This is a genomic window from Micromonospora sp. DT81.3 (assembly GCF_049847225.1).
Classification (GTDB): domain Bacteria; phylum Actinomycetota; class Actinomycetes; order Actinomycetales; family Microbacteriaceae; genus Microbacterium.
In genome coordinates this window covers 186129-243799 of the sequence record NZ_JBNCNY010000001.1, presented here as the reverse complement: position 1 = coordinate 243799, position 57671 = coordinate 186129, and the positions used below count along the sequence as shown (strand labels likewise).

Here is a 57671-nt window from a genome sequence, read left to right as displayed (position 1 = left end):
TGCACATCAGCGAACGGGTCCTGCTCTACCTCGCAGGGGTGCACTACGTGGACGTGTCTTCGGGACTGCACCCGACGTCATCGCACGATGAGCTGGCCGGCAGCCACACGGCGGTTGCGAAGAGCATCGCGGCATGCGTGGCCGCCGCATCGGAGGCCGGTCCGCCTCTCGTGCAGGTGCTGACCCGCCATCGCGCCACCGGCAAGGCGATCGCCGCGGCGGCAGCCGCGGAGCTCGGGCTCACCCCCGGACTGCTCAGGGCGGACGACATCCCCACAGCACCCACCGAGCGGCAGGACCTCGCACGCCGCATCGAACGCGAAGCGGTGCTCGCCGGCCTCCTGCCGGTGGTGGAGGCGATCGGCGCCGATCGCGAAGGGCTGGCCGTGGCGGTGCGGCTCGTGGAGGAGGTCGCGGGGCCTGTGCTGCTGATCGCTCGCGAACCTCTCGAACTGGGACGCGACGACGTGCGGATGACGGTGCCGCCCACCACGTCGGAAGAACGCCTGGCGCTCTGGACGGCGGCGCTGGGCCCCATGGCCGCCGGACTGGACGGTGAGACGCGCCGGGCCGCGGAACTCTTCGACCTCGACCCGTCCGCGATCCGTGCGACCGCCTCCGAGTTCGCCGCGCTCGCCGACCTGGCGGGGGACGAGGACGACCCTCTGGCCCCCGCGTCCGGGTTCTGGGAGCTGGCGCGCGGACGGGCGCGGCCCCGACTCGAACACCTGGCCGAACGGGTCATGTGGTCCGCGAACTGGGACCAGCTGGTGCTCCCACAGCAGCAGAAGTCGACCCTGTACGAGATCGCGGCTCAGGCACGCTGGCGGTCGACGGTGCATCGGGAATGGGGGTTCAGCGCCGGCGGGGGACCTGCCCAAGGCATCTCCGTGCTCTTCTACGGACCCAGCGGCACCGGCAAGAGCATGGCCGCGGGCGTCATCACGACCGAGCTCGGGCTCGACCTCTACCGCATCGATCTCAGCCGCGTGGTGAGCAAGTACATCGGCGAGACGGAGAAGAACCTCGGAACGGTGTTCGATGAAGCAGAGGGTGCAGGCGCGGTCCTGCTCTTCGATGAAGCGGATGCCCTGTTCGGCCGTCGAAGCGAGGTGAAGGACAGCCACGACCGGTACGCGAATCTCGAGGTGAGCTACCTGCTGCAGCGGATGGAGGCGTACGACGGACTGGCCATCCTTACGACGAACCAGCGGAGCGCACTCGATCCCGCGTTCCTCCGTCGGCTGCGCTTCGCCGTCCAATTCCCCTTTCCCGACACGACGGGCCGTGCCGACATCTGGCGCCGCGCATTCCCCGCGCGGGCGCCGATCGGCGAACTGGATGTCGACCGCCTGGCCCAGCTTCACGTCGCAGGCGGAAACATCCGCACGATTGCCCTCAATGCGGCTTTCCACGCGGCGGCGGATGGCAGCCCGATCCGCATGGATCACCTTCTGCTCGCAGCGAAATCCGAGTTCGCGAAGCTCGAGCGGCCGTTGCCGGAGGCGCAGGTGCGCGGATGGATCTGACCTCTCCGACCATGATCGAGATCGCGATCCAGGACATCTCCATCGAGGGCTTCGGCTTCGTCGACGGCGAGATCCTGCAGCATTCCCTGCCCCGTGATCTCGCACGACTCGTCGCGGATCGCGGACTCCCCGCATCCTGGACGTCCGGCACACCCCTCGGCGATCTCACCGCCACCCTGGACTGGGACGGCCGAGGCGGCACCGAGGCGCTGTCGCAGGCTCTCGCCGCGCAGCTTTATGAAGGAATGGCGTCGTGAGCGCCCTCACGTCCGCAGCCGCACCCGAGCGCACGCGTCGGCGGCCCGTGACGGCGCGGGTGAAGACGCCGCCCGGCCACGACCGGATCGCCGCACCGCCGGGTGAGCGCATCGCGCTTCCCCATCGCGAGACTCTGGAGGAGCGCTTCGGCCGACCGCTCGACACGATCGCCGTGTACGCGGGTCCGACGGTGAGCGCTGCGCTGTCCGAACTGAGGGCAGTGTCGGCCGCACGCGACGAGCAGATCTTCCTGGCGAGCGCATCCGCTCCGCTACCGGTGGTGGCCCACGAAGTCGCGCACGCCCTCCAGACGCGGAGTGCGGGAAGCAGCCCGACCGTCGAGCCGGAAGGGTCGCCGGCGGAGCGAGAGGCGTCCGACGCCGCGGTCGCTGTCGGCAGGCCGCAGCTGCCCGGCGATCGTGTCTCGATCAGCGAGGGGATCGGGCGGGACACGCTTGCTCTTCTGCGGGTGCCCACGCACCGAGACGGTGCCGCCCCCACTCTCGGGCTGCCGTCGGCGACCCCATCCCTGCGCCCCGAAGCATCCGCGCCCGCTCCGCAATCCCCGACCGCAGAGGCGGTCGAGCCGTCTTCCGCCGTCGGCCCGGCGCCGACGGAGACGACCTCCACTCCGGGTGAGGCGCCCGCCGGCGGCCTGGAGCTGCCGCCCGCACCGGAGCTGACGGTCAACGCGGAGCAGGTAGCCGCACAGGAGGCCGCGATCGCAGAGGCGGAGAGCGCGCTGTCCGGCGCCGGTGACGCCGCAGCGCTCCTCGAGGCGTACGCCGCCGCGCCGCCGACTGTCAAGGCGCGCCGCGCTGCCACGCTCGGCTCGGACGTCGCCGCGGTATCCGCCACGGAGGGCGCGCAGTGGCAGTCGGACGTTCCCGACCTGCACGCGTCGCTCAGCGGCGCCGACCCGCCGGCGATCGCCGAACCGGTGGCGGCCCCGCCGGTGTCCTCCATCGACCTTGCGCTCACCGCACCGGCACCGGCACCCGAGCCGGAGATTCCCGACGTCGAAGTGCCGGGCACGTTCGAGGCCGAGCAGGACGTGACCCGATCGCTCGTCCCGGTGACCGAGGCCGATCCGCAGGCGCTCGCGGCGCAGATCGGCGACTCGCTGGATGCCGTGCAGACGATCGATCCCGCCGTGCCCCGGTCGGCCGGGCCGCCGCCGGGGATTCCGCTCGGCGGCGAGACCGATCCTGCCCGCGTGGCGGAGACGGAAAGCGCCGGTCGCGCCCAGGCCGCGGCCGCACGAGAGGAGGCGACGCAGGCGGTTCTCGCGGGCCCCGGACCCGAACAGGTGCAGCCCACTTCTGTCGATGAGCCGTTTGCGGTCGGCGAACTGCCCGTTCCCGACGTCGCGGCGGCCGCGACGCCAGAGGGCCCCGCAGCATACGTCGCAATGGAGTTGCCGGTCGAGGTGCAAGTCGCCTTCGATGAACAGCAGCACGCGGCGATGGAGCAGTCGATGGCCGCGACCGTCGCGCAATCCGAGCAGGCGACCGCCGACAGGGACACGGCCAAGGAGTCGGCGGTCTTGGAGGCCGAAGCGGGAGTCGCAGAGCTGAACGAGGAGGCAGACGGCTCGCAGATCTCGGCCGTCGCGGCCGCGCGCACCGATATCCAGACGGCCCGGCAGGACACCGTCGACGCGCAGCAGAGCGAGGTGGAACGGGTCGAGGCCGAGGCCGGCGAGAGGCGACTGATCGACGAGTCCGCGATCCAGACCAAGGTGGACGACGAACAGCAGATCATCGACTCGGCGTACGCCACCGCAGAGCACGACATCGGCGACCAGGTGGCGGAGGGTGAACGGCAGGCGGCGGCGACGAAGGAGGAGGCGGAACGGGCAGCGGAGGACGAGAGCTGGTGGGACCAGGCGGTCAGCTTCGTCAAGGATGCCTTCAACGCGCTCGTCGACGCGATCGGAGCGGTCTTCGACGCGGTCCGCAGCGCCGTCAACGACATCCTCGACGCCGTCAAGGCGGCGGCCCTCGCGGCGATCGACGCGGCCGCGACTTTCATCAAGGATGCGATCGCGGCATATGGCGAACTTCTCAAGTCCGTGATCACGGGCCTGCTGGGCGAGGTCTTCCCCGAGCTGGCCGCCGCACTCAACTCGGCGATCGATACGGCGGTCACCGCAGCGCAGAATGCGGTCGACTCCGTCGCGGACGCGCTGAAGGCGGGCGTCAACGCGCTCGTGGAGGGTCTCCGCGCGGGGCTCATGGCGATCATCGACGCATACCAGGCGGCGATCACACTGGCGCTCAGTGTCGCGTCCGCCGCGATCACCGGGGACTGGGGCGCGCTCGCGCTGCGCGTTCTGGAAGCCGTGCTCAGGCTGGTCGGCATCGACCCGGAGGAGTTCTACGCCTTCGTCGGTCGCGCCCAGGAGACCTTCCAGATGATCGTCGACGATCCGGCCGGATTCCTCGCCAACGTCGTGGCCGCGGTGACCGGCGGCATACAGAACTTCGCCGACAACATCGTGACGCACCTGCAGACCGGGGTCATCGGCTGGCTCACCGGGGCGCTCGGCCCCGTTGGGATCGTGCTGCCCCAATCGTTCGACCTGCTCGGGGTGCTCGACCTCGCGCGGCAGATCCTGGGTCTCACGTGGGACGCGCTCAAAGCCAAGGCGCGCAAGCTCATCGGGGAGCAGAACGTCGAGCGGCTGGAGGTCGTGTTCGGTTTCATCGAGACGCTCGTCACGGAAGGGTGGGGCGGACTCTGGACGAAGATCATGGACTCCGTCTCGTCGGTGCTCGACCTCGTCTTCGACGGCATCAAGACCTTCATCCGCGACCGCATCATCCTCGCCGCCATCACGAAACTCGCGAGCCTGTTCAGCCCGGTGGGGGCAATCGTCCAGCTCGTCCTGACGGCGTGGAACATCTACACCTTCCTGCGCGATCAGCTCGCTCGCATGATGGAGGTCGTCCAGACCGTGACGACGGCGATCGGCGACATCGCCCGCGGCGTGCTCGACAACGCCAAGGCGGGGGTCGAAGGGGTGTTGGCGCGACTCCTGCCGCTCGCGATCGACCTTCTTGCCCGTGTCATCGGGCTGGGGAACGTGGGCGAGAAGGTGCAGGAGATCGTCGAACAGGTGCGCGCCATGGTCGACAAGGGCATCGATGCTCTGCTGCAGCGGGTCGCGGCGGTGTTCACCGGGGGCGGCGCGGCGGGGGCGAAGCCCGCCGGCGCGACGGGCGGAGGGACCACCGGCGAAGAGTCGATCCCGAGCGAGCCGAGCGTGCTCCCAGAGAGCGAGACCATCTCGGAGCCCTTCTCGATCGCCGGCGAGGACCACACACTCCGCTCCGTCATCGTGGGAGACGAGGCCACCGCTGACATGGCGAGCGGGACATTCGGACCGCTCGTCGCACGAATCGCGACTCTGCGGAAGACGGTGACCAACGCCTATGTGAAGCCGGGCAGCCCGCAGTTCGTGGGCGACGTGGAAGCGACGGTGCTGACCGACAAGCTCACCGTCATCAGTACGCGCGCCGCAACCCTCGTCTCCGACCTGACGGCGGCGAAGGCCCCGCCCGGCTCTGACAAGAAGGCGCTCGCAAAGGCTGCGAGCGCCGAACGGAAGATCGTCCGCGACGGATTCACCGAGTTGCGGATACTCGTGGAGGGCCTCGGCCTCAAGACCGTCACATCTGCGGTGCTGCATCCCGGACACGGGCCGAAGGCCGGCGGCGCCGACTCGTACGGAAGACGCCTCTCGTTCAGCGTCAATCCGCTCAGCATCACCTCGCTGGATAAGGGGGGTGGCGCTCAAGATCCGGTTCCGGGAGTGCGACTGCTGCCCGGGTACGATCGCGGACACCTCGTGGCCAAGTCACTCGGCGGCCCGGGGTCGCCGGAGAATCTGGTTCCGATGTCGAAAGCCGCGAACACGAAGCGAGTGGGCATCCAGGCGGTCGAGGAGAGCCTGAGGACCGCACTGCGCTTCACCGCGGCGAATCCGGAGCAATTCCCGCCCGACAATCCCCAATACATCTTCAGCTACGACGTCTGGGTGAGGAGCTATCACTCGGACGCTGATCTCCAGCAGGACCTCGAATCGCATGCGGTCACGGCGCCGGGGTCCAACGCGGGCGCGCGCCTCTTCGCCCTCGCCGCGGGTGCGACGTCGAAGGGACCGTCGGACACGGTCCTGCTCGCCGCCGCCGCACCCGTTGCCGGCCTCGATGCAAAGACGATGGCCGCGCTGCCAGGCAACCTCCGTCGGCGGACCGCGTATTTCTTCCATCCGACGGAGGTCGTGGCGTCGGTCGAAGTGCTGCAGGAACCGAACGATTCGCGTACGAGGTTTCCGATCCACACCGGCGGACCGGTGCCGACGCACATGGATGTGGACGTGCTATGGCACGCATGATGACGCAAGAGGCAGAAGCAGCGAATGCGCGGCGCGCACCGGCGGCGCGGACCGCGATCCCGGCGGGCGGCGGAGCGCAGCAGGCATCGGGCATCAACTGGATACCGCTCGACCTGATCAGCATCGGGGTGACGAGCAGCAAGGGCGTTCCCAGGGGCACGATGGGCTCGGCATCCGCCAGAGTCATCGACCGATTCGGCGCCGCAGGGCGCATCGACTCCTTCTGCGAGACGCCGGCGCGCTATCCGCTCCGGTTCTGGTTCCACGTGGATGCCGACGGCGTGCCGCGTCCCACCCCGTTCATCCCCCCGCGGGTGTCCGTGTCCCTCGCGTTCACGCCCGAGCACGGCACCGCACCGACGGCGACCCGCACCGAGTCCGATCCGCGACCGACGTACGAGGGCCCCGGCATCCCCTTGCGCACCACTTTCGGCGAGACCCTCTGGATGGGGTCAACGAAGAGCGGGACGCTGGATGTCTCCGCCTCGCTCGCCGACCCGAGCACGGGGACCGCGATCCGGTACGACGACACCATCCCCTGCCGGCTGGAGCCGTGCGCATGAGCGAGGAGCGGCGATGACGACGAGCCCGATCTCACCCCCCGTGTTCAAGGGAGCCCTCGTGGCGGTTGACCCGCTGCGACCGACCTCGAGCGTGATCATCTTCCAGTACAACCCCGAGACCATGACCCGCACGCTGCAGGCCCGCACAACCGGGGGCGAGGCAGGTTCGGGGCCGCTGCGCCTCAGCGGCCCGCCCGAGGAGACGATCAAGCTGACGATCGAGATCGACGCGACCGACAGGCTGGAGGTCGGCGATCCGATCGCCGAGACGCTCGGTATCGCCCCGGCCCTCGCCGCCCTCGAACTGCTACTGTATCCGAGCTCTGTCGCGGTCATCGCCAACGAGGTGCTCGCGCGGGTGGGCGTCGTCGAGATCCTGCCCATGGCGGCGCCTCTCACCCTGCTGGTCTGGGGCACCCGGCGCATCATCCCCGTGCGCGTGACCGACTTCTCGATCACGGAGGAGTCGTTCGACCCTTCCCTGAATCCGATCCGGGCCAAGGTCGACCTCGGGCTCCGCACCGTCAGCTACTACGACACCGGCATGCTCAGCGCGGCCGGAGCCCTCTCTCTCGCGGCGCACATCGCCCGCGAGGTGCTGGGCACCGTCAACACGGCCGAGGGCGCCGCGGCCGCCATCCGTTCCGCGGCCGGAGTGGGAGGACCCTCGTGACCGCCTACGATCCGAACAGTCGCTACTACGGCGTCGAAGTCGCCGAACTGACGGTACTCGATTCGAATGGCGAGTCCCGCACGATCGCGTATTCGCGGCGCCGCATCATCCCCGACTACGGCGACCAGCCGGTGCTCGCCGAACACCGCACCGCCGAGGGAGAACGGCTCGACCTGATCACGGCCCGCTACGCCGGGGATCCGGAGCGCTTCTGGATGCTGTGCGACGCGAACACGGTGCTCGAACCGTCAGAACTCGAGATCGTCGGGCGCCTCGTCCGGATCTCGATGGCGAGAGGCTGACGATGGCACTCGGCGGGGAACTGGGGATCCGGCTCATCGTATGGATGGGCCAGACCATGCCGCGCCCCGCGCCGGCCGGAGTGCTCCAGGCGCTGCAGTCGGTAGAGGTGACGACCGATCGCGAGAAGGGCGACGGACTTCAAGTCGTCTTCCGGCTCGTCAAGGACCAGACCCTCGACTATCCGCTGCTTCGGGAGCCGCTCTTCACGCCCGGCAACCGCATCGTCGTCGGAGTGGCCATGGGGATCGTGCCGCAGATCCTGCTCGACGGCGTCATCACGCATCAGGAGGTCTCGGCGGGGGGCGACGGCACGTTCAGCATCACGGGACGGGATCTGTCATCGACGATGGATCTCGAGGAGAAGGACGAGCCGTTCGACAATCAGCCGGACTCGGTCATCGCGACGCGCATCATCGCCGCGTACCCGCAAGTGGGACTGGTCCCCGCGGTCACGCCGACGACCGACGTCCCGCTGCAGGTGGAGCGCACCCCGCGGCAGCACGAGACCGACCTCGCGTATCTGAACAGGATGGCGGAGCGCAACGGCTTCGTCTTCTACATCGAGCCCGTCACGATCGGGGTCAACACCGCGTACTGGGGGCCGGAGAACCGGCTCGGTCTCCCGCAGCCGGCCCTGACGCGGGACATGGGCGCGATGTCGAACGTCAAGAGCCTCACCTTTTCGTTCGACGCGCTCGGACCGGTGGCACCGGAGGGCGTGTTCGTCGACCCGATCTTCAAGCTCAGCATCCCGATTCCGGCGCTCCCGTCTCTCAAGTTCCCGCCGCTCGCGGCGAGCCCCGCGCCGGCCCTGCGGAAGGAGAAGATCCGTGACACCGCCAACCGCAACGCGGCCAGCGCCGCGATCGCAGCCCTGGCCGCCGCCAGCAACACCCCGAATCCCGTGACCGGGGACGGCGAAGTGGACACGGCGGCATACGGGCACATCCTGCGCCCTCGCGGGCTGGTCGGCGTGCGCGGCGCCGGGCTCAGCCTCGACGGCCTGTATCTCGTCGACGCGGTCACCCACAAGCTCGCCCGTGGCGAGTACACGCAGAAGTTCCGCCTCAGTCGCGAGGGTCTGGGCACCACGACACCGGTGGTGCGGACATGAGCGGGCCCTTCTACGGCAAGTACCGAGGCGTGGTCACGAGCACGAACGATCCGCTGACCATCGGCCGCATCCAGGCGAACGTCCCAGACGTCATGGGCGACCGGCCGAGCGGCTGGGCGATGCCGTGCGTGCCCTTCGCGGGCAGCGGGATGGGGTTCTTCGCACTGCCGGCCGACGGCGCCGGCGTCTGGATCGAGTTCGAGCATGGAGACCCGGACTTCCCGATCTGGAGCGGATGCTGGTGGGGCTCAGCCGCGGAGGTTCCCACCGAGGTGCTGACGCCGCCGCAGTCGGGGAAGATCCTGCTGCGCACGGACGGCGGCAGCAGCATCCTCGTGGACGACATGCCGGGCGCCGGAGGCATAACCATATCGACGTCGACCGGTCAGAAGATCGCCCTCACCGCGACCGGCATCGAGATCGACAACGGCTCCGGATCGACCATCTCCCTGCAAGGCCCGCAGGTCTCCATCAACGGCGGCGCCCTGGAGGTGACCTGATGCCGGGCTTCCTGCTCGATGCCGGCGCGACGGTGCTGTGTTCGCACGGCGGCCGGGCCGCTGCCGCGCAGCCGAGCCCTCGCGTGCGAGCCGGTGGCCAGCCCATCACAACCGCGACCGCCCCCCACACCGTCAGCGGATGCCCCTTCAACGCCGGGGGCTCGCCCATGCCGTGCGTGACCGCCCAGTGGACCACAGGAGCGACCAGGGTGCGATCACTCGGCGCTCCCGTCCTGCTGCAGGACAGCCAGGCGGTCTGCGCACCCAACGGCACCCCGGTCAGCGTCGTCACCACTCAGATGAGAGTTCAGGGGACGTGATGCCATGACTTTTCTGGATCACCCGTTCTCATTCGGGTCCGACGGGCGAACCGCCGCGACCGGCCACACGGATCACGTGCGAGACCTCGTCGAGCAGGTGCTTTTCACCGCCCCCGGCGAGCGGGTCAACCGTCCTGATTTCGGTTCCGGCCTGCTGGGCCTCGTGTTCGAGCCGAACAGCGAGGCGCTCGCCGCGGCCACCCGGTCCCGCGTCGAGGGCTCGCTCAACCAGTGGCTCGGCGAGGTCATCCAGCTGGAGGGTGTTGTGGTTCGAGCACAGGACGCCACACTCCAGGTGACGGTGCAATATGTGGTGCGTCTGACTCAGGAGCGTCGCGTCGAGACCATCGCCGGGCCGGTGAGCGCATGACGACCTGCGCGTGCTGCACGAGGAACCGGAGCGAAGCGGTCCGGGGGAGCGGACTGTCGAACGGCATCGACTATCTCGAGGTGGTCGATGGACCCGACGTTCCGGATGCCGACCGGCAGCGCATCCTCGAGGTGCACCTGATCAACCCCCCGTCGGCGGAACTGCTCGCGATCGGCCCGCGGAACGTCTCCGTCGACGGCGGTGTGCGGGTGGTCGGCATCCGGGCGATCGCCGTCGGCTGGACCGGCGCGATGCTGACGGTGCGGGTCGACCGGCCCGGCGACTTCTCGATCTATTCGCTGACGCTGGTGACGGATTCCGGCGGCGTCATTCCCGGAATGGACCCGCGCCTGTCCCAGGTCGATTTCTCCTTCAAGATCGAGTGCCCCGCGGACTTCGACTGCGTCCAGGAGCCGTTCTGCCCGCCCGCCGCGCAGGACGCTCCCGAGATCGACTATCTCGCAAGGGACTACTCCGGGTTCCGCCGTCTGATGCTCGACAGGATGTCGGTGCTCGCCCCGGAGTGGAGGGAGCGCAACCCGGCCGACCTCGGGGTGGCGCTTGTCGAGGCGCTGGCCTACTCCGCCGATCACGTGAGCTACGAACTCGATGCCACCGGAATGGAATCGACCCTGCTCACCGCGCGTCGTAGGACGTCGGCCCGCCGGCATGCGCGTCTCGTCGACTACCGCACCCACGACGGGAGCAACGCCCGCACGTGGGTGCAGATCCGGGCCGCATTCGGTCAGTCGGGGGTTCTCGTCCCGGCCGGAACGCAGCTGCTGACCAGCATCCCGGCACTGAGCACTCACGTGGCGCCCGGGTCGCCGGAACTTCGCCAGGCGATGGCGTCCGGGCCGACCGTCTTCGAGACGATGCACGATCTCGAGCTCGACTCCGGGCGGAACGACGTCTTCTTCTACACCTGGGGGGAGGACTCCTGCTCGCTGCCTGTGGGGGCGACCGCCGCAACGCTCGTCGGTCACCCTCCCATCGGGCCCGACGATGTGCTGGTCTTCGTGGAACGTCTCGGTCCGCGGTCGGGCAGTCCAGCGGATGCGGATCCCGATCACCGGCATGCCGTCCGGCTCAGGACCGTGGACCCGACGGAGGACCCGCTCGGCGGGCAGTTCACCGATCCCGTGCAGGCGGCCGCGGTGCCCGTCACCGAGATCACGTGGCACGAGGAGGATGCCCTGCCTTTCCCGCTCTGCCTGTCGGCCCGAGCCGAGGACCGGCTGATCGTCGACGTGAGTGCAGGCCTGGGCAACATCGCGCTCGCCGATCACGGCCTCACCGTGCTCGCCGCCGCTGCCGCGACCGTACCCGACCCCGACCCGCGCCTGGCGTACCCCGCCGTCACGCGCTGCTGCGAGGTGCCGGAGCCCCGCCCGCGACCGGCGCGGTTCGCTCTCGCCGTCCCCGATGCCGACCTCACGATGGCCGGCACGATCGGCCGGTCGCTGGTCGGCGAGGACCCGCGGGCCTGGGCGTCGTTCGACCCGGAGGCATCCGCGACCGCCGCCATGACGTGGCAGGCCCGGCACGTCCTTCCCGAGGTCCGCCTCGATGATGGCGACGGCCGTCGATGGCAGCCGGTGCGCGATCTGCTCGCCAGCGGGCCGTTCCAGGCCGAGTTCGTGACCGAGGTCGAGGCGGACGGGCGGGCGCGGCTGCGGTTCGGCGACGGTGAGTACGGGATGCGTCCCGGCGCGGGCACCGTATTCGACGTGACCTACCGCCGCGGCACGGGGCCCCATGGCAACGTCGGGCCGGACTCCCTGGCTCATGTGGTGTCTGCGGACCCCCGGATCGAATCGCTGACCAACCCCGTTCCGGCTCGCGGCGGCACCGCGGCGGAGAGCATCGACCGCACCCGTCAGGATGCCCCAGCCGCGTTCTTCGTCCAGGAGCGCGCGGTCACCCCGGATGACTACGCGACGATGGCGGCTCGTCACCCACAAGTGCAGCGTGCGGTTGCCACACAGCGATTCACCGGCAGCTGGCACACGATCTTCCTCACTGTCGACCGCACGGGCGGCAACGCCGTCGATGCGGCGTTCGAAGCCGACCTGCGAGCGTTCCTGGAGCGGTTCCGGATGGCCGGCCACGACCTCGAGATCGACGGCCCCCGGTCCGTCGCGCTGAACGTCGTGCTGCGCGTGTGCGCCCTGCCCGACTACTACCGGTCTGACGTCGCGCAGGCCGTGCTCGCGAGGCTGGGCCGTGGACTGCTGGAGGACGGCCGGCCGGCGTTCTTCCATCCCGACCGCTTCACCTTCGGGCAGCCGGTCACGCTCAGCTCCCTCCTCGCGGCCGCGCACGAGGTGGAGGGCGTCCATTTCGTCGAGCCGATCACGTTCCGCCGACGCGGCGACCTGCGGTCGGACGCGCTGCGCGTGGCGGAGATCGCGATCGGTCGGCTCGAGATCGCCCGCCTGGACAACGATCCCAGCCTCGTGGAGAACGGAACGATCGAACTCGAGATGGAGGGCGGACGATGAACGAGACCCACGCGGACTGCGGCGGCTGTGCCGCGTGCCAGGGTCTCGCCGACAGCACACCGACCGAGATCGCCAACCGGCCGGGACTCGCCGCGATCGCCTACCGCCCGGGAACCTACTCCCGCTTCCGGGCCAGCATGCTGGCGGGTCTCACGCGGGAGGGGCGGCCGGCGCTGGCCGCGCTCAAGACGCGAGAGGCGGATGACTTCTCTCTTGCGCTGATCGACGCGTGGTCGGTCGCGGCCGACGTCCTCACCTTCTACACGGAGCGCATCGCCAACGAGCACTACCTGGGAACCGCGACCGAGCGACGGTCCGTCGCGGAGATGGTGTCGCTCATCGGGTACCGGCTCGCGCCCGGGGTCGCCGCAGAGGCCTGGCTCGCGTTCGCGCTCGAAACGGCTCCCGGTGCCCCCTTCAGGTCGACGATTCCCACCGCATCGCGCGTCCAGACGCTTGCGGGCCCGGGTGAGATCCCGCAGACATTCGAGACGACCGAGACCATCACCGCGATCGGTTCGTGGAACAGGCCGCAGCCGCGGATCCTCGAACCGAGGATTCCCCGGACCGGCGACGAGGAAGTGCTTCTCGCCGGTGCCGCGACCGGCGTGCGCCGTGGCGACCGCCTGCTCTTCGTCGCTGACGACTGGACCGCGACGAGCAGCCGCTGGAACACCGTGCGCGTCGTCGGGATCGTCCCGGATGCCGCGAGCCAGACGACCAGCGTGCGTTTCGCACCCGCTCTGACCGGTATCGATCTCAACGGATCGGGGGTGGGCGTATACGCGCTGCGCGCCAAAGCCGCTCTCTTCGGCTACAACGCCCCGAACCCGCTGCTGTTCGAGGCGACTGTCCTGGGCCAACTGGAGGGCCCCGGCCCCGGGCAGGTCGACCCCACCTCACACGAGTGGAATTTCGCCGAGATCACCGGTCAGGAACTGCACCTGGACGGGCTCTACGAAGGTGTCGAACCCGGCAGCTGGGCCGTCCTGACAACGGGTGCCACCTCCCTGCTCGCGGAGGTCGACGGTGTCGGTGAGACCGCCGCATCCGACTATGCCGTCAGCGCACGCGTGAGCACGCTCCATCTGGATCGCACCGACACCGACCTCGCCGGGTTCGGCGGGCCGCAGACCCGAACAACGATGGTCTCGTTCCGCAGCGAGGCGCTGCCGCTCGCCGAGGTCCGCATCACGGCACCGATGGCGGGTGACCTCATCGCGCTGGCGCACGAATTGCCCGCTGTCACGGTCCCCAGGCGCATCCTTATCCGGGGTGCTCGCGCGCGCGCGGCGCAGGGTATGGGGGCCATCGTCGACGGCATCTGGCCGGGCGCCGGTTCCACACCCATCGTGGTGTCGATCGACGCATCCGCAGATCTCGGCGGATTGGTGCGATGGGTCCTTCGACCCGACGACGGCGACGATGTGACCATCCTGGGCGAGGCGGACGCCGTCGTCTACATCCCCGCGGAGCCCGGTGACGAGATCGTCGGCGAGACGGCCGTGGCACTGGCGGCCCCAGAGCCGGAGGAGTCCGATCCGATCGATGCCATCGCTCTCGAGGCACCGCTGTCGACCGTCTACGACACTCAGGGGGACGCCCCCGTCGAGATCTTCGGAAACGTGGCGGCCGCCACCCATGGCGAGACGGTGTCGGCCGAGGTGCTGGGCTCCGGAGACGGTACGAGGGCCTTTCAGCGCTTCGTCCTGCGCAAGAAGCCGGTCACGTACGTGCAGGCCGCGACCGCGACCGGCGGTGAGTCCACGCTCGAGGTGCGCGTCAACGGAGTGCTGTGGCATGAAGTGCCGACGATGTTCTCGGCGAAGCCGGCGGACCGCATTTTCGTATCGGCGCAGGACGACATCGGCACGACGACGGTCACGTTCGGGGATGGGGTGACGGGCGCCCGGCTCCCCACCGGGATCGACAACGTCGTCGCCAGTTACCGGGCGGGCTTGGGCATGGCCGGCGCGGCCCGCGCCGACCAGATCAGTCAGGCGCTGACCAGGCCGCTGGGTCTCAAGTCGGTCACGAACCCGCTTCCGGCGGGCGGTGCACAGGACGGCCAGCAGAGCGAGGATGCGCGCACCAACGCGCCGCGGTCGGTGCTCACCCTCGGGCGCGTCGTCTCACTGCAGGATTATGCCGACTTCTCCGCGGAATTCGCCGGGATCGCCAAGGCCTCCTCGACATGGACGTGGGATGGATCCAGCCGCGGAGTGTTCGTCACGGTGGCCGCGGCCGACGGACGACCGACGAGCCCGGGCTCATCGCTGCTCGACAATCTGCGCACCGGTCTGCGCACCGTGGGCGACGCCCGCGTGCGACTCGACCTGTCGGACTTCCAGCCTGCGACCTTCTCGCTCCTGGGCTTGCTCAGGGTCGCTGCCGACTACGAGCCCGACCGGGTCCGCGCCGCAGTCTCCGCTCGGCTGCTCGAGCGCTACTCGTTCGCCGCCCGCACCTTCGGCGAGGGCGTCTCGCTCAGCGAGCTGGTTCACGCGATCCACCAGGTCGCCGGCGTCGACGCGGTGAGGGTCGATCGCCTGCACCGAGACGATGAGCCGGTGGGAGTGTCCACCTTCCTTGTCGCTGCGGCCCCCCGGGCCGGAGGTCCGCCGGGTGTTCCCGGCGCGGAGATCCTCACCCTCGTGCCCGAGAACATCGCACTGGAGGTCGGCTGGTGACCGTCTCGGTGGACCACCTCTACGCACTGCTCCCCGCTCTCTATCGCGAGCGCGATGTCGCCGGCGGCGGCGCCCTGCGTGAGTTGCTCGAAGTGCTCGCCGACGAACTGGCCGTCGTCGCCGACGGCGTGGACCAGCTGTACGACGACCTGTTCGTCGAGACCGCCGCACCCTGGGCACTCCCGTACATCGCAGAGCTGATCGGGCTGCGAGGGCTTCCCGGCGCATCGATCGCCGGCCTCACTTCCCGCGCCGAGGTCGCGAACACCATCGCCTACCGGCGGCGCAAAGGCACCGCCGCCGTACTGGAACAGGTCGCACGCGACACCACCGGCTGGCCGGCACGGGCGGTCGAGTATTTCGAGCTGCTCGCCGCAAGCCAGCACATGAACCACATCCGGCCGCGCAACCAGGCGACCGTGAGCGTGCGCGGCCCGAGCAGGCTGCAGTTCGTGGGCACGCCGTTCGAGCGCGGCGCCACCGCCGACCTGGTCCACCTGGCCGAAGTCCGGAGGATCCCCTCGCGCAGGGGCCGCTACAACATCCCGAACGTCGGCATCCATCTGTGGCGACTGCGCCCGTACCCGGTGACCGAGTGCCCCGCGACGCCCGTCCTTCCCGGTGATGAGGAACGGTTCGTCATCGACCCTCTCGGCACACCGCTGCAGCTCTTCTCACTTCCGGTGACCGAGGTGGAGATCACCCACGCCGCCGAACCCATCAACGTCCCGCTGCCCCTGGCCCGCCGGCTGATGGCCGACGACTTCGCCTCCTACTGCGGACCGGGACTTTCGCTCGACATCCAAGGCGCCGAGGTGGATTCGACGAGCGTCTGCGACCTGAGCGACGTTCCGGGCGGCGGAGGCGCATGGGCGCACACCCCCGTACCCGCCGGCATGATCCGCGTCGACCCGGTGCTCGGCCGCGTCGCCTTCGGCGACGCTCAGACGGACCCGCCTCGGGTGTCGTATCACTACGGATTCAGCGCCGACCTCGGCGGCGGCGAGTACGACCGCGTGCACACGTTCGGCCGGGTGGATGGCGCTGTCGCGACCGTCGCTCAGGATGGAACAGAGGACCACGTCACCATCGCCGCCGCGCTCGCGGCGCTCGGTCCGGCAGGCGGCACCGTCGAGATCCGCGACAGCTGCCGGTATGAGGAGATGTTGGCGATCTCCGCAGTGGCCGCCGCGCTCGAAGTGCGAGCGGCGGATCGGCGACGCCCCGTCGTGGTGCTCCCGGGCGACCTCCCGGTCACGCTCGCCGACGATGCCGAGGTCTCGATCAACGGACTCCTGATCGCCGGAGGGGCAGTGCACGTCACCGGCGCCGGGCGACTGGACCTCAGGCACTGCACGCTGGTGCCGGGCCTCGCCCTCGACGCCGCCGGGCTGCCGACCGCCCCGGGAGCACCGAGTCTGGATGTGGAGTCGGCCGGAGTGTCGGTGTCCCTCCTCCGCTGCATCGTCGGAGGAATCCGCGGTCACGTGGATTCCGATATCGCGTGCGTGGATACGGTGGTCGACGCGGGGGAAGCGGGGATCGCTCTGGCATCGTCGCCAGACGCGTCCGGCCCGGGTGGAACCGTCTCATTCGATGAGTGCACGGTGCTTGGCCGTGTGCATGCGCGGGTCCTCGCGCGGGCATCCAACAGCATCTTCCTCGCCGTCGTCCCGGCCGGCGACGAGGCACGCTGGCCTGGGCCGGTGCTCGTGGACCGCCGCCAGCAGGGATGCGTGAGGTTCTCGTACCTCCCGGCGCGATCCCGCACTCCGCGACGCTACAGGTGCGTGCCGTCGATCGATGCGGATGCCGCCGAACTCCGTCCCGTCCTGACATCGAGTCGCTACGGCCTTGCCGGCTACGTCCAGCTCGATCGTCGCACGCCGGCCGCGGTGTGGCGTGGCGCCGACGACGAGTCGGAGATGGGCGCCCTGCATCATCTCCAGCAGTCGCCCCGGGAGGCGTATCTCGAGGCCCGGCTCGTGGACTACCTCCGCTTCGGCCTCGAGGCCGGCCTTTTCTTCACGACCTGACAGTTCTTCCTCGTTCACGCAGAGACAGGAGCCACCATGAAGGGCGATTTCAGCCGCCGCACCTTCGACCCGCGCAAGCACTACAGTGCGGTTCTCCAGGAGCAGGGGCGTCTCCTCACGGATGCAGACCTCGAGGAGGAGCACCGCATCCTGAGCAACGCGCACGAGCGCGCCGCCGCCGACATCATCGGGGGGTGCGGCGGGCCGATCGGCGAGGCGGGTTTCGCCGTGAGCTCTCCGGACGGGGTGCGCCTGGCGCTTTCCGCCGGCCGGTACTACGCGGCGGGCAAGCTGGTCGTTAACGAGGAGACCGTCGACTACACCGAGCAGCCGGATCGCTTCGAGGACGACATCGTCTGGCCGCCGCCGCCCGGAAGATACGCGATCGTGCTGGACGTGTGGCGGCGGTTCATCACCGCGCTGGATGACCCCTCGATCCGTGAGGTGGCTCTGGGTGGACCGACGACGTCCGGTCGCGAGCGCACCGTCTGGCAGGCGCGACATCGCGCGGTGCCCGCGAACTGGACGTGCGCCGACCCGCTGCCCGCTGCTCGGACGACCACGGGCGCCATGGCGGCGCGGGCCGAGCCCGAGGCGTCGACGACGACGCCCTGCCTCGTGCCGCCGCTGGCCGGATACACGGGTCTCGAGAACCAGTTCTATCGAGTGGAGGTTCTCACGCCGGGGGCGGCCCTCGACGTCGCCACGGCCGTTCCGTTGGCCGTCGTCGACTTTCCCGCGGGCACCACGAATCAGGTCGAGCTGTCGGCCGCGGATGCGGGCGGCCTCAGTCCGGGAGATGTCGTGGAGGTCGTCCGCACCGGCATCGGAACCGACCCGATGGATGCAACGTTCGCCCAGGTGGCGGACGTCAGCGGTACTGTCGTGACGCTGACCTCACGGCTGCCCGAGTTCGGTCCCACCGACACCGCGGTACTGCGCGCGTCCAACGCCAGCGTCGTCATCTCACGGGAGAACGGCTCGGTCGTCACCGCGATCGAACAGATCGACGGGCTGGAGGTGACGGTCGCCGGTCTCGGTTCGGATGAGGTCCTCGGGTTCGCTCCCGGCCAGTGGGTGGAGCTCAGCGATGATCTGATCGAACTCGAGCATCACCCCCGCCAGCTGCGGCAGATCGAGGCGATCGATACCGACCGCCTGGTCGTCACCCTGCGCACTGCGGCGGATCCCCTCGCCGTGACCGCGAGTGGTGTGCTGCCCGAGCGACACCCGAAGCTGCGCCGCTGGGACGGCGCCCGGGCGATCGCGTTCCAGGCCGATGGCACGGGTTGGATCCACGTCGAGAACGGGATCCAGGTGCGGTTCACTGCAGGTGCATACATCAGCGGTGACTACTGGGACTTTCCTGCCAGGGCCGCGACCGTCGACGAGGAGACCGGGAACATCGAGTGGCCGCGGGCCGGCACCGCGGCCGCCGAACTTCCCCCGTTCGGAGTGCGCCACCACTTCTGCAAACTCGCCGTGGTGGACGTCACCGTTGTCGGGGGTGCGCCGCACGTCGAGGTCGATCTGGACTGCCGCGACCTCTTTCCGCCGTTGACGGGACTGACGACGCTCCTTCACGTGGGCGGAGACGGACAGGAGGCGCGCCCGCAGGCGCCAGGCTTCCCGCAACTGCCGGCGCCCCTCACCGTCCGCGTCGCCAACGGCGGGTTCCCGGTGCCCGGGGCACGTGTGCTCTTCACCGGACAGGGTCAGCTGATCCCGGCCGCCGCCGTCACCGATGCGAACGGACTCCTCACCTGCGCGTGGCGCCTGAATCCCGGCATCCCGGCGCAATCCTGCGTCGCCCAGTTGCTGGACGCGGGCGGAAACCCGATTCCGCACCAGGTCGTGCGATTCCATGCCACGATCGACCTCGGCGGTGGCAGCGGCGGCGGAGAGCACCGCAGCTGCTGCGTATGCGTCGGTCCAGGCGGTGACTTCGAGACGATCGAGGAGGCGATCAGCTCCCTGCTGGATCAGGGCGAGCGCGACCTGTGCCTGTGCCTGATGGTGGGCGATCACCCTGTCGGCCAGCTCGAACTCCCCGTGCCAGACCTGGAGGGGCCGCCGTTCCATCTCTCGATCAAGGGGTGCGGCCGACTGTCCCGGGTGCGCGTCGAAGGGGGGATGCTCATCGACGGTTGGCGGTCGGTGCGGCTGGTCGACCTCAATCTTCTGCTGAGCCGGGAGGCCGTCTGCCACACGCGCGGAGTGGCCGAGGTTCGCATCGACAACGTCCATGCGAACGGCAGCGCGCGGGGGGTGGGGCTCATCCGCATCCACGACGCATCGGCGGTCTACGTGGGTTCCTCGGTGATCCGGACGCGCGGGAGGGGCTCGGGGCGAGATTTGCGCGAGCTGTTCGCCGAACTCCCCGCGCTGGAGGCGGCGTGGGACCGCATCGACGAGGCGGACTTCGACCTGATCGTCCGCTCCGCCACGACAGAGCTCGCGGCGATGGGCGTCGACGAACGGCGGCGCGGCGCGGCCATCATGGTGAGGAAGGCCCGGGCAAGGGATCGCCGGCTTTCGAGTGGGTTCCTGGCGGGACTCGATCGTCTCGCCGGCAGACTGTCGGCCGAACGGCCGTCCTCGGGACTCGCGCAGGACATCTTCACGCTGGTCGCCGCGTTGGCCGCAGGATCGGACTTCGTCGCCCTTGAGATCGGATCCGGCGACGAGCAGCAGGAGGACATGGCCGACCCCGCGTCCACCACCTTCGCCGAGATCATCGTCGAGGACAACGAGATCTCGGGCGGCATCAGCCTCTACGGGCTCGCGGGAGGGGAGGCGCTCAACGTCGACGAGCGTGAGCGCCTGGAGGGCAGGCTGAAGGAGGGCGGGGCCCTCGGCGGGTTGGCCGGCACGGTCCATCTGCGGGACAACCGATTCGGTCGGCTGCTGCTTTCCGCCGGCATGCTGGAGGCCCTCCGCCGGTTCGCGCTGGGTGAGGGACCGGAGCAGCTCCTCACCGCCTACGAGACCTTGCTGGCGACGAACAACGTCGTGGATGGTGCGGAGAGCCAATCGCTCGCGCAGCACACCGTGCTCACCAGCAACGAGTTCACACTGGCGGCGATCGACGATCCCGTGCCTCCCCTCGTAGTCCTTCACCTCGTGGCCGATACCGGGATCGCAACAGGCAACCACGGGGACGCCCTGGTCGTGGCCGGCGGAGCCGCGCAGCCGGTGCGGGTGGAGGAGACGACTCGCGCGTTCACCGAGGCGGCGAATCTCGAGCTGGACTTCATCTAGCGAGGCATCGCGTGAGGGGCGGCGTGCACTCCAGCGCGAGCGGTGGCCCCCGTACGTCTCTTCTCGGGTGCCGGCGCCGCGCTGCCGGTCATCACACCGCGGGGTGACGTTACCCAGCACGCCAGTCGCGCGGTACCCCGCACATCGCGAACGTCACCGTGCGCAACGTTCGTACACATCGGGAAACGTGCGCACACACCGCGCAATCGATCTCGCGCGCGGCGCGACTAGCGAAAACCCGATTGGCCCGTCGCGGCATCCGTCAGTGGTCGCCAAGTGCGGGCGCACCCGCTGTGCACCCACGATCGGCGACCACCGAAGTCGGTCGACGGCCCGCGGCTTTCCGGGCTTTCGAGTGGCCCGTTCCTGCAGCTCCTGCCGAGCGGCTACTGACGCGCGGCCCGCTGCTCGCGTTTGCGACCGGCGCGGGCGATCAGGTAGAGCACCGAACCGACAACGACGTACCCGACTGATCCGAGCCAGACGATGCCGGACTGCTGCGCGAGCAGCACGAGGCTGGCGATGATCGCGAGCACGGGCACGATCCGGGGCACGGAGAAGTGGGCGTGGTCGACCTTGTCCTTCTTCAGGACCAGCAGGCTGACGTTGGCGGAGAGGAACACCAGGATCAGCAGCAGCACCGTGGTCTCGGCGAGCGTCGAGACGTCTCCGATGAGGGTCAGGCCGATCGTGGCCGCCGCCACGACGACGATCGAGACCCACGGCGTGCGGCGGTTCGGCAGCACGCGGGCGAAGGCGTGTGGAAGGAGATCGGCCTCCGCCAGGCCGTAGCCGACGCGGCTCGCCATCACCATGAACAGCAGGGCGCCGTTCGCGATGGCGACCAGCGCGATCAGGCCGAACAGCCACTCCGGGATCGGCACGCCGCTGCCCGCCACGACATCCAGCAGCGGTCCGGTCGACTCCGCGAGTTCGGCCGGGGGCAGCACGATGACCGCACCGATGGCGATCAGCAGGTAGACGACCGCGGCTGTGGCGATAGCCCCGAAGAGCGCCCGGGGGTACGCCTTCGACGGGTTGCGCACCTCCTCTGCCATGTTGGCGGCGGCCTCGAACCCGAGGAAGGAGAAGAAGGCGACGATGGATGCCGCGAACGCGCCCTGCAGCGGCGCCACATCCGGTGCGAACTCGATCAGGCGGCTGGGGTCGCCGTTGCCGCTGCCGAACACGATCCCGGCCACGACGATGACGATCACGAGCCCGCTCACCTCGATGATGGAGGCGATGAGGTTCGCCGTCAGCGACTCGCGGACACCGCGGAGGTTGATCAACGTGAGCAGGATGATGAAGATGACCGCTGCAGGAGCGGAGGGCACGTCGATGAGCGCGGCCAGGTAGTCGCCGGCGAACGCGTTCGCGAGGGCTGCGGCGGTCGTGATGCCGGAAGCCATCATGAGGAAGCCGACGAGGAAGGACAGATACGGGATGCCGAAGGCCCGGTCGACGTACCGTGCGGCACCGCCGGCGTGCGGATACTTCGTGATGAGCTCCGCGTAGGTGCCCGCCGTCAGCAGGGCCACGACCAGCGCGATGAGCAACGGCAGCCAGATCACGCCTCCGACGTCGGTGGCCATGGAACCCACGAGTGTGTAGATGCCGGCTCCGAGCGTGTCGCCGACGATGAAGGCGAAGAGCAGGGGTGTGCCGACAGCACGCTTGAGCCCGAGTTCGGCACTCGGCGGGGTCGCGGCGATGTCTTGAACCATTGGACTACTTCACCGGTCGGGACCGTGCGGCGCAACCCCTGGACGAATTCCGGCATCCGAATTTACCGGTCGGAAACGTGGATCCCGGGTTTAGCATGTTGGCGAGGCCGTCGACGTCCTCCATCGAGAGAGGGCCTGGTGCGACGGCCGTCCACCGTGGAGGAGCCTGTCGATGAAGAAGTTCCGTGGCACCCGTCTGACCGCCTTGATGGCCATTGCGTCGGCCCTCGTGATTGCCGCTCCGGCCGGCATTGCGACAGCAGACGCGGGCACAAGCGTCGGTTCGGCATCGGCGAGCGCCGACCGAGGCAGCAAGAATCCCGGCACGTACAGCAATCCGCTGCAGCCCGTGGTGCCCGGAGACGGGGTGGTGGAGAGCTGCGCGGATCCGAACGTGCTGCAGGGTCAGCGCCCCGGGGACACCACGTGGTATCTCTACTGCACGACCGACCCGCTCAACGACGAAGACGTCGATGCCGCCGGCAACCCCGTCTTCCATAGGGTTCCCACCATGACGTCGGAGAATCTCGTCGACTGGACATACGTGGGCGATGCGTTCGCCGGGCTGCCGAGCTGGGCGGATCCGACTTCGGCGATCTGGGCGCCGGACGTCGTCTACTCCAGCACCTTCGACAAGTACTACATGTTCGTCGTCGTGACGAACACGACGACCGCGGTGAGCGGACGGGACTGCGACAACGACAGCGCCATCGGCGTCGCAACCAGTGCAGGCCCGACCGGCCCCTGGACATACTCGGAGACCCCCGTGGTCGCCCCGCGGGCGAGGGGCGGGGGCTGCGACTTCCTGTGGACCTACGATCCCGACGTGCTGGGCGATTCCATCACCGACTCGGGCATCCTCTACTACGGCAGCTACAACGGCGGGATCTTCGGCACCACGCTCCAGCTGACCGCGAACGGCGCCACCGCCGATACCGCCGGTGCGACGATGGTCACGATCGACAACAAGTACGAGGGCGCCAACGTCGTTGAGAAGGACGGCTACTACTACCTGTTCGTCTCCGCCACGAATTGCTGCAACGGTGCGCTGACCGGCTACAGCGTCTTCGTCGGCCGATCGACCGATCCGCTGGGACCGTACGTCGATCGCGAGGGTGTGTCGCTGCTCGCCGAGCTCACAGGCGGAACCCCGTTCCTCACGATGAACGGCAACCGCTGGGTCGGTACCGGGCACAACACCGTGTTCCAGGACGCCAACGGCGACTGGTGGACGATCTACCACGCCGTCGATCAGCAGGATCCGTTCTACGCCTTCGATCCCGGGTTCACCAAGCGCCCCGCATTGCTCGACGCGGTCGACTGGGTCGACGGATGGCCGACGGTGAACGGGGGCAGCGGCGCTTCCGTCGACAAGGAGTTCGCGCCGGCAGGGCAGCCGGGGCAGGTCTCCCGCCACAAGTACCGCCCCGACGTGGTGCAGGACCCGAAGCGCCTGCTGGCCGAGTACTCCGATGAGTTCGACGGCATCGCGCTCAGCGGAGCGTGGGCGTGGCAGCGCGAGGACATCGCGCCGACGGCAACCGTGGAGGGAGGCGTGCTGCGCATCCCGGTGCAGGTGGGTGCCGATCTGTACGTCGGATCGAACAACGCTGCCGTGCTTCTTCGCGACGCGCCCAGCGGCGACTACGTGATCGAGACGAAGCTGCGCGTGGATGTGCCCCCGGGATGCTGCTTCAACTACGCCCAGGCCGGCATCCTCGCGTACGGGAGCGACGACGACTACATCAAGCTCACCGAGACATCGATCTGGAACACCCGTCAGACGGAGTTCGCGAAGGAGATCTCGTCGGCACCGGAGGGCTGGGCGCTGTACGGCAACACCGTCGTGGGCCCCCCCGGCGACGAGTGGACTTACCTGCGGATCGTCGTGCAGCGCCTCTCCGGACCAGAGCAACGTGAGGCGGGCGGAGACACGCACGGTTACACGGCGTACACCAGCAGCGATGGGCAGACGTGGGTGAAGGGCGGCACGTGGACGCATGACCTGGGCCAGGATGCGCAGATCGCGCTGGCCGCGTACGGTCTGCAGGACCCCGACGGCGAGGGACCGGCGGTGCCGCCGTCCCTGACCGCTGAGTTCGACTACGTTCGCGTCTCGACCGTGAAGGAGCGCAAGCTGCGCTGATGTTCACTCGCGGCCGCGGGGAGCCCGACCAGGGGCTCCCTCGGCCGCGAACCGATCGAGGGCGTCCGACAGCGCGCTGCACGAGCGCGGCCCCCCATGTCCCTCATCCTCGATGATCGTCAGCGTGCTCGCGGGCCACGCCCGGTGGAGCCGCCAGGCGGTGATCGGGGGTCCGCTGATGTCGCGGCGACCGTGGACGAGTGCGGCCGGGATGTGACGGATCTCGTCGATCCGGGGGAGCACGGCCATCTCGCCGGGCAGGAAGGCGTCGTTGCTCCAGAAGTGCGTGACGAGGGTCGCGAATGCTTCTCGCTCAGCGAGGTCCGTGTGACCGCGATGCCGGGATTCCGGGTGATCGAGGGAGACGTGCACACCCTCCCAGGTGTCCCAGTCCCGTGCCGCCGCCTCCCGGTCGGTGGACTCCCCGCCGGCGAGCCGTCGGGCGTAGGCGTCCACGATCCGTTCGCCGCCAACCCGATCCGACGCTCGTTCGAACGCCGCCCATTCTTCCGGGAAGATGCGACCGACCCCTTCGGTGATCCACTCCACCTCTTCCCGGCTCGTGGTCGTCACGGCCGTCAGGGCGAGCGCGCGCACCCGGTCCGGATGCTCCAGCGCGTACGCCAGCGCGAGGGTGGTTCCCCATGACATCCCGGCGACGACCCAGCGCTCGACTCCGAGCGCATCGCGCACCGCCTCGATGTCCGCGATGAGCTGCTGGGTGGTGTGCGACGCGAGCGTGTCTCTCGCGTCGAGGATGTTCGGTCGGCTTCGCCCGCTGCCCCGCTGGTCGATCCCGATGAGCCGGTAACGGTCCGGGTCGAACATGCTTCGATGCCAGCCATCTCCGAGGGAGCCTCCCGGGCCGCCGTGCAGCCAGAGTGCGGGCACGCCGTCCGGGGTGCCCGACTCTTCCCAATAGATGGATGCGCCGCCGTCGGCAGCGATCGCTCCGTGTGCGTAGGGCGCGGGATGCGCGTGGGTCATCGTTCCAAGGTACCGAGGCGGCGGTGGTGGGACGATCGGCCGGGCGGGCCCACTGGCACTGATTCTCCGACCCCGAGGCAGCACCCGATCCTTCGCGCTGCACGTCTCTGCACGCGCGGTTCAGGTTGATGCCGCGCATGCCGCAATGTGCAGCGCGAACGGCGGGCGCCGCATCCGCTCGTTTCGGTCGCCGAGCGCCCTTCGTCTCCCTTCGCTGGCTCAGGGACCGTGTACTGAACAAACGCGGTTCCCATCCCGGTCGTTGAGCGAACGACGGGAGCCGAACCACCGGCACTTCGCATTGCTCGCTTGACGGATGCTCCCGATCGGCCCATACTCGTGTCAGGATAATCGATTTACCACTCCAAAGACGTAGGGACCTCGACGTGGCCAGAGCTCGCATCTCGGATGTCGCCGCCGCCGCGGGCGTGTCTGCGACGACCGTGTCACTGGTTCTCAACGACGTGGAATCGCGCATCTCCGAGAGCACGCGGCAGAGAGTGCGCGAGGCCGCGCTGTCCGTGGGATACACGCCGAGTTCCGTGGCGCGCGGCCTGCGCATGCAGCGCACCCGCACGGTCGGGCTCATCTCCGACGTGATCGCGACCACGCCGTTCGCGGGCCGCATGCTCGCCGGCGCACAGGACGTCGCCCGTGAACACGGCTACCTGGTCTTCCTCGTCGACACCGGCGCCGACAAGGGCCTGGAGCGTGACGCGATCGCGGCGCTGACCGCGCAGCAGGTCGAGGCCATGATCTACGCGTGCATGTGGCACCAGGTCATCGTGCCGCCCGCGGGCCTGCCCGACAACACCGTCTTCCTGGACTGCACCCCCGAAGGGGGGAGTGCCCGCAGTGTCGTTCCCGACGACCGGGCCGGCGGGGCCGCCGCGGTTCGCGAGCTGCTCGCCGCGGGGCACCGACGCATCGCCTACCTCGACACCGACGACCGGGTGGTCGTCGCGTCGCGCCTGCGCCATGAGGGGTATCTCGAGGCCCTCGCCGAGGCGGGGGTCGAGGCGGACCCGGCCCTCCACGTACGCGGCGACGACTCCTCGCCGCACGGAAGCCGCAACGCGGCGGACCCGCTCCTGGACCTTCCAGAGGAACAGCGCCCGACGGCGATCTTCTGCTTCAACGACCGCATGGCGGTGGGCGCCTACTGGGCCGCCCGCCGGCGCGGACTCGACATCCCGCGTGACCTGTCGATCGTCGGCTACGACGATCAGCAGCTGATCGCGCCGGACCAAGACCCCCCCTTGACCACCATCGCGCTGCCCCATTACGAAATGGGCCGCTGGGCGATGGAGGTCGCGCTCGGCGTCCGCGCGGAAGGGGACTCGGACGCCACGCACCTGATGGAGTGTCCCGTCATCCGACGAGACTCTGTTGGCCCGCCGCCGGCGAAAGTCGGCTAAACCCAAACCGGCGACGGGTTTCACAACACCGAAAGGCCGCCATCGGCGGTCTCCGATCGGGTCGACGCGGGCGTCGGCCACAACAAAAGGAAACCACACATGAAGCGCAGGACTGCGCCGATCTTCGTATCGGCAGGCCTCGTCGGGGTGCTCGCCCTGACCGGCTGCGGACAGGCTGGCCAGGACACCACCACGGCGGACGGCAAGACCGAGCTGTCCATGTGGACCCACTCCGCGGGCAACCCCGCCGAGCTCGCGGTCTACGAGAAGATCATCGAGGACTTCAACGCCTCGCAGGACGAGTACACCGTCGTGAACGAGGCGTTCCCGCAGGGCGCCTACAACGACGCGATCGTGGCGGCCGCCGCATCCGGCGACCTGCCGTGCCTCCTGGATCTCGACGGCCCGATCATGCCCAACTGGGCATGGGCCGAGTACCTGCAGCCGCTCGAGCTGCCGACCGAGATCACCGACAGCCTCCTCCCCACCGCGGTCGGAGTGTGGAACGACGAGATCTACTCCGCCGGGTACTGGGACGCCGCGCTCTCGATCTTCGCCCGCAAGTCGGTGCTCGAGGAGAACGGGATCCGGATCCCCTCCATCGACGAACCGTGGACTCAGGAAGAGTTCGATTCCGCCCTGGCCACCCTCAAGTCCGCCGGCTACGAGACCCCGATCGACATCGGCGCCGAAGACGCCGGCGAGTGGTGGCCGTACGCCTACTCGCCGATGCTGCAGAGCTTCGGCGGCGACCTGATCGACCGGGACACGATGCTCACGGCGGACGGCGCGCTCAACGGACCGGAGGCGGTCGCGTGGGGCGAGTGGTTCCAGGGTCTCTTCGAGAAGGGCTACGCCTCCAACGGCGGGACCGTCGGCAACCAGGAGTTCGTGGACGACGAGGTGGCCCTCAGCTACACCGGCGTGTGGAACGCCCTCGCCTCACTCGACGCCATCGGCGATGACCTCCTCATCCTGCCCCCGCCGGACCTCGGCAACGGCCCGAAGATCGGCGGCGGCTCGTGGCAGTGGGGGATCTCATCCGGGTGCGCGGACGCCGATGGCGCCCGGGAGTACCTCGAGTTCAGCTTCAAGGACGAGTACATCACCCAGTTCGCCGACACCCAGATCGTGATCCCGGCGACGGAGGGTGCGGCGGCCGCATCGAAGTACTTCGGCGAGAACGGCGTCCTGCGCCCGTTCGTGGAGCTGTCGCAGAACTATGCGGTCCTGCGCCCGGAGACACCCGCCTACGCGGTCATCTCCAGCACCTTCCAGACCGCCGCGAAGGACATCATGAACGGCGCCGACGTGCAGAGCACGCTCGACACCGCCGTGAGCGACATCGATGCCAACATCGAGTCCAACGACGGGTACGGATTCCAGTAGAGAGCGGGTGGGGGGCGCCCTGCGCCTCCCGCCGTTCCTCCTGAATCCCAGGTGATCCCATGACTGTCACGCCTCCCACGGTCGCCGCGGAAACCCCGCGACGCTCGCTCCGCCGCTTCCGCTCCATCAGGGGGCGAGAGACCTGGGCCGGACTCGGCATGATCGCGCCGGCCGCGATCCTGCTCGTGCTCTTCCTCATCATCCCGGTGATCCTGGCGTTCGCGCTCTCGTTCACGAACGCCCGGCTCATCTCGCCGAATCCTCCGAGGCTCGTCGGATTCGACAACTTCGCCCGGGCGTTCACCGATCCGGTGTTCCTGCAATCCGTCGGGAACACGTTCGTGTTCGCCCTCGTCGTCGTCCCCGTCCAGGCCGGCTTCGCGCTGCTGCTCGCGGTCCTTGTGAATCGCAGCCTGCGCGGGGTCACTTTCTTCCGCGTCATCTTCTTCATCCCCGTCGTCACCTCGATCGTCGTGGTGTCGATCCTGTGGAAGTTCATGTACCAGGAGAACGGCTTGATCAACTCCATGATCAACACCGTCACCTTCGGGGCATGGTCGGGAATGGACTGGCTGAACGACCCGAACACCGCCCTCGGCGCCATCATCGTCCTCTCGATCTGGCAGGCCGTCGGCTTCCACATGATCATCTGGCTCTCCGGGCTTCAGACGATCCCCGAGGAGCTGTACGAAGCCGCGCGGATGGATGGCGCCAGCCACTGGCAGCAGTTCGCCAACGTGACGTGGCCGGGACTTCGTCCGACGATGGTCTTCGTGCTCGTCACGATCACGATCCAGGCGCTCGGACTGTTCGTCCAGATCAATGTGATGACGCAGGGCGGCCCCGTCAACTCGACGTCGTCGATCGTCTACTACGCCGTCCGCAAGGGATCCCAGCAGCAGGAGATCGGCTACGCATCCGCGATCTCGCTCATCTTCTTCGTGGCGGTGCTGATCATCGCACTCATTCAGCGACGCCTGACCCGAGAGAAGGCTTGACATGGCCATCGACCAGTCCACCCGCCCCGACACCGGCGCGAAGCCCGCGCCACGCCCCCGCACGGAGAAGAGCCGGCGGCGCGGGGGGAAGATCTTCTCCTACATCGTCATGTCGCTCCTGGCGCTGTTCTTCCTCTTCCCGCTCGTGTACATGTTCGTCTCGAGCCTGAAGCCGGACGCCCAGATCCTGCAGGACATCGACTCGCCCCAGGCCTTCCTGCCGGTCGGCGACATCAGCCTCGACAACTACTTCGGTGTCTTCGAACGCGTGCCCTTCGCGCAGTTCCTGTTCAACTCGGTGCTGATCACCGTGCTCACGGTGGGCCTGGGGCTGATCGTCAACTCGATGGCGGGCTTCGCCCTCTCCCGGCTCGAGTGGAAGGGACGGGTCGTCGTCCTGGCGGTGGTCATCGCCACGCTGATCGTCCCGTTCGAGACGATCGCCGTGCCGATGGTCTACTGGGTCGCCCAGCTGCCCACCCTCGTCTTCGAGGGCGGCGTGCTGAAGTACGACTTCGGCTGGCTGAACACGTACCAGGTGCAGATCGTGCCCTTCATCGCCAACGCGTTCTCGATCTTCCTGTTCGCCCAGTACTTCTCGACCATCCCCAAATCGCTCGACGAAGCGGCACGCATCGACGGCGCCAGCTGGTTCGCGATCTACCGCCGCATCATCGTGCCGCTCTCGGGCCCCGCGTTCGCGACCGTCGCGATCCTCACCTTCCTGCCCGCGTGGAACCAGTACCTCTGGCCGCTCATGGTCGTGCAGAAAGAGGAGCTGCGCCCCGTGATGGTCGGCGTGCAGTACTTCTTCCAGCTGAACGCGGCCTGGGGCGAGGTGATGGCGTACACCTCCTTGATCACCATCCCGGTGCTCATCATGTTCCTGATCTTCCAGAGGGCGTTCGTGAGCAGCATCGCCTCGAGCGGGGTGAAGGGGTGAGCTTCGAGCGGAAGGACGAGAGAACGCCGGGCGACCCGGATGCGCGCGTGGTGGTGGTCGGCGAGGCCCTCGTCGATATCGTGCACCGCGCCGACGGCTCCGTCGATGAAGCGCCGGGGGGAAGCCCAGCCAACGTCGCGCTGACCCTCGGGCGCCTCGGCCGCGCTCCCCGCCTGGTGACCCGCCTGGCGGATGACGCGCACGGGCGTGCCGTGCGCGCCTGGCTCGAGCGCTCCGGGGTCACCGTCGAGGCAGTCGACGCGCCTCGGACGGCGACCGCCACCGCCCATCTGGATGCGACGGGTGCCGCCACCTACGAGTTCGACATCGACTGGGCGCTGGATGGGGCGCCCATCCCCGTCGCGGACGTGCTGCACGTCGGCTCCGTGGCCGCCCTGCTCCAACCGGGTGCCGACGACGTCTCGCGGCTGGTCGATGAGCTGCGAGGGTCGGCGACGATCACGTACGACCCCAACATCCGTCCGTCGCTTCTTCCGGATGCCGCGGCCGCGCGCACCCGGGTGGAGTCCCTCGTCGCGCGGGCGGACGTCGTCAAGGCGAGCGACGAGGACCTGCGGTGGCTGCATCCGGGTGAGGACCCGGTCGCGGCCGCGACCCGGTGGCAGCGCTCGGGGCCCGCCGTGGTCGTCGTGACCACCGGCGGGGATGGCGCCTTCGCCGTCACGGGTGCGGGCGCGGTACGCGTCCCGGCGGTTCCCACGTCGGTCATCGACACGGTCGGCGCCGGCGACACCTTCATGGGCGCCCTTATCGACGGCGTGATCGAGGCGGGGCTCTCCGGCGCCGGCCGGCGGGCGGATCTCCGCGACATCGATCACTCCGTTCTCGAGGCCGTCCTGCGGCGGTGCGCCACGGCCGCCGGGATCACCGTGTCGCGACCGGGTGCCGATCCACCATGGCGTTCCGACCTGACCTCCCACCTCTCACCGCGGTCCGCTCCGACCGCATCAGCGAAGGGCTGAACATTGTTCGACCTCCCCGGTTCGTGGGTCTGGGACTTCTGGTTCGCCGACGACGGCGACCGCTACCACCTGTTCTTCCTCTATGCGTCGCGCGCCCTGCAGGATCCCGACGCCCGGCACTACCGCGCTTCCATCGGACACGCGGTGTCGACCGATCTCGTGGAGTGGACCCAGGTCGCCGACGCGCTCGTGCGCAGCGACGCCCCCGCCTTCGACGATCTCGCGACGTGGACGGGGTCGACGCTCCGGCACCCGGACGGCACGTGGTTCATGTTCTACACGGGCTCCTCGCTCGCGCCGAACGGCAAGAACGTGCAGCGCATCGGCTACGCGACATCCCCGGACCTCACGGTGTGGACGAAGGCGCGCGGCCCCGTGCTCGAGGCCCGCGGCCCGTGGTACGAGACCCTGGAGTCGGAGGCCTGGCAGGACGAGGCGTTCCGCGACCCGTGGGTGTTCCCCGATCCCGACGGCGACGGCTGGCACATGCTCGTGACGGCGCGGGCGCCCGAGGGTCCCATCGACGGGCGCGGCGTGATCGGTCACGCGTGGTCGCCGGACCTCCGCACGTGGGAGCTGCGGCCACCGCTCAGTGCTCCGAGCCACCACGGCTTCGGTCAGCTCGAGGTCACGCAGGTCGAGGTCGTCGATGGCCGCCCGGTGCTGATCTTCTCGTGCCTGGCGGACCAGGCGATGCCGTCCAGGGCGGCCACCCGCGGCGGCACATGGGCCGTACCGGCCGGGAACGTTCTCGGTCCATTCGACATCGACGCCGCCTACCCGGTGACCGACGACTCCTTCTATGTCGGACGCCTGCTTCGTCGCCGTGACGACGGGCGGTGGATGCTCTTCGCCTTCCACCACACCGGAACGGACGGAGGCTTCGTCGGCGGAGTGAGCGACCCGATGCCGGTGGGGTGGGACGGCGATCGCCTCGCGATCCTCGACGCCGCGGCATCCGATGGCGTCCCGATGTCGGGCCGCAGTCAGGATGAATCGCCGGGTGACGGGATGCGAGAGCTCCCGACACCGTTCTCAGCCTGAACGCGGCCCGGCTCGGGCGGCTGGGCTGAGCAGACGGCGATCGGGACGGGGGTCAGGTCGATGAACCCGCGAAGAACCGGAGGGCACCCTCGCGGAACACCCGCGATCCGGGCGCGTTGAAGTGATGCCGGCCCGGAATCTCGACGAACTCACCCCGCGGCGCGGCCGACGCGAGCCGCCGCGACGGTTCGAGGATCGCGTCGTCGCTTCCCGTCGCGAACAGCACCGGCTGCTGTGGCGGCCGGGCCGGGTCGGGGTCGGCATCCCCGAGGCGCATGCCCTCGGCCAGCGCGACCAGCACGCGGATGTCGTTGCCCGGCACCCGCTCGGCGAGGGTCACGTAGTTCTGCGTGACCCGGTCCTCGATCGGGGTGCCCCTCTCGGCGAACGCCCTGGCCTGCTCGATGTCCAGCCGCGCCAGCGGGCGCCCGTCCGGTATCCCGCCCAGCACGCCGCGCGAGACGCGGTCCGGCGCATCCACCAGCAGCTGCCACCCCACGCGACCGCCCAGCGAGTAGCCAGCATAGAGAACGCTGTCGAGCAGGTACGTCTCGAGCACGATCAGCAGATCGCCGACGAGCGCGTCCATGGTGTAGTCGTGCGGATCGTGCGGTTTGTCGCTCTGTCCGTGCCCCCGCTGGTCGACCCCCAGCACCCGGAAACCGGCCCGGGTGAGGTCACGGACCCAGCCCGTGTTCACCCAGTTGTCGCGGCAGTTGGAGGCGAAGCCGTGCACACAGAGAACGGTGGGCGCCGCGCTGTCTCCCCAGGAATAGGTCGCGATGCGATGTCCCTCGGGCGACATGACGAACTGCGGGGACGGCATCTCGGTCAAGAGTGACGCGTCGGGGCTCATGCGGTCCATTGTGCCCTCCCGTGCGGCCCTGCTCGGAGTCCTACCCGATCGGGTAGGACGAACGGGTCGGACGAGTGATCGCCTAGACAGGCTCGGGCGGTGAGGCTTGCTGTCGCGGGGTGAACCCGCGGGACGGAAGGACGATGATGTCTGCCAACAGAGCGGTCGCATACGAGGGTCCGGGTGTCGTCAAGGTGATCGACACGGATTACCCGGAATTCGAACTCCACGACGGTCCCGGGGTGAATCCGGCCAATGTCGGGAGGAAGATCCCGCACGGGGCGATCCTGCGGACGGTCGCGACGAACATCTGCGGATCGGATCAGCACATGGTGCGCGGGCGGACCACCGCGCCGGCGGGCCTCGTGCTCGGGCACGAGATCACCGGAGAGGTCGTCGAAGTCGGTCCGGATGTCGAGTTCATCAAGGTGGGTGACATCGTCTCGGTGCCGTTCAACATCGCGTGCGGGCGCTGCCGCAACTGCAAGGAGGGCAAGACCGGGATCTGCCTCAACGTCAATCCCGATCGCCCCGGCAGCGCCTACGGGTACGTCGACATGGGCGGCTGGGTCGGCGGCCAGGCGGAGTACGTGCTGGTGCCGTACGCCGACTGGAACCTGCTGCGCTTCCCGGACCGCGATCAGGCGCTGGAGAAGATCCTCGACCTCGCCATGCTCTCCGACATCTTCCCGACGGGGTTCCACGGGGCGGTGACCGCCGGGGTGGGCGTCGGCTCGACCGTGTACATCGCAGGCGCCGGACCGGTCGGCCTGGCGGCGGCCGCAAGCGCGCATCTGCTGGGTGCGGCCGTCGTGATCGTCGGCGATCTGAACGAAGAACGGCTGGCGCAGGCGCGCAGCTTCGGGTGTGAGACCGTCAACGTCGGCGAGGGCTCCGTGCCCGATCAGCTCGAGCAGCTTCTGGGTGTTCCGGAGGTGGATGCCGCGGTGGACGCCGTCGGCTTCGAGGCGCGCAGCGAGGGGCACGGAGCAGACGCGAAGGAGGCGCCGGCAACGGTACTCAATTCGCTGATGGGCGTCACCGCCGCCGGAGGAGCCATCGGCATCCCCGGGCTGTATGTCACGGGGGATCCGGGGGCGGTGGACGACGCAGCCAAGGTCGGATCGCTCTCGATCAGCCTGGGCACCGGCTGGGCGAAGTCGCTCTCGTTCACCACCGGGCAATGTCCCGTCATGCGCTACAACCGCCGGCTGATGATGGCGATCCTGCACGACAAGGTGCACATCGCCGATGCCGTCAACGCGAGGGCCATCACCCTCGATGAGGCGCCGCAGGGCTACGCCGAGTTCGACGCCGGTGCGGCGACCAAGTACGTGCTGAACCCCAACGGCTACATCGCCGCCTGATCACTGATTCACGCAACCCACGACAAGGAGCACCACCATGACCGGATTGACCCTCGCCGATGCCCGCACGATCATCGCCGCCGCAGAGAAGCGCGCCGACGAGATCGGGCAGCCGATGAACATCGCCGTCGTCGACAGCGGCGGAAACCTCGTCTCCCACGTGCGCCAGGACGGCGCCTGGATCGGCAGCATCGACATCTCCATCAGCAAGGCCTGGACGTCGCGGGCCTTCGACATCCAGACGAAGGACCTCGGCGACAACGCCCAGCCGACCCAGCAGTTCTTCGGCATCCACACGACCAACGGCGGCAAGGTCGCCATCTTCGCCGGCGGCGTGCCACTGCTGCGCGACGGTGTTGTCGTCGGGGGACTGGGTGTCAGCGGCGGCTCCGGCGAGCAGGACCAGACGGTCGCCGAGGCGGGCGCCGCGGCGCTGTAAGCGGGCTCGGGCTCGGCGGCTCCCCACCCTTTTGGGTGGGGAGCCGCCGAAGTAGGTTGAGGTCATGAGCATCGACGAAGTCGCCACAGGATCTCGTCGCCAGCTGGTGGATCACGCGCGAACGGTCGCCGAGCAGGCCGACCAGCACGCGGTCACCCTCGAATCGATGCTGGCCATCCTGCGATCGCCGCGGCTGGGTGACCGCGCGGCCCGGACCGCCGCCATCGACACGGCGACGACCGCCCTGATCGGGCTGCGCACCGCCACCGACGAACAGCGCAGCTCGATGCTCGAGCCCGTCACCGGCGCATTCCGGCGCCTGCGCGACGACCTCGGGCCGTTGACGAGGTTCGGACACCTCGAGGTCGAACTCGTCGAGCCGCCGGCCTCGGGTCGCGCGCTTCCTGGTGAGGTCGCGCACGGGGCGCGCGCCATGGTGCGCACGGCGGTGCTGGCACTCGTCGACCGAGGCGACGCGCACCGTGTCCGCATCCAGTGGGACTGCGACGGGCTCAACCTCCTGGTCGGCATCCGCGACGACGGCCGGGGCGAGCTCTCGGTGCACGATGACTGGCTCCGTCCCATCGCCGAGCGGGTGGCCGCGCTCGACGGGGTGCTGGCAGTGACGTCGACGCCGGGATGGGGCTCGTCCATCGACGTGCGCCTGCCGCTGGATCCGCGGCCAGAGCCGCATCCGCTCGCCGACCTGATCCCGCTCACGAGCCGCGAGAAGGACGTGCTGCGCCTCGTCGCCTCCGGCGCACGCAACCACGCCATCGCCCGGGAGCTGATGATCAGCGACAACACGGTCAAGTTCCACGTGTCGAATCTGCTGCGCAAGACCGGCGCGGCCACCCGTTCGGAACTCGCCGCGCTCGCCGTCTCGCACTATGAGCACGACGACCCCCGGCGCGCGTACCCCTGAGCCTCGCCCTCGGCGGCGCGCATCCCGACACTTCTCAGAGCGCCCTTCGCTTGCGGCTGCACTTGTCTGAGCGCGCTGCGTGAATCGGCGGAGCGTGCGCAGGAATCAGCAGCGCGAGCCGGAGTGGCGGGTCGGGATCTCCCCGGGGGTGGCCGGTGAGGGCTCGCCGGGGTGGCGGCTCAGATCTCGCGGGGGTGCCGGTCAAGATCCCGCCCCAGGGTCGGTCAGGAACGCGAGGCGTGTGACCCCGAGCTCAGCCCGGAAGGGCGGCCTCGTCGCCGAGGCGCGCGACGGCGGCCTGGATCGCGACGGCGGCGGCGCCGCGCGCCCACGCGCCGAAGCCGGCTCGATCGACGAGGATCTCGACGGGGTTCGCGAGCGGGTCGCGATCGGCGGCGGCGGCATCTCGAACGGCGTCCTCCGCGATCTCCCACAGCCCGAGGCCCTCTCCGGCGAGGACGACGGTGGGCTGCATGGTGAGGTTCGCCGCCAGGGCGATCAGCCGACCGAGGCCACGTGCCCCGGCATCCACCACCGCGCCCGCCGCGGGGTGACCGTCCCTCGCCATGGTGAGCACCTCGTCATAGTCGACGGGTCTTCCCACGGCCGCCTGCAGCTGCGCGCACATGCCGACCGATGTGATCAGCGCGCTCGAGCAGCCGCGGTGACCCTCCGGGCAGAGCGGCCCGGTGGGATCGAGCGGGATGTGACCGCCCAGCCCCACGCCCGCCTCGCGGGTGTGCACGGACTCGCCGCCGACGACGAGGCCGTAGCCGACGCCGGCGCCGACGGTGATGACGGAGAAACCAGAACGGCCCCGCCCTGCGCCGAACCAGCGCTCGGCCTCGACCAGAGCCACGACGTCGTTCTCGACGGCGACGGGAAGTCCGCAGGCCCGCTGGAGCTCGACACCCAGGTCGACGCCGTTCCACCCGAGGAACGGCGCCCGGAGAACGCGGCCCTCGTCATCGACGACTCCACCCAGGCTCACACCCACCCCCAGGACCGGCGGAAAGTTCTCGGCCAGAGCGGTGATCGTCTCGGCGAGCTGCGCCACGACCGCCTCGGGCGCCCTGTCGGTCACCGCGATGTCGTGCTGGGAGACAGCGCGGGCGCGCGCGTCGGTGAGCACGACGAAGGCGGTGTCGCCGGTGATCTTGATGCCGATGAAGGAGCCGAGGTCGGGCGTGATGTCGAGGGGGCGGACGGGCCGCCCGACGGCGCCCGAGCCGGCGTCCTCCACCTCCACGAAGAGTCCGCGCTCGAGGAAGGGCTTGGCCAGACGGGTCAGGCTCGCGGGGGAGAGGCCGAGCCGGCGCCCCAGCTCCCCGCGCGCGATGGGGCCGTGGATGAGCACTTCGCGTGCGAGCGCGTCCTGACTGTCCGTGAGCATCCGCACCCCTTTCGTTCCATCTTGGCACCAATTGCCCGCTCAATGCGGCTGAAACGCGCGAAGGTTTGCCTCTTGACGGTGAATTAGTTCCGCGGTAGAAATAATGCGTGGCGAATATCACCCAGCGGAGCGCGGAAGAGCGTGTGCAGCAAGCGAAGTCCGAGCATCCGGCGGACACGCTGCACTTGACCCGTGCGGGCACCAGCGTCGTCGTCGACCTGGGTGAGGGCGGCCCCGCGATCGTGCACTGGGGAGAGGCCCTTGCTTCTTCGACCTCCGCCTCGCTCGCCTCCCTCGCCGCAGCCGCCCGGCCGCAGCGCGTATCGGGTGGCCTCGACACGACGGGGCGGCTGAGCCTCGTCTCCACGGGGCCGACCGGCTGGCTCGGCACTCCCGGCATCGAGGGTCACCGCAACGGCGCCGGTGACAGCGTGCGGTTCGAGGTCGCCGGGGTGCAGGCGAACGACCACCGCGCCACCATCTCGCTCGTCGACGGCGAAGCGCGCCTCGCGGCGCAGGTCGAGCTTCGCATCGGATCCGGCGGACTCTTCCACCAGCGCATCCACCTGCGCAACACCGGCGAGACGCCGTACACCGTGCAGAACCTGCAGGCCGCCTTCCCCGTGCCGTGGGATGCCACCGAGCTGCTCGACACCACCGGTCGCCACCTGCGCGAGCGGGCGCCTCAGCGCCGGGACTTCACCTTCGGAACGCACCTGCGCGAGAGTCGGCGGGGACGACCCGGTGCGGATGCGACCCTGCTGCTGGCCGCCGGTCGCCCCGGGTTCGGCTTCGAGCAGGGCCGGGTGCACGGCATCCACGTGGCATGGAGCGGCAACCACCGCGCGCTCGCCGAGCGAGTCGTCACGGGCGAGGCGTTCCTGGCCGGGGGCGAGCTGCTGATGCCGGGCGAGCTGATCCTGGCTCCGGGCGAGTCGACGCAGACACCCTGGGTGATCGGGTCGTGGGGAGACGGCCTGACGGAGCTCTCCGCCCGCTTCCACAGCGAGTGGCGCGCCCGCCCGCAGCACCCGCGGCGGCCGAGGCCCGTGACGCTGAACACCTGGGAAGCCGTGTACTTCGATCACACGCTCGACAAGCTGACGGCGCTGGCGGATGCCGCGGCCGGCGTCGGCGTCGAGCGCTATGTGCTCGACGACGGCTGGTTCAGCGGTCGCCGCGACGATACGGCGGGCCTCGGCGACTGGTTCGTCGACGAGAGCGTGTGGCCGGAGGGGCTGCACCCCCTGATCGACCACGTGAACGAACTGGGGATGGAGTTCGGGCTCTGGGTCGAGCCGGAGATGATCAACCCCGAGAGCGAACTCGCCCGCCGGCATCCCGATTGGATCCTGCGCGGCCGCATGGATCTTCCCCCGTCGGCGCGCCACCAGCAGGTGCTGGATCTCGCTCATCCGGAGGCCTACGCCTACATCGCCGGGCGCCTGCACGCGCTGCTCGGGGAGTACCCGATCGCCTACCTCAAGTGGGACCACAACCGCGACCTCGTCGACGCCGGCAGCGGCCCCGGCGGAGTGGCGAGGGTGCACGCGCACACCCTCGCCGTGTACCGGCTGCTCGACGAGCTCAAGGCGGAGCACCCGGGACTCGAGATCGAAAGCTGCGCATCGGGAGGCGCGCGTGTCGATCTCGGCATCCTCGACCGCACCGACCGCGTCTGGACGAGCGACAGCCTCGACCCGCTCGAGCGCCTCACCAACCAGCGCTACACGACCCTCGTCGTGCCTCCGGAGCTGATGGGGATGCACCTCACCAGCCCGGTCGTGCACTCCTCCGGGCGCACGGTCTCGCTCGGGCTGAGCGGTGCGGTCGCACTCTTCGGACACTTCGGCATCGAATGGGACCTGACGTCGGTCGACGCCGGCACGCGGGACGAGATCGCCTCATGGGTCGAGCTCGCGAAGCGGCTGCGGCCGCTGATCGCCTCCGGTCGCGTGGTGCACGTCGACGGCACCGATCCCGGTATCGACGTGCGCGGGATGATCGCCGCGGATGCGGCATCCGCCGTCTTCACGATCACTCAGACCGAGACATCCATCGCCTACCCGGCGGGTCGGGTGCGGCTGCCGGGGCTGGCGCCGGATCGCCACTATCGCGTCCGGGCGATCCGAACCGCCGACGAGGCGAACGATCCCGGCCAGTCGCCGCTCGCGTGGACGCAGCACGACACCACCCTCACCGGCCGGGAGCTCGAGGCGATCGGGCTCCGACCGCCGGTGCAGTTCCCCCAGCAAGCCACCGTCGTCGAACTGACGTCGGTTTCCTGAACACCGAACACCGACCATCGACCACCACGCCGCACACCACCGAAAACCACCGAACACCGGACAGCACCGAACACCGGGCACCAAGCGCAAGGAGGCGCACACATGAGAATGAGACACCGAAAGTCCGTCCGGGCGGTCGCGGTGCTCGCCGCGGCGGGCATCACGATCGGCTTGGGCGGCTGCGCGAGCAACGCCGGAGACGGCGTCACCACCCTGAACTTCTTCCAGTTCAAGGGCGAGGCGCTCGAGGACTTCAACGAGATCATCGCGGGCTTCGAGGCGGAGAATCCCGACATCCGGGTCGTCCAGAATCAGGTGGCGGATGCCGACACCATCATCCGGACGCTCCTGGTCAAGGACAAGGCGCCCGACGTCATCACCCTCAACGCCAACGGCGGGTTCGGCAAGCTCGCCCAGTCGGGGGTGTTCTACGACTTCTCCGACGAACCGGTGCTGCAGACGATCAACCCCGCCGTGCAGGAGATCCTCGCCGATCTCGGCAACAAGGAGGGCGAGGTCAACGGCCTCGGATACGTCAACAACGCCAACGGAGTGATCTACAACCAGGAGATCTTCGAGGAGCAGGGCCTCGAGGTCCCCGAGACGTGGGACGAGTTCATCGCGGTGTGCGACGCACTCGCCGCCGCCGGCATCACGCCGTTCTACGGGACGCTCGCCGACTCGTGGACGGGGCTGCCCTCCTTCAACGCGCTGGGCGCGTACCCGTCGCAGGGCGACTTCTGGGATCAGATGCGCGCCGAGGGCGAGAACGTCGGCCCCGATTCGTCCGTCTCGTTCCAGAAGGACTTCCCCGAGGCGATGGACCAGCAGTACCAGCTCTTCTCCTACATGCAGAAGGGATACCGGGGCAAGACGTACGACGAGGGCAACGCCGCGTTCGCGAACGGCGAGGTGGCGATGCTCCTTCAGGGCATCTGGGCGATCAACCCGGTGAAGGCGGTCAATCCCGACATCAAGGCGGCCATCTTCCCCTACCCCGCCGTCGACGACCCCGATGACCGGCTGCTCGTCTCGGGCGTGGACGTCGTCGTCACGATGGGTGAGAACACCCCGCACCGAGAAGAGGTTCTGCGCTTCATCGACTACATGTTCGAGAAGGACGTCATCGAGCAGTTCGCGGCATCCCAGAACATGGTGCCCTCCGTCGAAGGCGCCGAGATCAGCGACGACCCGTCGCTCCAATCCGTGAAGCCCTACTTCGACGAGGGCAGGATCACCGGCTTCATCGATCACCAGATCCCGCCGAGCATCCCGCTCGCCGCGATCGACCAGCAGTTCCTTTTCAGCGGCGACGCAGAGGCGGCGCTCGCCACGCTCGACCGCGAGTGGGCAAAGGTTGCCGCTCGCACGATTCCTGTGACAGGAGAGTGACATGACGACCACCACAGAGGCCGTGCGTGCCTCGTCGACCGGCGGCACCGCGGAACGGCGGGCCGCGCGCACGCGAGCCGGCGGCGACCGGGCACCGGCCGCGTTCTACTGGATGGTGTGGCCGGCGGTGATCGCATTCGCCGCCTTCCACACACTCCCGGTGCTCGTGGGCATCTTCTTCAGCTTCACGAACTATCCGGGTTACGGCGACTGGAACTTCATCGGCATCTCCAACTACATCAACCTGTTCAAGGACGACAGGGTGCTGCACGCCTACGGGTTCTCGTTCCTGTTCGCGATCGTCGCGACGATCCTGACGAACGTGATCTCGCTGGCGATCGCCCTCGGCCTGAACGCCAAGATCAAGGCGCGGAACTTCTGGCGGGGCGTGTACTTCGTGCCCTATGTCCTGGCAGTCCTCGTGATCGGGTACGTGTTCCAGTTCTTCTTCTCGAACTCGCTTCCGAAGATCCTGGCCGGCATCCCGCTCTTCGCCGACAACATCCTGACGAACGAGACCTGGTCCTGGACCGCGATCGTCGCCCTCGGCGTCTGGCAGGCCTGCGCGTTCGCTATCATCATCTACCTCTCCGGGCTGCAGACGATCCCATCAGAGCTGTACGAAGCGGCATCCATCGACGGCGCCAAGCCGTGGCGCCAGTTCACCTCGATCACGTTCCCTCTGATCAGCGCGTTCTTCACGATCAACGTCGTGCTGAGCCTGAAGGGGTTCCTGCAGGTGTTCGACCAGGTCGTCGCCCTCACCAACGGCGGCCCCGGAACCGCGACAGAGTCGGTGACCCTGCTCATCTTCCGGGGCGGTTTCACCGGCGGCGAATTCGCCTACCAGACGGCGAACGCCGTGGTCTTCTTCATCGTGATCACGATCGTCTCGCTGCTGCAATTCCGTGTCCTTCAGCGCAGAGAGGCCGATTTCTGATGACCACCACGACCAACACCGCGGCGCAGCTCGAGCAGGACGTCGCCGCAATCGACCAGCCCCGACGTCAACGGCGCGTTTCCCGCGACGCCGAGGACACCCGCAAGACGAACTGGTGGGCGACGGCTCTCATCGCCGTCTGCTCGCTGACCGTCTTGATCCCGCTCTACCTCGCCGTCGTCGTGGCGCTCAAGACGCCGGCGCAGCTCACCGAAGGGACGGGCTTCGAGTGGCCCGATCCGGTGCGGTGGGAGAACTTCCCGGAGGCGTGGCAGCGCACCAATTTCGGTCAGGCCCTCGCGAACACCGCGCTGATCACCGTCGGGGCCGTGGTCTTCACGCTCCTGACGAGCTCGATCGTCTCCTACGCGATCGCGCGCAATGTGCACCGGCCGTTCTTCAAGGGAGTGTTCTTCTACTTCCTGGCGGCCCTGTTCATCCCGTTCCCGATCATCATGCTGCCGCTCGTGAAGCAGACGGCGATCCTGGGGCTGGACAACCAGGCCGGGATGATCATCCTCTACACGATCTACGGGCTGTCGCTGAACATCTTCATCTACACCGCCTACATCCGCTCGATCCCGATCGAGCTGGAAGAAGCGGCGCGGATGGACGGCGCCTCGACGTGGCGGGTGTTCCGGTCGATCATCTTCCCGCTGCTCATGCCGATGAACGCCACGGTCGGCATCCTCACGTGCGTGTGGGCGTGGAACGACTTCATCATGCCGCTCGTGGTGCTCACCTCGCCGAGCGCCCGCACGCTGCCGCTGGCACAGTACGTGTTCCAGGGGCAGTTCAACACCGACTACACGGTCGCCTTCGCGTCGTACCTGATGGCGATGGCGCCCCTGCTGATCGTCTACATCTTCTCTCAGCGCTGGGTGATCTCCGGCGTCACACGGGGATCGATCAAGTAGGGCGGATTCCGGGGGGGTGCGCGGTCCGATCGGGCCGTGGACCCGCCCGGCTCCGTGTCCGCCGGATGCCGTGCGGCATCCGGCGACGAGAGGGAGCAGACTCGGGGAAGGACGATCACCGAGGAGCGACCGTGACCACCACGCCATCCGCCGGGGTGCGGAGCGCCAGCGACCTGCTGAACCTGGATGACGAGTTCAGTGCCTCCGAGCTCGAGCTGCGGGCGCGCGTGCGCGAGTTCGTGGACCGGCGGGTGCGGCCCCACATCGCGGGGTGGTTCGACAGGGCTCACTTCCCCGTCGAACTCGTCCCGGAGCTTGCGGAGCTCGGTCTGCTCGGACTGCACCTGCCGGGCTACGGATGCGCCGGCGGCACCGCCGTCGACTACGGCATCGCCATCCAGGAGCTGGAGGCCGGGGATTCCGGCATCCGCACCTTCGTCTCGGTGCAGGGATCGCTGGCCATGTCGGCGATCCACAAGCACGGCTCGGAGGTGCAGAAGCAGGAATGGCTTCCCCGGATGGCGCGGGGCGAAGTGATCGGCTGCTTCGGCCTCACTGAAGCGGGAGCCGGCTCGGATCCCTCGAGCATGACCACGAGCGCGCGGCTCGAAGCGGGGGAGTGGGTGCTGAACGGCGCGAAGCGGTGGATCGGACTCGCCTCGATCGCCGACATCGCCATCATCTGGGCGAAGACCGACGAGGGGCTGCGCGGATTCGTGGTGCCGACCGACTCACCGGGTTTCACCGCCACCCCGATCGAGCCGAAGCTGTCGATGCGCGCTTCGGTGCAGTGCGACATCCGGCTCGCCGACGTGCGCCTGCCCGAGGATGCCGTGCTTCCGGGTGCGGTCGGACTGAAGGGTCCCTTCTCGTGTCTCAACGAGGGGCGCTACGGCATCGCCTGGGGTGCCGTCGGAGCCGCCCGCGACTGCTTCGACCAGGCGCTCTCCTACGCGCTCGAACGGAGGCAGTTCGACAAGCCGCTGGCCGGGTTCCAGCTCACGCAGCAGAAGCTCGTGAACTGGGCGCTCGAGATCCAGAAGGGCCAGCTGCTGGCGCTGCACCTCGGCCGGCTCAAGGACGCGGGACGGCTGCAGCACCACATGATCTCTGCGGCGAAGCTCAACAACACCCGCATGGCGATCGAGATCGCGCGGGAGGCGCGCGCCGTGATCGGGGCCAACGGGATCACCTTGGACTACTCGCCGCTGCGCCACGCCAACAACCTCGAGTCGGTGCGCACCTACGAGGGCACCGACGAAGTGCACACCGTCATCCTCGGCCAGCACATCACGGGCATCTCGGCATTCCGCGCGTAGCGACGCGACCGCACCGCCGTCCTACGCGTCGCGAAGGGGCGACGAGGGTGCGGCGCGACTCGAGCGCCTCGGCGAGCACCCCGTCCCACGCACGCAGGAAGGCGTCCAGCCCGTAGTGCTCGAGGGCGTGGCGCCGAGCCTGCAGGCCCCGCTCCACCGCGAAGGAGGGGTCGTCGATCAGCCGCCGGATCCCGGCCGAGAGCTCGTCGAGGTCGTTCGAGACGAGACCGGCCTCAGGCGGCACCGCGCGCGCCACCTCAGTGGTAGCGAGGCCGACCACCGGCATCCCGAGGTGCATCGCCTCGAGCAGGGCGAGCCCCAAGGATGTCCAGCGGAAGGGATGCAGGTACACCCGGCGTTTCGCCAGCAGCCCCTGCAGCTCGCTCGTCGACAGGTTGCCGGCGTGGGCGAGGGCGGCGGGCGAGACGCCGAGCGCGGACGGGAGCCCGTCGCCCTTCATGCCGAAGACGTCCAAGGGAGCGACCCGCGAGAACCAGGGCAGGAGGTCGGTCCCGGTGACGCGTCCGCGGCGCAGCGGCTCGTTCACTACCACCCCCACCCGCGGCAGCTCGCCCGTGTAGAGCGGTCCGGGATCGGGCACCCCGTGCTGCACCACTACGGTGCGGGCGATGCCGTTGTCCCAGAACAGCCGGTTGAAGTGCGTGACGTGCACGATCGGGATGTCGTCGCGGTCGGCGAGCGGATGCCTCGTGCCCGTGGCATCCGGTCCCGGCGTGTTGTGCTCGAGGAACACGGCGGGAAGGTCGTGCCCCGGCACGCGCCCGGTGAGTCGCTCGACGAGGGCGATCTCCTCGGGCCGCTGCAGCACCACGACGTCGATATCGGTCTCGTGCAGGGCCTCGAGCGGGACCTCGATCGCGGCGGGCCAGTTCCTGTCGCCGATGCCGCCGTCGCCGTTCTCGCCGACGGGCAGCAGGTACTCGTGGTCGCCACGGACGAAGCCGTCGGTGTACCCGCCGTGCACATGCCAGAACAGCACCTTCACCGCCGCACCTCCATGCCCTCGGGCAGCACTGACGTTCTTCGGGTACGCGTCATAGGGGCATCGTGCACCGTCAGAGGCGGTTCACCGAGGGGGTTGAGAAGTGCCGCACTTCTGCATCACAATGGCTGGTCGATCCCGAACCCCGCGCTGTGGGAACTCCTCGATTCGCGCCCCGCCGTTCGCGCTGCAGTTCTCGACGCTTCCCCGGCGCTCGCGCTGCACTTCTCTGCGCGCGCTGCGCGAATTGGCGCCGCGCGTGCAGGAAAGAGCAGCGCGAGCGGATGCCCGCCGGAAACAGCAGAGCGAGGGGATGCCGCGGCTCAGGGGTCGATGGCGACCGCCCGGCGCTCGCGCTGCACTTCTTCGCGCGCGCTGTGCGAATCGGCGCCGCGCGAGCAGGAAACAGCAGCGCGAGCGGATGCCGGCCGAGACGGGCAGCGCGAGCGGATGCCCGCCGGTCAGCGGTCGATGGCCACTGCGGCATGCTCGGCGGCCCACGATGCGAGCAGTCGCAGCCGATCGGCCGAGGGCGAGCCGGGTTCGGCCGTGTAGATCATCAGCACGACACCCGGTTCGGCGGTGACCGCCAGCTCCTCGTACGCCAGCACCATCTCGCCGACGACCGGGTGGTTGAAGCGCTTGGTGCCGGCGCCGTGGGTGCGCACGTCATGGGCGCCCCAGAGCGTGCGGAACACCTCGCTTCGCGTCGAGAGCTCGCCCACCAGATCCTGCAGCCCCTTGTCGTGCGGGTCCCGGCCGGCTTCTGTGCGCATGATCGCGACGCACATCTCGGCGAACAGCTCCCAGTCGGGATAGAACTCCCGGGAGGCCGGGTCGAGGAACTGGAACCGCGCGAGGTTGGGCGTGCGCCCGCCGTCGCCGATCAGCGGCGCGTAGAAGGCGCGCCCGAGGGCGTTCGTGGCCAGCACATCCTGGTGCTGGTCGCGCACGAACGCGACCCCGTCGGTGATGGCGTTCAACGCCCACTGCAGGCTGGCCCTGGATGCCGTCGGTCGTGCGGCTCGTCGGCGGGGACGCCCGGAGGAGGGGATGCCGTCGGCCGCGCGAGCCAGGTCGAGAAGATGCGCGCGCTCGGTGTCATCGAGCTGGAGCGCCCGCGCCATCGCGTCCAGCACCGACGCGGACGCGCCGGCGATCGCGCCGCGCTCCAGCTTGGCGTAGTACTCGACGCTGAGCCCCGCGAGCGATGCGACCTCCGTGCGCCGAAGGCCCGCGACACGCCTGTTCGATCCGGCGGGGATGCCCGCGGCATCCGGCGTCAGCTTCGCCCGGCGAGACATCAGGAACTCGCGCACCTCGGATCGGTTGTCCATGCGGCCAGACTAGGTGCGGCATCCGCGTCGAGGAATGCCCTGGCAGTACACCTCTTATCGGGAAACACCTTTCCGAGGAACCCCGCGCCGGATGCACTCTGGGATCGGTACGGTCGAAGGGTGACGAGTCAGAGTCCGGACGATGAGGTCGATCTGCTGATCGACGCGTGGTCGCGGCGTCTGCCCGAAGCCGACCTGACGCCGCTGGATGTGATGTCCCGGCTGAGACGGGCATCGATCCGGCTCGCTCGCCTGCGCTCGGAGGCGTTCGCCACTGCGGAGCTCGCCTCCTGGGAGTTCGACGTTCTCGCCGCCCTGCGAAGGGCCGAGCCGCCGCACGAGCTCAGCCCCGCACAGCTGATCGAGAGGACCATGATCGGCAGCGCGGCGATGTCGCACCGACTGGTGAATCTGGCGAACCGGGGGCTCGTCGAGCGCGAGCCCAATCCGCATGACGGCCGCAGCGTGATCATCCGACTGACGGATGCCGGGGCGGCCAAGGTCGACATGGCGATGACCGAGCTCGTGCGCCTCGAGCGCCAGGCGCTCAGCGTGCTGAGCCAGGACGACCGCGCGCACCTCGCGCGCACGCTGCGCGCCCTCATCCAGGACTGACGGACCGACTCCCGGCCGGCCGCCCACGGGGCCGTGGTCAGTCCGACGGCTCTGTCGGCTCGCCGCCGATGCGGTCGAAGAAGCCGGACTTCTCGGCCTCGTAGTCCGCGGCGCGGCGCTTCACGGCGTTGTACTCCTCACGCGCTCGCGGATCGTCCGCCATGCGGCGCCACGACGTCACGAACCGGCGATCGTGCTCGGAGCCGACGATCGTGACGGCGATGCCGACGGGCGGCCCGTCCGCGCGCTCGAAGGCGGCGAGCCACGGCGTCCAGATCTCCGGATGCACTGGTACGAAGCGCCCGGACATGCGGTGCAAGCCGGCGACGGCACCCGCGAACTGCTGCCGGGTCACCCGCAGCTGCAGGTCGATGTCTCCCTTGGTGAGCAGGCCCTCGAGGCTGCTGCCCCCGGTGAGGGTGAGTTCTCCCTCGATCCCCGCCTCCGCGAGCGTCCGGCGCTCCTCGTTGAGGATCATGCGCGCCGCGGCGACCGACTCCGCCGTCGTCGTGCGGAGCACAGGCCCGGTCGTGCCGCGGGGACGCAGCGGGCCGGCGAGGATGCGGGCGGTGAGGGCGTCGACATCCCACGGATCGGCGAGGGCTGGCCAATCCACCCCGAAGCGCAGCGGGCTGATGTCCTCGATCCACCAGGTCGCCAGGCCTTGGAGGCCCGTGATCAGCTGAGCCGATGCGTCGTCGTGCTCGGAGCGCCCGCTCACCACGACGTCGAACGGCTCGTCCGAGGCGCGGTGCTCCCGGACGTAGTCCACGACCTGCCGGAGCACCTCGGTGCCATCGGCCGCCCCGCCGAGCGGCATGACCCCCTGGTAGCGAGCGGCTCGCCGGAACGGCCGGCGATTCGGCCAGGCGCCGCCGACCCAGATCGGTACCGGAGTGACGGGAACGGGCAGGAACGTCATCGGCTCGAGCGTGTAGTGCGTGCCGCGGAACCCGAATTGCTCGCCCGACCACAGGCCCTTCAGGATCTCGAGACTCTCGTCGAGCTTCTCGGCCCGGATGCGGGGATCGGTCGAGTCGCCGAAGAAGCGGAAGTCCCACTCCGTCGGCTCACCGAGCCCGACCCCGAGGATGAGGCGCCCCTTCGAGAAGTTCTGCAGCGACACGGTCTGCCGCGCCAGTTCCCACGGGCGGCGGCGGGCGAGGGGCGTGACGAGCGGCCCGATCATGATCGTCGATGTCGCCGCCGCGACGGCGGTCAGCGCGACCCACGGATCGACATGCGCGTTCTTGTCGAACTCGCAGAAGAGCAGGTGGTCCCACAGGAAGAACCCGTCCCAGCCGGCGCTCTCCGCCTGTGCGGCGAGGTCGGCGAGAACGGCGGCATCGCCGAAGGCCCCGAAATTGGGCAGGTGCAGTCCGAACTTCATGGTGCTCTCCCTCTGCGCGGGCGCCGACCGGCCGGCCGCCGCCCGGTTCACCCCGCGAGAAGGCTCTCAGGTGCCACCGTCATCACTCACCCATCATGAGGCCCTCGATCGAGTGCTTCTGCGTGATCGGGGTCAGCTCGTCGACGATCGGGCTGACGAGATGCTGCTTCACCCGATCCGGCAGCGAGTCGTAGAATGGCCGTGTGAGCGCCATGTCGTGATGCTCGGCATTGCCCGCGCCGGGGGCGTCCACCCCGAGCACGAGCACGGGCCGCGATTTGTCGGAGGTGTTGGCGGTGCCACGGTGCAGGGTCAGCGCCGACCGAGCCGAGATGTCGCCGCGCTGCGGGTACTTGCGCTGGGCCAGGCCGATGTAGCGCGAGTAGAGCGACTTGTCGGGGAACATGTCGTGCTCGAAGCCCTCGGGGAGGTCCCACTGCGTGGTCGGCGCGATCTCGAACGGCCCCATGTCGGGCTCGGTGTCCACCGCCGTCACGTTGAACGCGAGCGAGGTGAGGCGCCCCGTGCGGATGGTCTCCTCGGGCATCGGGAAGTCGCGATGCCACGGCTGATCCTTGGCGCCGGGGTTCGGCACGTCGAACCCGAGTTCGACGATCTGGTAGTCCGGACCCAGCACGGCCTCGCAGACGCCCCGCACCCACGGGTGATCCACGAGGTCGAGCCAGCCGCGCATCTGCTCGGGATGGATCTCGACGTAGTGACGCTTTGGGCCTCGGCCCACCGCGCCGCCGGGGCGGGTGAGCGCCTCGGCGTACGCGACCTCGATGTCCTCCCGCATCCGGTCCACCCATTCGGGACTGAAGGCGGCCTTCTTTCCGATGATCCCTTCGGTGTAGATCGCCCGGACCGCCGCTGCGATCTCCGGGTCGAGGTCCTGCGAGAGGCTCTCCGCCCACTGCTCGCGCTGCTGGATGTCGGTCATCATCGCCCTTTCTCTTCTTCGATGGAGGTACTGTGCTGCCACGGCCGATCCAGGTCGACCACCGGACCGTCCGGCCGGAAGTCGATCGGGGCGAGGTGCAGCTGTCGTTCGGTGCCGTCCGCGTTCCAGGCGTGGAAGGCGATCACGTCGGAGCCGTCCGGCCCGACCACGAGGGAGTTGTGACCCGGGCCGATCAGCAGCTCGCTCGTCGCGAGGATCGGCGGCGCATCGTGCGGAGCCGCTTGCCATGGACCGAGCGGATGCGGCGCCGACGCCCAGGACACCTGGTAGCCCGGGCCGGTCCACGCTCCGCCGGAGTACGTCATCCAGTACGCCCCGTGCCGCTTCACGACCGAGGGACCCTCCAGTGTGTGCCAGTCGTACACGGCGCCGTACATGGATCGCGCCCGCTCGTAGAGCTGCCAGTCCGCGACGGGGATCAGGGCCACCACCACATCGGTGAGCTCCGTGGGCGAGTCCAGACGCCCGACCGCGAGGTGGGTGCCCGGTCGATCGCCCTCGAGCACGTCCCGGGCGAAGAAGAGGTACCACCGGCCGTCTTCGTCCCGGAAGGGGTGCGGGTCGATGGCGAAGCTCTCGCCGGGGGTCAGGTTCAGGCCGAGATCGAGGAACGGTCCGGTGGGCTGGTCGGCACGCGCCACCCGGATGTGATGACCGGAGATGTCGTGGCCGACGGAGTAGTACATCCACCACGCGCCATCGCGCCCGCACACCTCCGGAGCCCAGTACTGGTCACCCGATTCGGGTCCGAGGCGCTGGAGCGCGGTACCGGCGTTCGACCACGAGACGAGGTCCGGCGAGAGCAGGACGTCGAAGATCCGGTCGCCGTCCGGGGGAGCGGGATGCGTGCCGTAGGCCGCGTAGCCCTCTTCGCCGAGGCGCAGCACGAAGGGGTCCGCGAAATAACCCGGTCGCGCGGGCGGGCGTAGCGCGTCCGTCGTGTGCTCGCTGCCCATGGTCACTCCCACGGCTCCCAGGGGTCTCGGGGTTCCCACGGCCGGCGTTCGATCGGGCCCACCATCGCCTTGCGGATGACCTCGACCGGCAGCTTCGGCGTACGGTCGGCGCGCACGAGTCCGTTCGTCTCCTGGAGCGTGTCCGACAGCTGGGTGTAGCAGAACCCGGCGAGCACGCGGCTGTCGTGCACGGCGCGCATGACGGACTCCAGGCGCACCTGGAACTCCGCGGCGGTCGTCGCGTCGGTGTAGCCCCAGGCGTCCTTCGTCAGCTCGATGTCGAAGGAGATGCCGCCGAATTCCGTCAGCATCACGGGCGCTTCGGACACGTCGCCCCGCACCACGAGCCGGCGTCCGGCCGGCCCCACTCCCGCGAGGAGCTCGTCGACGGCCGTTCGGTCGCGATACCGCTCGCGCAGGATATCGGCGTCTCCCTCGTAGTCGTGGATGCCGAGGATATCCGTGTCGACCTGCTCCCAGCCGTCGTTCGAGACGACCGGCCGCGTCGGATCGAGGGCCTTCGTCAGGTCCACCAGCGAGGCCGCATAGTGGCGCATGCTCGCGTCATGGGCGATGTGCTGCACGCCCCAGCTCTCGTTCAGGGGCACCCACGTCACGATGGACGGATGGGAGAAGTCGCGGTGCACGACCTCGAGCCACTCCCGCACGGTGCGCCGCACCGAGGTCGGCGTGAACGTGAAGTTCGCCGGCGCCTCGCCCCACACCATGAGCCCGAGACGATCGGCCCAGAACAGGAACCGCGGGTCCTCGAACTTCTGATGCATCCGCGTGGCGTTGAAGCCGAGATCCTTGATGAGCTGCACCTCGTCGCGCAGGGCGTCGGCCGATGGTGCCGCGAGGTGCGATTCGGGCCAGTAGCCCTGGTTCAGCACGGACTTGACGTAGAGCGGGCGGTCGTTCAGCAGGAACACCCCGCGGTCCACCACGGCGCTGCGCAGGCCGAGGTACGACGCGACGGCATCCGTTCGCTCACCATCCATGGAGAGCGTCACCCGTGCGTCGATGAGACGCGGTCGGCGCGGTGACCAGAGCAGCTCGTGGTACGCCTGTCCGTTGGTCTGCCTTGCGAGGGGGATATGGAGTTCCACCTCGGCGCTGCCGACGAGCACGCTCGCCCGCCCGAGCACCTTTCCCGCGAAGTCCAGCTCCACCTCGAGCATGGCGCCGGCCGCGGGTGCCGCGGTCAGGCCGACCCGCGCGTGGACCTGGGCGGTCGCATCATCGCTTCGCCAGTGGATCCAGTCGATGGCGAACACCGGGACCGATTCGAGCCACACGGGCTGCCAGATGCCGCTGGTGCGGTGGTACCAGATCACATGGGGCGACTCGCGCCAGTCCTGCTTGCCGCGGGGCTGGCTGACGTCGAGCGGGTCGTCCTCGACGCGAACAACGAGGTGGTTCTCGCCCCCGGGCTGGATGACGTCGGTGATGTCGAAGGAGAACGGGGTGTGGCCGCCCTCGTGCGAACCCACTCGTTCGCCGTTCACCCACACGATCGCCCGGTAGTCGACGGCGCCGAAGCGCACGATGAGCCGGCGCCCCTCGACATGCCCGGAGGCCCGGATGTCGTCGTCGGACAGTTGCCGGTGATACCAGAGCACGTTGTGGAATCCCGTGTCATGCACCCCGGATGCCGCCGACTCCGGCGGGAAGGGCACGACGATGGTCTGATCGAACTCGGTGCGGTTGTACCACCGCTGCCGCAGGCCTTCGCCGCCGACGTCGAAGGCGAACCCCCAAGGGCCGCTGATGTCAAGCCACTCGCTTCTCACGAGCTGGGGGCGAGGATATGAGCCATCCTGCGTGCTCGCAGATGGCAGCTCAGTCCGGTCATCGGTGATCATGCCGACAAGCATGCCCGAAATATCCAGCGCTGTAAAACATCCATCGAAAAGAATTCAGGGATGGATCGGAGCGCTCTCGCGCAAGACGAGCCGGTGATCGATCAGTTCGTGCCGGCCGACGCCTTCGAAACCCTCGATGCGCTCCACCAGCATCTGCGTCGCGCGGTGCGCCAGTGCCGACGTGTCCGGAGCGATCGAGGTGATGCTGGGGTAGGTCACCCGGCTCATCATGATGTTGTCCCAGCCGGTGAGAGCGACCTCTTGCGGCACCCGGATGCCGCGTTCCTGCAGCGCGCGCAGTGCACCGATCGCCGCCAGATCGTCACGGCAGACCAGGCCGTCGAAGCGGATCCCGGCGTCCCACGCGCTGCCCACCCCCACGACCGCGCCCATGGGCGTGACCGTCTCGCGGGGCAGGAGCAGCCGCGGATCGGGCCGGATCCCCTCGTCCTCCAGCGCCTGCTGGTAGCCCATGATGCGCTGGCTGGAGGCCGCCGACAGCTTGCCGGACTCGTGACCGGTGAAGGCCACGCGACGTCGGCCCATCCTGATCAGGTGGCGGGTGACGTCCCGCGCCGCGGTGAAGTTGTCGACCATGATGCGATCGAGCGTCAGGGGCGCGGCCGCCTCGCCCAGGATGACGATCGGCAGCACGCTGCGGCGCCGCGAGATCTCGAGGGACGACACGACAGCCGGCTGGAACAGCATCCCATCGACCAGGCCGGACTCCGAGTTCTCCAGCACCGCCCGTTCCCCTTCGAGCGTGCCGTCGGTCTCATCCAGCAGCACGCGGTAGCCGAGCTTGCTCGCCGAGGCGGACACCAGACGGGACAGCTCGGCGAAGTACGGGATGCCCACGTTCGAGAACGACAGCGCGATGAGCCCTGTGCGGCCGGTTGCGAGGCGACGGCCCATGAGGTTCGGCCGGTAGTCCAGCTCGTCGATCGCGCGCTGCACCCGCTCCCGGGTGGAGGGGCTCACGTGCTTGTAGCCGCGCACCACGTTGGACACCGTCTTCATGGAGACGCCCGCCAGATCGGCGACATCCTGAAGGCGCACTCCGTTCATGCGGCCCCCTCGTTTCCTTGAGCCGGTGCAGGCTCCGAGTGACTTCAGAGTACACACCTTGACAGCCATATTCCAGCGCTGTAAATTCTCGATCAGCGGTCGGGTGTCCTGTTCCGGCCGCTTCTCATCCGGCTCGTCCGGACAACTCAAAGGAGAGCAATCGCATGAAGAAGCCATGGGCTCGCCGCGCGATCGGTGCGGGAATCGTACTGGCAATCGGCGTCGCTGTGACGGGGTGCGGAGGATCGGGTGGCGCGAACAGCGGCGCTGTCGCCGGTGACGGCGAATACGACGGTCCGGCGGTCGACATCACGTTCTGGCACGGGTGGACGGGCGGTGCCGCTCCGGTCATCGTTCCCAAGCTCATCGAGGAGTTCAACTCGGAGCACGAGAACATCACGGTGAAGGGGGTCCCGCAGGAGTGGGGCGACATCGCCGCCAAGATGCCTCTGGCCATCAAGGCCGGGAAGGGGCCCGACGTCGCGGTGCTGCACGGCGACGACCTCGCCACCTATGCGGCGCAGAACCTGCTGCAGAACGCCGACGGCATCGTCGAGGGTCTCGGCTACACTGCCGACGACTTCCCCCCTGAGGTGTACGACAAGGGCAACTACGACGACGTCCAGTACGCGGTGCCGTGGAGCGTGACCCCGCTCGGCCTCTACGTCAACAAGACCGTGCTGGCGGAGGCGGGCATCACCGAGATCCCGACGGATCAGGAGTCCTACCTGGCTGCGCTCGAGGCGCTCAAGGGCGTCGGCGTGCAGGGCGAATGGGTGGACGGCTACGTGTTCACCGGAACATTCGAATTCCAGAGCCTGATCTGGCAGTACGGCGGCCAGCTCTACAACGACGACGTCACCGAGGCGACCTTCAACTCGGAGGCCGGCGTGCAGGCCCTCACCTGGATGACCGACCTCGTGAAGAACGGCTACAGCCCCGCCAACGTCGCGCAGGACGGCAACATCAAGGCCCTGATCGCCGGCGACACCGCGTTCAACTGGAACGGCGTCTGGCAGACCACCAACACGGCGTTCGAGGACCTCGACTGGGCGGCCGCTCCGGTCCCGCAGATCGGCACCGAACAGGCCGTGTGGTCGAGCTCGACCCACTGGGTGTTCCCGGCCAACAAGGGCCAGAACGCAGACAAGACCGCGGCGGCAGCCGTGTTCGTCAAGTGGATGAACGACAACTCGCTCGGCTGGGCTGAGACGGGTGAACTCCCCGCGGACAATGCGGTGCGGGAGGACCCCGCCCTGCTCGAGCAGTGGCCCAACCTCGCGCCGTTCATGGACGAGCTCGAGTACGCCCGCTACGAGACGGTGTCACCCGGCATCGGTGAGGCCAACGCGCAGATCACCCTCGCGCTCAACGAGGCGCTGAGCGGCAAGAAGACGCCGCAAGAGGCGCTGGATGACGCCGCGGACAAGGCGAACCAGATCCTCGAGTCGAACCAGGCGAAGTACGGTGGCTGACACCACCACCGCAACGGTCGTCGCTCCCCCGCGCCCACGCGCGGGGGGGCGCGGCCCGCGGCGCGAAGCGTCGCCCCGCTCCTCGACTCGCAGCGGCCGTAAGACCCTGATCGCCTACCTCTTCCTCGCGCCCTTCCTCATCCTGTTCCTGACGTTCGTCGTCGGCCCGGCGATCTTCGGGCTCTGGATGAGCTTCACGAACTACAGCCCGTTCCGCGATGGACAGGATTTCGTCGGGCTGCAGAACTACATCAACCTCTTCACGCCCGGCAACAACCTCGCCGACGACTTCTGGAAGTCGATGGGGGCCACCGCGCTCTTCGTGCTCATCAGCGTCCCGTTCCTGGTCGTCGTGCCCCTGCTCATTGCGATGCTGCTCAACCAGAACATCCGGGCGGCAACGACCTTCCGCACGACCTTCTTCGCGCCGTACGTGCTCGGCGTCGCCGTGATCGGCGTGATCTGGGGGTACATCCTGGACACGCAGTCGGGCATCCTGAACTACCTCATGGGGCTCGTCGGATTGCCGTCCAACATCCCCTGGACGGTCGATGTCCCGTGGGTCTGGGTGACGCTCGTCGGTGTCACCGTGTGGTGGACCATGGGCCTGAACACGATCATCTTCCTGGCCGGGCTGAAGGGCATCAACGCCGACCTCTACGAAGCCGCCTCCATCGACGGAGCGGGTCCGACCCGCAAGTTCTGGAACGTCACCATTCCCGGGCTGCGGCCGGTGATGATCTTCATCAGCACCACGACGATCCTCGCCTCGGCGAACATGTTCGGCCAGTCCTACCTGCTCACCAAGGGCGGGCCGGGGACCGACACTCGCACGGTGATCATGTACATCGCCGACCAGGGCTTGTCGCAGAACAACATGGCACCCGCCGCGGCGATGAGCTACATCCTGTTCGCTGCCCTCTCCATCGTCAGCATCATCAATTTCCGGCTGCAGCGTGAGCGGGTCGAGAAGGGCGTGAAATGACCGCCGTCGCAGTTCCCCAACGCAAGATGCCCCCGCGAAAGGTAGCGGGTCGGGTCCTGCTCTACGCCGCGCTGATCGTGCTCGCGCTGATCATCATCCTCCCGCTGTTCTGGATGCTGGTGACGTCGTTCAAGACCGACTCGGATGCGATCCGGCAGCCGTACTCGTTCCCGGATCCGATCTCCCTCGAGGCGTACCAGACGCTGCTCACGTCCGGCCAGCAGCCGATCTTCCGGTGGCTCTTGAACAGCTTCCTGGCGGCCACGCTGCAGACGATCCTCATCCTGGTCACCGCGTCGATGGGGGCGTACGCGCTCGCTCGGCTCGACTTCCCGGGAAAGAAGATCGTGTTCGGTGCGATCATCGCCACGCTGCTGGTTCCGCCGGTGGTGTTCCTCATCCCGAACTACCTGATCGTGCAGAACCTCGGATGGCTCGACACGCTCTGGGCGATCACGGTGCCGGGGGCTGCCGGCGCCTTCGGCATCTTCTTCCTGCGGCAGTTCTTCATCGGCCTCCCCCCGGAGATCGAAGAGGCGGCGAGGATCGACGGCGCGGGCGACATCCGGATCTTCCTGCAGGTCGTGCTGCCGCTGGCGCGGCCGGCGCTCGCGACGCTCGCGGTGCTCTCGTTCCTCGGCAACTGGAACGACTTCCTGTGGCCGGTCTACGTGCTGCTCAGCCCGGAGAACCTGACGCTGCAGCCGGGCCTCGCCCAGCTGCAGGGCGCGTACTCGACGCACTTCGCAATCGTGATGGCTGGAGCGGTGATCGCCTCGGTGCCGGTGCTGATCATCTTCGGACTCGCGCAGAGGCAGATCGTCGAATCGGTCGCGGGATCGGCAGTAAAGGGGTGAGCCATCGGATCTCGAAGGCGGCGGCGTTCGGTGTCGCGGCCGGGTTCCTCACTGCTGCGCTCGGGGCATGCGCCCCGTCCGCACCGGAGGCCGAGCCCGCTCCGACGACCGCCGCCTTCGCGATCGATCAGGACTTCCCTGACCCGGACGTCCTCGAAGTGGACGGCGAGTACATCGCCTTCGCGACCAACTCGCCCGCGGTGAACGTCCAGGTGGCGACGTCCGACGATGTCGAAGAGTGGGATGTCTCGACGGACGATGCGCTTCCGGACCTGCCAGCATGGGCAAGCGAGGGGCGCACGTGGGCTCCGGAGGTGTCCGCGATCACGGGCGGCGGCTACGCGATGTACTTCACAGCCGCCCATACCGAGTCCAACAAGCAGTGCATCGGAGTCGCAATCTCAGAGGTCGCCGGGGGACCATATCTTCCGGTGGAAGGCGATCCCTTCGTCTGCCCGCTCGAGGAGGGCGGCGCCATCGACGCCTCCGTCTTCACAGAAGACGACGGAACGCAATACCTGCTGTGGAAGACCGACGGGAACTGCTGCGGGATGGACACCTGGATCGAGGTGGCGCCCCTGACCGCAGACGGCACGGCGCTCGCTGGGCCGCCCACTCAGCTGTTCCAGCAGACCGAGCTCTGGGAGGGCAACCTCGTCGAAGCTCCCGTCCTCATCAAGCACGAGTCGAAGTACTACGTCTTCTACTCCGCAAACGACTACGGATCATGGAGCTACGCCATCGGCGTGGCATCCGCTCCCTCGATCACTGGCCCCTACACGAAGGAGCCGGACCCGTTCCTGTCGTCGGAGATGACGGAGGGCCGCTACATCGGACCGGGGGGTCAGGACATCGTCGCGACGCCCGAGGGTGATGTCATCGTGTTCCACAGCTGGGACGAGCTGATGATCTACCGCGGCATGCACGAACTTCCGCTCGAGTGGGACGGCGACGTGCCGTCCGTCCAGCTCCCCTGACCGTCGACCACGAAGCGATGCTCCCGCATTCGCCTCGATCGCCGAGCCTGTCGAGGCGTCGTCCCACTGCGGCGACCCTTCGACAGGCTCAGGGACCGGGTGATTCTGTGCGGCGACCCTTCGACAGGCTCAGGGACCGGGTGATTCTGTGCGGCGACCCTTCGACAGGCTCAGGGACCGGGTGA

At 68.8% G+C, this 57671-nt stretch carries 45 protein-coding genes (1 of these 45 only partly in view); 34 read left to right on the top strand and 11 right to left on the bottom strand.

Features of this window, described 5'->3' with window-relative positions; all coding sequences use genetic code 11:
* The 14 genes from ACPW96_RS01170 to ACPW96_RS01105 all read left to right on the top strand — a co-directional run.
* Positions 1-1529, top strand: partial view of an ATP-binding protein gene (locus ACPW96_RS01170; protein ID WP_425881709.1) — the 3' portion only. It extends 427 nt beyond the left edge of the window; the window shows 1529 of its 1956 coding nt (coding positions 428-1956); its start codon lies off the left edge, out of view; it ends in the stop codon at positions 1527-1529.
* On the top strand, positions 1520-1786 hold the full coding sequence (locus tag ACPW96_RS01165; RefSeq protein ID WP_425822473.1) for a hypothetical protein: 267 nt from the start codon (positions 1520-1522) through the stop codon (positions 1784-1786). The genes ACPW96_RS01170 and ACPW96_RS01165 overlap by 10 nt, the downstream gene beginning before the upstream one ends.
* Positions 1783-6189, top strand: a complete 4407-nt coding sequence (locus ACPW96_RS01160; RefSeq protein ID WP_425881708.1) for an eCIS core domain-containing protein — start codon at positions 1783-1785, stop codon at positions 6187-6189. Before ACPW96_RS01165 ends, ACPW96_RS01160 begins: the two co-directional genes overlap by 4 nt.
* Positions 6186-6752 carry a hypothetical protein gene (locus ACPW96_RS01155; protein ID WP_425881707.1) on the top strand — a complete coding sequence of 189 codons (567 nt, stop codon included), beginning with the start codon at positions 6186-6188 and terminating at the stop codon, positions 6750-6752. The genes ACPW96_RS01160 and ACPW96_RS01155 overlap by 4 nt, the downstream gene beginning before the upstream one ends.
* Before the next feature lie 13 nt (positions 6753-6765).
* The gene (locus tag ACPW96_RS01150) at positions 6766-7425 is read left to right on the top strand and encodes a hypothetical protein (RefSeq protein WP_425881706.1); all 660 of its coding nucleotides are present in this window, start codon (positions 6766-6768) and stop codon (positions 7423-7425) included.
* Positions 7422-7727, top strand: coding sequence for a hypothetical protein (locus ACPW96_RS01145; RefSeq protein WP_425822481.1), 306 nt, complete (start codon positions 7422-7424; stop codon positions 7725-7727). The genes ACPW96_RS01150 and ACPW96_RS01145 overlap by 4 nt, the downstream gene beginning before the upstream one ends.
* Before the next feature lie 2 nt (positions 7728-7729).
* Complete coding sequence (locus ACPW96_RS01140; protein WP_425881705.1) at positions 7730-8842, top strand: hypothetical protein; 1113 nt, start codon at positions 7730-7732, stop codon at positions 8840-8842.
* On the top strand, positions 8839-9342 hold the full coding sequence (locus tag ACPW96_RS01135) for a phage baseplate assembly protein V (protein ID WP_425881704.1): 504 nt from the start codon (positions 8839-8841) through the stop codon (positions 9340-9342). The genes ACPW96_RS01140 and ACPW96_RS01135 overlap by 4 nt, the downstream gene beginning before the upstream one ends.
* Positions 9342-9662, top strand: a complete 321-nt coding sequence (locus tag ACPW96_RS01130) for a hypothetical protein (RefSeq protein ID WP_425881703.1) — start codon at positions 9342-9344, stop codon at positions 9660-9662. Before ACPW96_RS01135 ends, ACPW96_RS01130 begins: the two co-directional genes overlap by 1 nt.
* Positions 9663-9738: 76 nt before the next feature.
* Positions 9739-10032, top strand: a complete 294-nt coding sequence (locus ACPW96_RS01125) for a GPW/gp25 family protein (protein WP_425881702.1) — start codon at positions 9739-9741, stop codon at positions 10030-10032.
* Complete coding sequence (locus tag ACPW96_RS01120; RefSeq protein ID WP_425881701.1) at positions 10029-12536, top strand: putative baseplate assembly protein; 2508 nt, start codon at positions 10029-10031, stop codon at positions 12534-12536. Before ACPW96_RS01125 ends, ACPW96_RS01120 begins: the two co-directional genes overlap by 4 nt.
* A complete protein-coding gene (locus ACPW96_RS01115; RefSeq protein WP_425881700.1) occupies positions 12533-15226 on the top strand; it encodes a putative baseplate assembly protein in 2694 nt (897 codons plus the stop codon). Before ACPW96_RS01120 ends, ACPW96_RS01115 begins: the two co-directional genes overlap by 4 nt.
* Positions 15223-17262: a hypothetical protein gene (locus tag ACPW96_RS01110; RefSeq protein WP_425881699.1), complete on the top strand. Its 2040-nt coding sequence runs from the start codon at positions 15223-15225 to the stop codon at positions 17260-17262. Before ACPW96_RS01115 ends, ACPW96_RS01110 begins: the two co-directional genes overlap by 4 nt.
* A 36-nt stretch (positions 17263-17298) precedes the next feature.
* Positions 17299-20523 carry a DUF6519 domain-containing protein gene (locus ACPW96_RS01105; RefSeq protein ID WP_425881698.1) on the top strand — a complete coding sequence of 1075 codons (3225 nt, stop codon included), beginning with the start codon at positions 17299-17301 and terminating at the stop codon, positions 20521-20523.
* Positions 20524-20909: 386 nt separating this feature from the next.
* Here the strand turns inward: ACPW96_RS01105 and ACPW96_RS01100 are convergent, their stop codons facing one another.
* Positions 20910-22250, bottom strand: a complete 1341-nt coding sequence (locus ACPW96_RS01100) for an APC family permease (RefSeq protein ID WP_425881697.1) — start codon at positions 22248-22250, stop codon at positions 20910-20912.
* A gap of 172 nt (positions 22251-22422) precedes the next feature.
* Between ACPW96_RS01100 and ACPW96_RS01095 the strand changes: the two genes are divergently transcribed.
* Complete coding sequence (locus ACPW96_RS01095) at positions 22423-24396, top strand: family 43 glycosylhydrolase (RefSeq protein ID WP_425881696.1); 1974 nt, start codon at positions 22423-22425, stop codon at positions 24394-24396.
* A gap of 3 nt (positions 24397-24399) precedes the next feature.
* On the opposite strand, the gene pip is transcribed toward ACPW96_RS01095, so the two are convergent.
* Positions 24400-25383 (bottom strand): prolyl aminopeptidase, encoded by a 984-nt coding sequence (gene pip / locus ACPW96_RS01090; RefSeq protein ID WP_425881695.1) that lies wholly within the window; start codon positions 25381-25383, stop codon positions 24400-24402.
* A gap of 386 nt (positions 25384-25769) precedes the next feature.
* Here pip and ACPW96_RS01085 point away from each other — a divergent pair, with 386 nt between their 5' ends.
* The 6 genes from ACPW96_RS01085 (at position 25770) to ACPW96_RS01060 (ending at position 32158) form a co-directional block, all read left to right on the top strand.
* Positions 25770-26801, top strand: coding sequence for a LacI family DNA-binding transcriptional regulator (locus tag ACPW96_RS01085; protein WP_425881694.1), 1032 nt, complete (start codon positions 25770-25772; stop codon positions 26799-26801).
* Between the two features lie 99 nt (positions 26802-26900).
* Positions 26901-28190 carry a sugar ABC transporter substrate-binding protein gene (locus ACPW96_RS01080; RefSeq protein WP_425881693.1) on the top strand — a complete coding sequence of 430 codons (1290 nt, stop codon included), beginning with the start codon at positions 26901-26903 and terminating at the stop codon, positions 28188-28190.
* Between the two features lie 59 nt (positions 28191-28249).
* Positions 28250-29188 carry a carbohydrate ABC transporter permease gene (locus ACPW96_RS01075; protein WP_425881692.1) on the top strand — a complete coding sequence of 313 codons (939 nt, stop codon included), beginning with the start codon at positions 28250-28252 and terminating at the stop codon, positions 29186-29188.
* Position 29189: 1 nt separating this feature from the next.
* Entirely contained in the window at positions 29190-30131 is a 942-nt protein-coding gene (locus ACPW96_RS01070; protein WP_425881691.1) for a carbohydrate ABC transporter permease, read from the top strand.
* Complete coding sequence (locus ACPW96_RS01065; RefSeq protein ID WP_425881690.1) at positions 30128-31114, top strand: carbohydrate kinase family protein; 987 nt, start codon at positions 30128-30130, stop codon at positions 31112-31114. Before ACPW96_RS01070 ends, ACPW96_RS01065 begins: the two co-directional genes overlap by 4 nt.
* A 3-nt stretch (positions 31115-31117) precedes the next feature.
* Positions 31118-32158, top strand: a complete 1041-nt coding sequence (locus tag ACPW96_RS01060; RefSeq protein ID WP_425881689.1) for a family 43 glycosylhydrolase — start codon at positions 31118-31120, stop codon at positions 32156-32158.
* 52 nt (positions 32159-32210) lie between these two features.
* Here ACPW96_RS01060 and ACPW96_RS01055 read toward each other — a convergent pair whose 3' ends face one another.
* The gene (locus ACPW96_RS01055) at positions 32211-33014 is read right to left on the bottom strand and encodes an alpha/beta fold hydrolase (protein ID WP_425881688.1); all 804 of its coding nucleotides are present in this window, start codon (positions 33012-33014) and stop codon (positions 32211-32213) included.
* 146 nt (positions 33015-33160) lie between these two features.
* On the opposite strand from ACPW96_RS01055, the gene fdhA reads away from it, so the two are divergent.
* The 3 genes from fdhA to ACPW96_RS01040 all read left to right on the top strand — a co-directional run bounded on the left by fdhA (position 33161) and on the right by ACPW96_RS01040 (position 35745).
* A complete protein-coding gene (fdhA, locus tag ACPW96_RS01050; RefSeq protein WP_425881687.1) occupies positions 33161-34381 on the top strand; it encodes a formaldehyde dehydrogenase, glutathione-independent in 1221 nt (406 codons plus the stop codon).
* 37 nt (positions 34382-34418) lie between these two features.
* On the top strand, positions 34419-34820 hold the full coding sequence (locus ACPW96_RS01045; RefSeq protein WP_425822521.1) for a GlcG/HbpS family heme-binding protein: 402 nt from the start codon (positions 34419-34421) through the stop codon (positions 34818-34820).
* Between the two features lie 64 nt (positions 34821-34884).
* Positions 34885-35745, top strand: coding sequence for a LuxR C-terminal-related transcriptional regulator (locus ACPW96_RS01040; protein WP_425881686.1), 861 nt, complete (start codon positions 34885-34887; stop codon positions 35743-35745).
* Between the two features lie 253 nt (positions 35746-35998).
* Here the strand turns inward: ACPW96_RS01040 and ACPW96_RS01035 are convergent, their stop codons facing one another.
* Positions 35999-37138: an ROK family protein gene (locus ACPW96_RS01035; protein WP_425881685.1), complete on the bottom strand. Its 1140-nt coding sequence runs from the start codon at positions 37136-37138 to the stop codon at positions 35999-36001.
* Between the two features lie 107 nt (positions 37139-37245).
* On the opposite strand from ACPW96_RS01035, the gene ACPW96_RS01030 reads away from it, so the two are divergent.
* From ACPW96_RS01030 to ACPW96_RS01010, 5 genes are all read left to right on the top strand, one after another.
* Entirely contained in the window at positions 37246-39426 is a 2181-nt protein-coding gene (locus ACPW96_RS01030; RefSeq protein ID WP_425881684.1) for an alpha-galactosidase, read from the top strand.
* A gap of 102 nt (positions 39427-39528) precedes the next feature.
* Positions 39529-40818: an ABC transporter substrate-binding protein gene (locus ACPW96_RS01025; protein ID WP_425881683.1), complete on the top strand. Its 1290-nt coding sequence runs from the start codon at positions 39529-39531 to the stop codon at positions 40816-40818.
* 1 nt (position 40819) lies between these two features.
* Entirely contained in the window at positions 40820-41758 is a 939-nt protein-coding gene (locus tag ACPW96_RS01020; RefSeq protein WP_425822529.1) for a carbohydrate ABC transporter permease, read from the top strand.
* The gene (locus ACPW96_RS01015; RefSeq protein WP_425822531.1) at positions 41758-42675 is read left to right on the top strand and encodes a carbohydrate ABC transporter permease; all 918 of its coding nucleotides are present in this window, start codon (positions 41758-41760) and stop codon (positions 42673-42675) included. Before ACPW96_RS01020 ends, ACPW96_RS01015 begins: the two co-directional genes overlap by 1 nt.
* A 131-nt stretch (positions 42676-42806) precedes the next feature.
* Positions 42807-43994: an acyl-CoA dehydrogenase family protein gene (locus ACPW96_RS01010; RefSeq protein WP_425881682.1), complete on the top strand. Its 1188-nt coding sequence runs from the start codon at positions 42807-42809 to the stop codon at positions 43992-43994.
* Here the strand turns inward: ACPW96_RS01010 and ACPW96_RS01005 are convergent.
* Both ACPW96_RS01005 and ACPW96_RS01000 read right to left on the bottom strand, forming a co-directional pair.
* Complete coding sequence (locus tag ACPW96_RS01005) at positions 43966-45000, bottom strand: glycosyltransferase (RefSeq protein WP_425881681.1); 1035 nt, start codon at positions 44998-45000, stop codon at positions 43966-43968. The two genes, ACPW96_RS01010 and ACPW96_RS01005, sit on opposite strands and share 29 nt — an antisense overlap.
* 458 nt (positions 45001-45458) lie before the next feature.
* The gene (locus ACPW96_RS01000) at positions 45459-46334 is read right to left on the bottom strand and encodes a helix-turn-helix transcriptional regulator (RefSeq protein WP_425822535.1); all 876 of its coding nucleotides are present in this window, start codon (positions 46332-46334) and stop codon (positions 45459-45461) included.
* Positions 46335-46454: 120 nt separating this feature from the next.
* Here ACPW96_RS01000 and ACPW96_RS00995 point away from each other — a divergent pair, with 120 nt between their 5' ends.
* Positions 46455-46949, top strand: coding sequence for a MarR family winged helix-turn-helix transcriptional regulator (locus tag ACPW96_RS00995; protein WP_425822537.1), 495 nt, complete (start codon positions 46455-46457; stop codon positions 46947-46949).
* 37 nt (positions 46950-46986) lie between these two features.
* Here the strand turns inward: ACPW96_RS00995 and ACPW96_RS00990 are convergent, their stop codons facing one another.
* The 5 genes from ACPW96_RS00990 to ACPW96_RS00970 form a co-directional block, all read right to left on the bottom strand.
* Positions 46987-48339 carry an LLM class flavin-dependent oxidoreductase gene (locus tag ACPW96_RS00990; protein WP_425881680.1) on the bottom strand — a complete coding sequence of 451 codons (1353 nt, stop codon included), beginning with the start codon at positions 48337-48339 and terminating at the stop codon, positions 46987-46989.
* A gap of 82 nt (positions 48340-48421) precedes the next feature.
* Complete coding sequence (locus ACPW96_RS00985) at positions 48422-49285, bottom strand: phytanoyl-CoA dioxygenase family protein (RefSeq protein WP_425822541.1); 864 nt, start codon at positions 49283-49285, stop codon at positions 48422-48424.
* Positions 49282-50259, bottom strand: coding sequence for a glycoside hydrolase family 43 protein (locus tag ACPW96_RS00980; RefSeq protein ID WP_425881679.1), 978 nt, complete (start codon positions 50257-50259; stop codon positions 49282-49284). Before ACPW96_RS00980 ends, ACPW96_RS00985 begins: the two co-directional genes overlap by 4 nt.
* Positions 50260-50261: 2 nt before the next feature.
* Entirely contained in the window at positions 50262-52052 is a 1791-nt protein-coding gene (locus ACPW96_RS00975) for a glycoside hydrolase family 2 protein (protein ID WP_425881678.1), read from the bottom strand.
* Positions 52053-52178: 126 nt separating this feature from the next.
* The gene (locus ACPW96_RS00970; protein WP_425822545.1) at positions 52179-53192 is read right to left on the bottom strand and encodes a LacI family DNA-binding transcriptional regulator; all 1014 of its coding nucleotides are present in this window, start codon (positions 53190-53192) and stop codon (positions 52179-52181) included.
* 164 nt (positions 53193-53356) lie between these two features.
* Here ACPW96_RS00970 and ACPW96_RS00965 point away from each other — a divergent pair, with 164 nt between their 5' ends.
* From ACPW96_RS00965 to ACPW96_RS00950, 4 genes are read left to right on the top strand one after another with little or no spacing between them, the layout of a single operon-like run.
* Complete coding sequence (locus ACPW96_RS00965; RefSeq protein WP_425822547.1) at positions 53357-54667, top strand: ABC transporter substrate-binding protein; 1311 nt, start codon at positions 53357-53359, stop codon at positions 54665-54667.
* Positions 54660-55652 carry a carbohydrate ABC transporter permease gene (locus ACPW96_RS00960; protein ID WP_425822549.1) on the top strand — a complete coding sequence of 331 codons (993 nt, stop codon included), beginning with the start codon at positions 54660-54662 and terminating at the stop codon, positions 55650-55652. Before ACPW96_RS00965 ends, ACPW96_RS00960 begins: the two co-directional genes overlap by 8 nt.
* Positions 55649-56509, top strand: a complete 861-nt coding sequence (locus tag ACPW96_RS00955; protein WP_425822551.1) for a carbohydrate ABC transporter permease — start codon at positions 55649-55651, stop codon at positions 56507-56509. Before ACPW96_RS00960 ends, ACPW96_RS00955 begins: the two co-directional genes overlap by 4 nt.
* Positions 56506-57486: a glycoside hydrolase family 43 protein gene (locus ACPW96_RS00950; RefSeq protein WP_425881677.1), complete on the top strand. Its 981-nt coding sequence runs from the start codon at positions 56506-56508 to the stop codon at positions 57484-57486. The genes ACPW96_RS00955 and ACPW96_RS00950 overlap by 4 nt, the downstream gene beginning before the upstream one ends.
* The last annotated feature ends 185 nt before the right edge of the window (positions 57487-57671 follow it).

Excerpts from the sequence above, each read along its gene's own strand:
- ACPW96_RS01130 (WP_425881703.1), top strand. The coding sequence starts at position 9,342 with ATGCCGGGCTTCCTGCTCGATGCCGGCGCGACGGTGCTGTGTTCGCAC.
- ACPW96_RS00955 (WP_425822551.1), top strand. The coding sequence starts at position 55,649 with ATGACCGCCGTCGCAGTTCCCCAACGCAAGATGCCCCCGCGAAAGGTA.
- ACPW96_RS01055 (WP_425881688.1), bottom strand. The coding sequence starts at position 33,014 with ATGAGCCCCGACGCGTCACTCTTGACCGAGATGCCGTCCCCGCAGTTC.
- ACPW96_RS01120 (WP_425881701.1), top strand. The coding sequence starts at position 10,029 with ATGACGACCTGCGCGTGCTGCACGAGGAACCGGAGCGAAGCGGTCCGG.
- ACPW96_RS01075 (WP_425881692.1), top strand. The coding sequence starts at position 28,250 with ATGACTGTCACGCCTCCCACGGTCGCCGCGGAAACCCCGCGACGCTCG.
- ACPW96_RS01045 (WP_425822521.1), top strand. The coding sequence starts at position 34,419 with ATGACCGGATTGACCCTCGCCGATGCCCGCACGATCATCGCCGCCGCA.
- ACPW96_RS01080 (WP_425881693.1), top strand. The coding sequence starts at position 26,901 with ATGAAGCGCAGGACTGCGCCGATCTTCGTATCGGCAGGCCTCGTCGGG.
- ACPW96_RS00990 (WP_425881680.1), bottom strand. The coding sequence starts at position 48,339 with ATGAAGTTCGGACTGCACCTGCCCAATTTCGGGGCCTTCGGCGATGCC.
- ACPW96_RS01020 (WP_425822529.1), top strand. The coding sequence starts at position 40,820 with ATGACGACCACCACAGAGGCCGTGCGTGCCTCGTCGACCGGCGGCACC.
- pip (WP_425881695.1), bottom strand. The coding sequence starts at position 25,383 with ATGACCCACGCGCATCCCGCGCCCTACGCACACGGAGCGATCGCTGCC.
- ACPW96_RS01015 (WP_425822531.1), top strand. The coding sequence starts at position 41,758 with ATGACCACCACGACCAACACCGCGGCGCAGCTCGAGCAGGACGTCGCC.
- ACPW96_RS01165 (WP_425822473.1), top strand. The coding sequence starts at position 1,520 with ATGGATCTGACCTCTCCGACCATGATCGAGATCGCGATCCAGGACATC.
- ACPW96_RS01070 (WP_425881691.1), top strand. The coding sequence starts at position 29,190 with ATGGCCATCGACCAGTCCACCCGCCCCGACACCGGCGCGAAGCCCGCG.
- ACPW96_RS01095 (WP_425881696.1), top strand. The coding sequence starts at position 22,423 with ATGAAGAAGTTCCGTGGCACCCGTCTGACCGCCTTGATGGCCATTGCG.
- ACPW96_RS01140 (WP_425881705.1), top strand. The coding sequence starts at position 7,730 with ATGGCACTCGGCGGGGAACTGGGGATCCGGCTCATCGTATGGATGGGC.
- ACPW96_RS01115 (WP_425881700.1), top strand. The coding sequence starts at position 12,533 with ATGAACGAGACCCACGCGGACTGCGGCGGCTGTGCCGCGTGCCAGGGT.
- ACPW96_RS01000 (WP_425822535.1), bottom strand. The coding sequence starts at position 46,334 with ATGGACAACCGATCCGAGGTGCGCGAGTTCCTGATGTCTCGCCGGGCG.
- ACPW96_RS01150 (WP_425881706.1), top strand. The coding sequence starts at position 6,766 with ATGACGACGAGCCCGATCTCACCCCCCGTGTTCAAGGGAGCCCTCGTG.
- ACPW96_RS00970 (WP_425822545.1), bottom strand. The coding sequence starts at position 53,192 with ATGAACGGAGTGCGCCTTCAGGATGTCGCCGATCTGGCGGGCGTCTCC.
- ACPW96_RS00985 (WP_425822541.1), bottom strand. The coding sequence starts at position 49,285 with ATGATGACCGACATCCAGCAGCGCGAGCAGTGGGCGGAGAGCCTCTCG.
- ACPW96_RS01100 (WP_425881697.1), bottom strand. The coding sequence starts at position 22,250 with ATGGTTCAAGACATCGCCGCGACCCCGCCGAGTGCCGAACTCGGGCTC.
- ACPW96_RS01035 (WP_425881685.1), bottom strand. The coding sequence starts at position 37,138 with ATGCTCACGGACAGTCAGGACGCGCTCGCACGCGAAGTGCTCATCCAC.
- ACPW96_RS00980 (WP_425881679.1), bottom strand. The coding sequence starts at position 50,259 with ATGGGCAGCGAGCACACGACGGACGCGCTACGCCCGCCCGCGCGACCG.
- ACPW96_RS01155 (WP_425881707.1), top strand. The coding sequence starts at position 6,186 with ATGATGACGCAAGAGGCAGAAGCAGCGAATGCGCGGCGCGCACCGGCG.
- ACPW96_RS01025 (WP_425881683.1), top strand. The coding sequence starts at position 39,529 with ATGAGAATGAGACACCGAAAGTCCGTCCGGGCGGTCGCGGTGCTCGCC.
- ACPW96_RS01135 (WP_425881704.1), top strand. The coding sequence starts at position 8,839 with ATGAGCGGGCCCTTCTACGGCAAGTACCGAGGCGTGGTCACGAGCACG.
- ACPW96_RS01040 (WP_425881686.1), top strand. The coding sequence starts at position 34,885 with ATGAGCATCGACGAAGTCGCCACAGGATCTCGTCGCCAGCTGGTGGAT.
- ACPW96_RS01105 (WP_425881698.1), top strand. The coding sequence starts at position 17,299 with ATGAAGGGCGATTTCAGCCGCCGCACCTTCGACCCGCGCAAGCACTAC.
- ACPW96_RS00965 (WP_425822547.1), top strand. The coding sequence starts at position 53,357 with ATGAAGAAGCCATGGGCTCGCCGCGCGATCGGTGCGGGAATCGTACTG.
- fdhA (WP_425881687.1), top strand. The coding sequence starts at position 33,161 with ATGTCTGCCAACAGAGCGGTCGCATACGAGGGTCCGGGTGTCGTCAAG.